The sequence below is a fragment of the Streptomyces sp. PL-25 genome (assembly GCF_058344915.1).
Genome location: NZ_CP136997.1, coordinates 2,908,891 through 2,966,561, shown reverse-complemented (window position 1 = coordinate 2,966,561; position 57,671 = coordinate 2,908,891). Strand labels below are relative to the sequence as shown.

At 73.5% G+C, this 57,671-nt stretch carries 47 protein-coding genes and 2 pseudogenes (1 of these 49 running past the window's edge); 32 read left to right on the top strand and 17 right to left on the bottom strand.

Annotated features, from left to right (window positions below; translation table 11 throughout):
* Positions 1-579: the beginning of a PP2C family protein-serine/threonine phosphatase gene (locus tag R4Z62_RS13080; RefSeq protein WP_491519890.1), read on the bottom strand. 1,212 nt of this gene lie to the left of the window's left edge; the window shows 579 of its 1,791 coding nt (coding positions 1-579); the start codon lies at positions 577-579; its stop codon lies beyond the left edge, outside the window.
* A gap of 118 nt (positions 580-697) precedes the next feature.
* Here R4Z62_RS13080 and R4Z62_RS13075 point away from each other — a divergent pair, with 118 nt between their 5' ends.
* From R4Z62_RS13075 to R4Z62_RS13055, 5 genes are all read left to right on the top strand, one after another.
* Positions 698-2,152: an NAD(P)H-hydrate dehydratase gene (locus R4Z62_RS13075; protein WP_355476262.1), complete on the top strand. Its 1,455-nt coding sequence runs from the start codon at positions 698-700 to the stop codon at positions 2,150-2,152.
* Positions 2,153-2,230: 78 nt separating this feature from the next.
* A complete protein-coding gene (alr, locus tag R4Z62_RS13070; RefSeq protein WP_064534670.1) occupies positions 2,231-3,427 on the top strand; it encodes an alanine racemase in 1,197 nt (398 codons plus the stop codon).
* Positions 3,428-3,538: 111 nt separating this feature from the next.
* Positions 3,539-4,825, top strand: coding sequence for an alpha/beta fold hydrolase (locus R4Z62_RS13065; protein ID WP_491519889.1), 1,287 nt, complete (start codon positions 3,539-3,541; stop codon positions 4,823-4,825).
* Positions 4,797-5,342: a tRNA (adenosine(37)-N6)-threonylcarbamoyltransferase complex ATPase subunit type 1 TsaE gene (gene tsaE / locus R4Z62_RS13060; protein WP_064534674.1), complete on the top strand. Its 546-nt coding sequence runs from the start codon at positions 4,797-4,799 to the stop codon at positions 5,340-5,342. Before R4Z62_RS13065 ends, tsaE begins: the two co-directional genes overlap by 29 nt.
* Positions 5,343-5,557: 215 nt before the next feature.
* Positions 5,558-5,740, top strand: coding sequence for a hypothetical protein (locus R4Z62_RS13055; RefSeq protein ID WP_355476255.1), 183 nt, complete (start codon positions 5,558-5,560; stop codon positions 5,738-5,740).
* Between the two features lie 2 nt (positions 5,741-5,742).
* Here the strand turns inward: R4Z62_RS13055 and R4Z62_RS13050 are convergent, their stop codons facing one another.
* Positions 5,743-6,306: a hypothetical protein gene (locus tag R4Z62_RS13050; protein WP_355476253.1), complete on the bottom strand. Its 564-nt coding sequence runs from the start codon at positions 6,304-6,306 to the stop codon at positions 5,743-5,745.
* Between the two features lie 718 nt (positions 6,307-7,024).
* Here R4Z62_RS13050 and tsaB point away from each other — a divergent pair.
* Genes tsaB through R4Z62_RS13030 form a run of 4 tightly spaced genes read left to right on the top strand, consistent with a single transcriptional unit; the run spans position 7,025 to position 9,588 of the window.
* Complete coding sequence (gene tsaB, locus R4Z62_RS13045; RefSeq protein WP_491519888.1) at positions 7,025-7,678, top strand: tRNA (adenosine(37)-N6)-threonylcarbamoyltransferase complex dimerization subunit type 1 TsaB; 654 nt, start codon at positions 7,025-7,027, stop codon at positions 7,676-7,678.
* Positions 7,679-7,722: 44 nt separating this feature from the next.
* A complete protein-coding gene (gene rimI / locus R4Z62_RS13040; RefSeq protein ID WP_355476378.1) occupies positions 7,723-8,196 on the top strand; it encodes a ribosomal protein S18-alanine N-acetyltransferase in 474 nt (157 codons plus the stop codon).
* Entirely contained in the window at positions 8,189-9,325 is a 1,137-nt protein-coding gene (gene tsaD / locus R4Z62_RS13035) for a tRNA (adenosine(37)-N6)-threonylcarbamoyltransferase complex transferase subunit TsaD (protein ID WP_491519887.1), read from the top strand. The genes rimI and tsaD overlap by 8 nt, the downstream gene beginning before the upstream one ends.
* Positions 9,322-9,588 (top strand): hypothetical protein, encoded by a 267-nt coding sequence (locus tag R4Z62_RS13030; protein ID WP_385497243.1) that lies wholly within the window; start codon positions 9,322-9,324, stop codon positions 9,586-9,588. The genes tsaD and R4Z62_RS13030 overlap by 4 nt, the downstream gene beginning before the upstream one ends.
* A 270-nt stretch (positions 9,589-9,858) precedes the next feature.
* On the opposite strand, the pseudogene R4Z62_RS13025 reads toward R4Z62_RS13030, so the two are convergent.
* Positions 9,859-11,112 (bottom strand): annotated as a pseudogene (locus R4Z62_RS13025) (glycoside hydrolase family 3 C-terminal domain-containing protein); the annotation flags it as partial.
* A gap of 246 nt (positions 11,113-11,358) precedes the next feature.
* Here R4Z62_RS13025 and R4Z62_RS13020 point away from each other — a divergent pair.
* Positions 11,359-12,363, top strand: coding sequence for an LCP family protein (locus R4Z62_RS13020; protein ID WP_173860980.1), 1,005 nt, complete (start codon positions 11,359-11,361; stop codon positions 12,361-12,363).
* 272 nt (positions 12,364-12,635) lie between these two features.
* Here R4Z62_RS13020 and R4Z62_RS13015 read toward each other — a convergent pair whose 3' ends face one another.
* A complete protein-coding gene (locus tag R4Z62_RS13015; RefSeq protein ID WP_491519886.1) occupies positions 12,636-13,325 on the bottom strand; it encodes a TetR/AcrR family transcriptional regulator in 690 nt (229 codons plus the stop codon).
* An 84-nt stretch (positions 13,326-13,409) separates the two neighbouring features.
* Between R4Z62_RS13015 and R4Z62_RS13010 the strand changes: the two are divergent.
* Positions 13,410-14,892, top strand: a pseudogene (locus R4Z62_RS13010) (MFS transporter).
* Here the strand turns inward: R4Z62_RS13010 and R4Z62_RS13005 are convergent.
* Positions 14,874-15,302, bottom strand: coding sequence for a large conductance mechanosensitive channel protein MscL (locus R4Z62_RS13005; protein WP_491519885.1), 429 nt, complete (start codon positions 15,300-15,302; stop codon positions 14,874-14,876). The pseudogene R4Z62_RS13010 and the gene R4Z62_RS13005 overlap by 19 nt on opposite strands.
* A 146-nt stretch (positions 15,303-15,448) precedes the next feature.
* Entirely contained in the window at positions 15,449-16,645 is a 1,197-nt protein-coding gene (locus R4Z62_RS13000) for a class I SAM-dependent methyltransferase (RefSeq protein WP_491519884.1), read from the bottom strand.
* Between the two features lie 90 nt (positions 16,646-16,735).
* On the opposite strand from R4Z62_RS13000, the gene R4Z62_RS12995 reads away from it, so the two are divergent.
* From R4Z62_RS12995 to groL, 4 genes are all read left to right on the top strand, one after another.
* Complete coding sequence (locus R4Z62_RS12995) at positions 16,736-17,677, top strand: polysaccharide deacetylase family protein (protein WP_491519883.1); 942 nt, start codon at positions 16,736-16,738, stop codon at positions 17,675-17,677.
* The gene (locus R4Z62_RS12990; RefSeq protein WP_491519882.1) at positions 17,674-18,507 is read left to right on the top strand and encodes a polysaccharide deacetylase family protein; all 834 of its coding nucleotides are present in this window, start codon (positions 17,674-17,676) and stop codon (positions 18,505-18,507) included. The genes R4Z62_RS12995 and R4Z62_RS12990 overlap by 4 nt, the downstream gene beginning before the upstream one ends.
* 292 nt (positions 18,508-18,799) lie before the next feature.
* On the top strand, positions 18,800-19,108 hold the full coding sequence (groES, locus tag R4Z62_RS12985; protein ID WP_009190181.1) for a co-chaperone GroES: 309 nt from the start codon (positions 18,800-18,802) through the stop codon (positions 19,106-19,108).
* Between the two features lie 117 nt (positions 19,109-19,225).
* Positions 19,226-20,851 (top strand): chaperonin GroEL, encoded by a 1,626-nt coding sequence (gene groL / locus R4Z62_RS12980; RefSeq protein ID WP_491519881.1) that lies wholly within the window; start codon positions 19,226-19,228, stop codon positions 20,849-20,851.
* A 117-nt stretch (positions 20,852-20,968) separates the two neighbouring features.
* Here the strand turns inward: groL and R4Z62_RS12975 are convergent, their stop codons facing one another.
* The 3 genes from R4Z62_RS12975 to R4Z62_RS12965 form a co-directional block, all read right to left on the bottom strand.
* Positions 20,969-21,235, bottom strand: a complete 267-nt coding sequence (locus R4Z62_RS12975) for an ATP-binding protein (RefSeq protein WP_491519880.1) — start codon at positions 21,233-21,235, stop codon at positions 20,969-20,971.
* A gap of 139 nt (positions 21,236-21,374) precedes the next feature.
* Positions 21,375-23,177, bottom strand: a complete 1,803-nt coding sequence (locus tag R4Z62_RS12970) for a reverse transcriptase/maturase family protein (protein ID WP_491519879.1) — start codon at positions 23,175-23,177, stop codon at positions 21,375-21,377.
* A 524-nt stretch (positions 23,178-23,701) separates the two neighbouring features.
* Positions 23,702-23,869 (bottom strand): hypothetical protein, encoded by a 168-nt coding sequence (locus R4Z62_RS12965; RefSeq protein WP_382848327.1) that lies wholly within the window; start codon positions 23,867-23,869, stop codon positions 23,702-23,704.
* Positions 23,870-24,156: 287 nt separating this feature from the next.
* On the opposite strand from R4Z62_RS12965, the gene R4Z62_RS12960 reads away from it, so the two are divergent.
* The 3 genes from R4Z62_RS12960 to R4Z62_RS12950 all read left to right on the top strand — a co-directional run bounded on the left by R4Z62_RS12960 (position 24,157) and on the right by R4Z62_RS12950 (position 25,639).
* Entirely contained in the window at positions 24,157-25,002 is an 846-nt protein-coding gene (locus R4Z62_RS12960) for a helix-turn-helix domain-containing protein (protein WP_491519878.1), read from the top strand.
* Positions 24,999-25,205: a DUF397 domain-containing protein gene (locus R4Z62_RS12955; RefSeq protein WP_389469067.1), complete on the top strand. Its 207-nt coding sequence runs from the start codon at positions 24,999-25,001 to the stop codon at positions 25,203-25,205. Before R4Z62_RS12960 ends, R4Z62_RS12955 begins: the two co-directional genes overlap by 4 nt.
* Positions 25,206-25,417: 212 nt before the next feature.
* On the top strand, positions 25,418-25,639 hold the full coding sequence (locus R4Z62_RS12950; RefSeq protein WP_018564863.1) for a hypothetical protein: 222 nt from the start codon (positions 25,418-25,420) through the stop codon (positions 25,637-25,639).
* Between the two features lie 51 nt (positions 25,640-25,690).
* Here R4Z62_RS12950 and R4Z62_RS12945 read toward each other — a convergent pair whose 3' ends face one another.
* From R4Z62_RS12945 to R4Z62_RS12935, 3 genes are all read right to left on the bottom strand, one after another.
* Complete coding sequence (locus R4Z62_RS12945; protein WP_389597542.1) at positions 25,691-26,398, bottom strand: ester cyclase; 708 nt, start codon at positions 26,396-26,398, stop codon at positions 25,691-25,693.
* Between the two features lie 134 nt (positions 26,399-26,532).
* The gene (locus tag R4Z62_RS12940) at positions 26,533-27,306 is read right to left on the bottom strand and encodes an SDR family NAD(P)-dependent oxidoreductase (protein ID WP_491519877.1); all 774 of its coding nucleotides are present in this window, start codon (positions 27,304-27,306) and stop codon (positions 26,533-26,535) included.
* 96 nt (positions 27,307-27,402) lie between these two features.
* Complete coding sequence (locus R4Z62_RS12935) at positions 27,403-28,104, bottom strand: MOSC domain-containing protein (RefSeq protein ID WP_355476229.1); 702 nt, start codon at positions 28,102-28,104, stop codon at positions 27,403-27,405.
* 79 nt (positions 28,105-28,183) lie between these two features.
* Here R4Z62_RS12935 and R4Z62_RS12930 point away from each other — a divergent pair, with 79 nt between their 5' ends.
* Positions 28,184-29,080 (top strand): LysR family transcriptional regulator, encoded by an 897-nt coding sequence (locus tag R4Z62_RS12930; RefSeq protein WP_064534709.1) that lies wholly within the window; start codon positions 28,184-28,186, stop codon positions 29,078-29,080.
* A gap of 95 nt (positions 29,081-29,175) precedes the next feature.
* On the opposite strand, the gene R4Z62_RS12925 is transcribed toward R4Z62_RS12930, so the two are convergent.
* On the bottom strand, positions 29,176-29,505 hold the full coding sequence (locus tag R4Z62_RS12925) for a WhiB family transcriptional regulator (RefSeq protein ID WP_064534711.1): 330 nt from the start codon (positions 29,503-29,505) through the stop codon (positions 29,176-29,178).
* Positions 29,506-29,887: 382 nt separating this feature from the next.
* Between R4Z62_RS12925 and R4Z62_RS12920 the strand changes: the two genes are divergently transcribed.
* The 4 genes from R4Z62_RS12920 to R4Z62_RS12905 all read left to right on the top strand — a co-directional run bounded on the left by R4Z62_RS12920 (position 29,888) and on the right by R4Z62_RS12905 (position 34,468).
* Entirely contained in the window at positions 29,888-30,499 is a 612-nt protein-coding gene (locus R4Z62_RS12920) for a response regulator transcription factor (RefSeq protein WP_003948568.1), read from the top strand.
* Between the two features lie 479 nt (positions 30,500-30,978).
* Entirely contained in the window at positions 30,979-31,566 is a 588-nt protein-coding gene (locus tag R4Z62_RS12915) for a sigma-70 family RNA polymerase sigma factor (protein ID WP_026252030.1), read from the top strand.
* 169 nt (positions 31,567-31,735) lie between these two features.
* Entirely contained in the window at positions 31,736-33,238 is a 1,503-nt protein-coding gene (gene guaB / locus R4Z62_RS12910) for an IMP dehydrogenase (RefSeq protein ID WP_064534713.1), read from the top strand.
* A 105-nt stretch (positions 33,239-33,343) separates the two neighbouring features.
* Positions 33,344-34,468, top strand: coding sequence for a GuaB3 family IMP dehydrogenase-related protein (locus R4Z62_RS12905; protein ID WP_064534715.1), 1,125 nt, complete (start codon positions 33,344-33,346; stop codon positions 34,466-34,468).
* Positions 34,469-35,224: 756 nt separating this feature from the next.
* On the opposite strand, the gene R4Z62_RS12900 is transcribed toward R4Z62_RS12905, so the two are convergent.
* Positions 35,225-36,433: a nucleotide sugar dehydrogenase gene (locus tag R4Z62_RS12900; RefSeq protein WP_064534717.1), complete on the bottom strand. Its 1,209-nt coding sequence runs from the start codon at positions 36,431-36,433 to the stop codon at positions 35,225-35,227.
* Between the two features lie 302 nt (positions 36,434-36,735).
* Here R4Z62_RS12900 and R4Z62_RS12895 point away from each other — a divergent pair, with 302 nt between their 5' ends.
* The 8 genes from R4Z62_RS12895 (at position 36,736) to R4Z62_RS12860 (ending at position 53,924) form a co-directional block, all read left to right on the top strand.
* Positions 36,736-38,442, top strand: a complete 1,707-nt coding sequence (locus R4Z62_RS12895) for a glycerol-3-phosphate dehydrogenase/oxidase (RefSeq protein ID WP_491519876.1) — start codon at positions 36,736-36,738, stop codon at positions 38,440-38,442.
* A gap of 222 nt (positions 38,443-38,664) precedes the next feature.
* Positions 38,665-40,941: a serine/threonine-protein kinase gene (locus tag R4Z62_RS12890; RefSeq protein ID WP_491519875.1), complete on the top strand. Its 2,277-nt coding sequence runs from the start codon at positions 38,665-38,667 to the stop codon at positions 40,939-40,941.
* A gap of 123 nt (positions 40,942-41,064) precedes the next feature.
* On the top strand, positions 41,065-44,175 hold the full coding sequence (locus tag R4Z62_RS12885; protein WP_491519874.1) for a serine/threonine kinase C-terminal domain-containing protein: 3,111 nt from the start codon (positions 41,065-41,067) through the stop codon (positions 44,173-44,175).
* Between the two features lie 144 nt (positions 44,176-44,319).
* Positions 44,320-46,224, top strand: a complete 1,905-nt coding sequence (locus R4Z62_RS12880; protein ID WP_491521866.1) for a serine/threonine-protein kinase — start codon at positions 44,320-44,322, stop codon at positions 46,222-46,224.
* Between the two features lie 94 nt (positions 46,225-46,318).
* Entirely contained in the window at positions 46,319-48,265 is a 1,947-nt protein-coding gene (locus R4Z62_RS12875) for a serine/threonine-protein kinase (RefSeq protein ID WP_491519873.1), read from the top strand.
* A 68-nt stretch (positions 48,266-48,333) separates the two neighbouring features.
* Complete coding sequence (locus R4Z62_RS12870; RefSeq protein WP_491519872.1) at positions 48,334-50,094, top strand: serine/threonine-protein kinase; 1,761 nt, start codon at positions 48,334-48,336, stop codon at positions 50,092-50,094.
* A gap of 289 nt (positions 50,095-50,383) precedes the next feature.
* A complete protein-coding gene (locus R4Z62_RS12865; RefSeq protein WP_491519871.1) occupies positions 50,384-51,997 on the top strand; it encodes a succinic semialdehyde dehydrogenase in 1,614 nt (537 codons plus the stop codon).
* Between the two features lie 103 nt (positions 51,998-52,100).
* Positions 52,101-53,924, top strand: a complete 1,824-nt coding sequence (locus R4Z62_RS12860; RefSeq protein ID WP_491519870.1) for a GMC oxidoreductase — start codon at positions 52,101-52,103, stop codon at positions 53,922-53,924.
* Between the two features lie 146 nt (positions 53,925-54,070).
* Here the strand turns inward: R4Z62_RS12860 and R4Z62_RS12855 are convergent, their stop codons facing one another.
* Together R4Z62_RS12855 and R4Z62_RS12850 are read right to left on the bottom strand one after the other, a co-directional pair.
* Positions 54,071-54,409, bottom strand: a complete 339-nt coding sequence (locus tag R4Z62_RS12855; protein WP_491519869.1) for a hypothetical protein — start codon at positions 54,407-54,409, stop codon at positions 54,071-54,073.
* Positions 54,410-54,851: 442 nt separating this feature from the next.
* Entirely contained in the window at positions 54,852-55,214 is a 363-nt protein-coding gene (locus R4Z62_RS12850; RefSeq protein ID WP_491519868.1) for a chorismate mutase, read from the bottom strand.
* A gap of 371 nt (positions 55,215-55,585) precedes the next feature.
* Between R4Z62_RS12850 and guaA the strand changes: the two genes are divergently transcribed.
* The gene (guaA, locus tag R4Z62_RS12845; RefSeq protein ID WP_064534734.1) at positions 55,586-57,166 is read left to right on the top strand and encodes a glutamine-hydrolyzing GMP synthase; all 1,581 of its coding nucleotides are present in this window, start codon (positions 55,586-55,588) and stop codon (positions 57,164-57,166) included.
* Between the two features lie 31 nt (positions 57,167-57,197).
* Here the strand turns inward: guaA and R4Z62_RS12840 are convergent, their stop codons facing one another.
* Complete coding sequence (locus R4Z62_RS12840; RefSeq protein WP_064537583.1) at positions 57,198-57,671, bottom strand: pyridoxamine 5'-phosphate oxidase family protein; 474 nt, start codon at positions 57,669-57,671, stop codon at positions 57,198-57,200.

Here is a 57,671-nt window from a genome sequence, read left to right as displayed (position 1 = left end):
CAGCAGCAGATCGTCCGCAGGCGTCACCCGCACCTCGCTGCTGACCCGGACGGTGAGCCCGTCCGGGCCCGGCAGCGGCCACTCGGCGGCCTCCGGGCCCTGCGGCCGGCCGGTGCGGCAGACCTCGTCGAGCAGCCGGGGCACGGCGGTGCCGGCCAGGGTGGGGAAGCGCTCGAACAGCGGTACCGGGCCGGACCAGGGCGCCAGCCCGCCGGGCGGCAGGATCCGGGCGGCGTACTCGCGGGCGGCCCGGTTCTGGCCCACGTAGAGGAACCGGTCGTGCGGGTTCAGCGCGCCGGGCAGGGGGCGGATCACCGTGACCGGGACCGGCAGCGAGTCGAGCAGGGTCCGCACGGCCTCGCCCACCGGCGCGGCGGCGGGGCGGGGGAGCGCGCCCGTGCCGGTGCCGCCGCCCTGGTCCCGCCCGGCGGCCCCGCACGCGCTCACATGCCTGCCGATCCGGAAGCGCTGCTCGGCCAGGAGCAGCTCCAGGGCCTGGAGGCGCTGCCGGCGCGCCGCGTCGTCACCGGGCGCCGCCCATGGGGGCGAGGCGCCGGAACCCGCCGGGTCCTCGGCCATGCGCCCGCCTCCCTCCGGGGTCCCGCCGTCGTGTCCGCCGGTGTACGCCGCGTCGCTCGTCACCGGGACCACCGGGTTCCCGTGCGGCACCGGACGTATGCGGGGCAGACTCGACGACATGCGTATCGCCCACAGCGTCGAGACGGTCAGAACAGCCGAGCGCGCCCTCATGGCGCGGCTGCCCGAGGGGGCGCTCATGCAGCGCGCCGCCGCCGGGCTCGCCGCCGCCTGCGCGGACCTGCTCGGGCGGGTGTACGGCCGCCGGGTGGTGCTGCTGGTGGGCAGCGGCGACAACGGCGGCGACGCGCTGTACGCGGGCGCCCGGCTGGCCCGCCGCGGCGCCGGGGTCACCGCGGTCGAACTCGCCCCCGGCCGCACCCATCCGGGCGGACTCGCGGCCCTGCGGCGCGCGGGCGGCACGGTCACCCGCGCGGACGCGGGACCGGCCGCGGTCGACCGGGCCGACCTGGTCGTCGACGGGATCGTGGGCATCGGCGGCAGGGGCGGGCTGCGCCCCGAGGCGGAACAGCTGGCCGGGCACGCGGCCCGCGCCCGTGCCGCCGTGGTCGCCGTCGACCTGCCCAGCGGGGTCGAGGCGGACAGCGGCGAGGTGCGCGGGGCGGCCGTCCGCGCCGACCTGACCGTCACCTTCGGCACGCACAAGCCGGGGCTGCTGGTCGACCCGGCCCGCGAGTACGCCGGTACGGTCCGGCTCGTCGACATCGGCCTGGGCGCCGAACTGCCCGCCGACCCCGAGCTGGAGGCGCTCCAGCACGCCGACGTGGCCGCGCTGCTGCCGCGCCCGGCCGCCGAGAGCGACAAGTACCGGCGGGGCGTGGTCGGGGTCGCCGCGGGCTCGGCCCGCTATCCGGGCGCGGCGGTGCTCGCGGTGTCGGGCGCGCTGCGCGGCGGGGCGGGCGCCGTACGGTACGTCGGCCCGGCCGGGGAGGCGGTGATCGCCCGGTTCCCGGAGACCCTGGTGTCCGACCGGGGGCCGCGCGAGGCGGGCCGGGTCCAGGCGTGGGTGGTGGGCCCGGGGGCCGGGGACGACGCGGCGACGGTGGCCGAGGTGCTGGCGTCACCGGTGCCCGTGCTGCTGGACGCGGACGGGCTGCGGCTGGCCGGCCGCGCCGCCGTACGGGACCGCGAGGCGCCCACCCTGATGACCCCGCACGCGGGCGAGGCCGCCGCCCTGCTGGGGGTGGCGCGCGAGGAGGTCGAGGCGGCCCGGCTGTCCGCCGTGCGGGAGCTGGCCGCCGCCTACCGGGCGACCGTGCTGCTGAAGGGCTCGACCACGCTCGTCGCCGGTCCGGACGGCGGTCCCGTCCGGGTCAACCCGACCGGCACCCCGTACCTCGCCACGGCCGGCAGCGGCGATGTGCTGTCCGGTCTCGCGGGCTCCCTGCTGGCGGCCGGGCTCTCCCCCCTGGACGCGGGCAGCGCGGGCGCCTACCTGCACGGACTCGCCGGCCGCTTCGCCTCGGCCGGCGCCCCCGCCGGCGCCCACGACGTCGCGGCCGCGATCCCGGACGCCTGGCGGGACGTACGGGACGTACCGGACGCACGGGGCTGAGGTGACCGCCCGCGGCCCGGACCCGGGGCCGCGGGACCTCCCGCCGCCCCGGAGGCCCTCTGAGAGACTGGGGGCGCGATGAACGAGACAGCACATCCGCGGACGGCCCCGTTGCGCGCCCGCGCCGAGATCGATCTGGCCGCTCTGCGGGCCAACGTGCGGACCCTGCGCGAGCGGGCGCCCGGCGCCGCCCTGATGGCCGTGGTCAAGTCCGACGCGTACGGCCACGGCGCCGTGCCGTGCGCCCGCGCGGCCGTCGCCGCCGGTGCCACCTGGCTCGGCACCGCCACGCCCGAGGAGGCGCTGGCGCTGCGCGCGGCCGGGCTCCCGCCCGAGCAGGTCCGGGTGATGTGCTGGCTGTGGACGCCGGGCGGCCCGTGGCGGGAGGCGATCGAGGCCGACGTGGACATGTCGGTGAGCGGGCTGTGGGCCATGGCGGAGGTGCGGGAGGCCGCGCGCGCCGCCGGACGGCCCGCCCGGGTGCAGCTGAAGGCCGACACCGGGCTCGGCCGCAACGGCTGCCAGCCCGCCGACTGGCCCGCGCTCGTCGCCGAGGCCCTGCGCGCCGAGGCCGAGGGCCTGGTCCGGATCACCGGACTGTGGTCCCACTTCGCCTGCGCCGACGAGCCGGGGCACCCCTCGATCGCCGCGCAGCTCGACCGGTTCCGCGAGATGACCGCGTACGCCGAGGCGCGGGGCGTGCGCCCCGAGGTGCGGCACATCGCCAACTCGCCCGCCACGCTCACCCTGCCGGAGACCCACTTCGACCTGGTCCGTACGGGCATCGCCGTCTACGGCCTCTCGCCCAGCCCCGAACTGGGCACCCCGGCCGACTTCGGGCTGCGCCCGGTGATGACCCTGTCCGCCTCCCTGGCCCTGGTGAAGCACGTGCCCGGCGGGCACGGCGTCAGCTACGGGCACCACTACGTCACCCCGGGCGAGACCACCCTCGGCCTGGTCCCCGTCGGCTACGCGGACGGCGTCCCGCGCCACGCCTCGGGCACCGGGCCGGTGCTGATCGGCGGCAAGTGGCGCACGGTCGCCGGCCGTATCGCCATGGACCAGTTCGCCGTCGACCTGGGCGGCGACGAACCGGAGACCGGGTCCGAGGCCGTGCTGTTCGGGCCGGGCGACCGGGGCGAGCCCACCGCCGAGGACTGGGCGCAGGCCGCAGGCACCATCGCGTACGAGATCGTCACACGCATCGGAACACGCGTCCCCCGCGTCCATCTCCACGAGACCCGCCCCCGAGGGGCGGCGGGCGAGCAGGAGTAGCGGCCGGAGGGGCGCGGTCCGGCCGGGGCGCCCAGGACACCCCGGCGGGACGCCCCGGGCGAGCAGAACACGGCACGGCACACGCCGGACCGTCACACGGAGGAGCGGTACGTGAGCGAGAGCAGTGCGGCTGCCGGCGCCTCGGGGGCGTTTGGCGGCTGGCGCAGGGCGACCGGTATCGCGGGCGCCGCGATAGGCGTGGTGGCGGCGGGCGCCGCCGCCACCGTCGCCGTCGAACGGATGACCGTGGGCCGGAACATGCGCAGGAAGGCCCGGCTCGCCCTGGACTCGGCGGGGCCGTACGGCTCGCTGCGCGGAACCCCGGGACGGGCGTACGCCGACGACGGCACCGAGCTGTACTACGAGATCGACGAGATCGCCGAGGCCGACAAGGCCGACAAGGCCGACAAGGCCGACGAGACCGACGACCTCGACCCGGCCGCCGAGGTGCTCTCCGAGCGCCGCCGCCGGCTCTTCGGGCTGAAGGCCCCCGCGCCCGTGACCGTCGTCTTCAGCCACGGCTACTGCCTCGGCCAGGACTCCTGGCACTTCCAGCGTGCCGCGCTGCGCGGGGTGGTCAGGTCCGTGTACTGGGACCAGCGCAGCCACGGCCGGTCCGGGCGGGGCGTGGCCCAGAGCCGGGACGGCGTGCCGCTCACCATCGACCAACTGGGCCGCGATCTGAAGGCCGTCCTCGACGCCGCCGCGCCCGAGGGCCCGGTCGTGCTGGTCGGGCACTCCATGGGCGGGATGACCGTGATGGCCCTGGCCGCCCAGTACCCGGAGCTGATCAGGGACCGGGTCGTCGCCACCGCCTTCGTGGGCACCTCCTCGGGGCGGCTGGGCGAGGTCAACTTCGGGCTGCCGCTGGCCGGGGTCAACGCGGTGCGGCGGGTGCTGCCCGGTGTGCTCAAGGCGCTCGGGCAGCGCGCGGAGCTGGTGGAGCGGGGGCGGCGGGCCACCGCCGACCTGTTCGCCGGGGTCATCAAGCGGTACTCCTTCGCCGGGCGGGACATCGACCCGGCCGTCGCCCGGTTCGCCGAGCGGATGATCGAGAGCACCCCCATCGACGTGGTCGCCGAGTTCTACCCGGCCTTCACCGACCACGACAAGACCGAGGCGCTGGCCCTCTTCGCCCGGCGGCCGGTGCTCGTGCTGGCCGGGGTGCAGGACCTGGTCACGCCCAGCGAGCACAGCGAGGCCATCGCGGATGTGCTGCCCGACGCCGAGCTGGTGCTGGTGCCGGACGCCGGGCACCTGGTGATGCTGGAGCACCCGGAGGTCGTCACCGACCGGCTCGCCGACCTGCTGACCCGGGCGGGCGCGGTCCCGGCAGGCGCTACCGTGGGTGAACATGGAAAGGCCAGCAATGCCAGCAGCACCGCACAGCGCGGCTGACCCCGTGTCCGTCGAGCTCACCCTCACCGCCGCCGAGCAGACGCGGGAGCTGGGCCGCCGGCTCGCCGGTCTGCTGCGCGCGGGCGACCTCGTGATGCTCAGCGGGGAGCTGGGTGCGGGCAAGACCACGCTGACCCGCGGACTCGGCGAGGGCCTGGGTGTGCGCGGCGCCGTCACCTCCCCGACCTTCGTGATCGCCCGGGTGCACCCGTCGCTCGGCGACGGGCCGCCGCTCGTCCACGTCGACGCGTACCGCCTGGGCGGCGGGCTCGACGAGATGGAGGACCTCGATCTGGACGTCTCGCTGCCGGACTCGGTGATCGTCGTCGAGTGGGGCGAGGGCAAGGTCGAGGAGCTGACCGAGGACCGCCTCCAGATCGCCATCCACCGCTCGACCGGGACGGCTTCCGAGGCCGGGGAGGCGGACGACGAGACGCGTCGGCTGACGGTGACCGGGATCGGCCCGCGCTGGTCGGCCGCGGATCTGAGCGTCCTCACCGCCCAGGACAGGTCCTAGCGGCTGCTCGGCGCCGAGGGAGCGGCTGTCCGTCACGACAGGGGCCGGCTTCCCCTCGCTCGTTGTTTCGCCCTACCCTCCGCCCTTCGTTCCACCCTTCGTTCCGACAGACTGTCGGCAAGCCTTGCGTCGCGGCTCCCGGGCGTGGTCACATGGTATCCAGCTCGTGGTTAGGTCTACCTAACTACGCCCGCCCCCGGCCCTAGGAGGCGTCCATGCCGGCTGCCGAGAACCCGCCCCGCCCGTACCCGGTCAAGCCGGTCACCGGGGTGAGCATGCGCGACCTGCTGGCCTCCTGCGCCGCGGCCGAGGCCGTCTCGCGCCCGCCGCGTGCCCCGGAGCCCGCCGAGGGACGCTCGGTCCCCCGTCCGGTGGAAGAGCAGCGGCGCGCGGCGTAGCCCTATCGGATGACGACGATCTTCTGGCCGATCGTCGCGAACATCCACATCGTCTCGCCGTCCGGCCGCGACTCGCGGATGCCGCCCGTCTGCACGGAACCGGACGTGTCCGCCTCGGGCGGCGTGCTGTCCACGGCCGCGCTGAAGCCGATCACGACCCCGTTGACACTCGCGAACCGGACGACGTGCTCGACGGGGACGCCGTCCGTGCCGGTGACCGCCTTGGAGCGCGAGGTGACCGCGTAGGTGCCCGGTGCCGGGTCCACGGTGCCCGGGACGACCTTGAAGCTGTTCTCCACCCGGCCGCCCGCGCCGACCAGCCAGACCCGGTCGTCGTCCACCGAGTACACGACCCGCTCGCCCGTGCCGGAGCCGGCCGGCAGGGCCGCCGGGTGGAGCCGGTCGCGGGGTGCCTTGCTGGCGCTCGCCGCGGCCGTCGCCGAGGCGCCCGGCCGGCCGGACAGGTCCGGCGGTACGTTCGCCTGCGCCCGGTAGGCGAGGAACCCGACCGTGACGACGGCGGCGGCGGTGAGCCCGGCCACGAATCCCGTGCTGCTCCTTGCCACGGTTGCCCACCTTTGTATCGGTTGCTGCACCACTCGCCTGTCTTGCGACGGTAGCAGCCGCAATGTTCCCCACCGGGGCGCCCGGCCCGCCACCAGGGGTCGTGTCGGCCCTGGGGCGGTGCGGGGGCGGTGCCGGTGCGGGGCGGGGTGGTGCCTGGGCGGTGCGGGCGGCGGTCCGGCCGGTGGGGCCTGTGCTGGTCCGGCCGGTGGGGAGTGGGGGCTGCGCCGGTTCTGCGTCGGCCCACCCGTGGCCCGCTCCACTTCGTGCCCCGGTCCTACGGCCCCCTGCCGGCTCGCTGTCTCCCTGGTCCCCCCGGGTCTCCCTGCCGGTCTGCCGTCCGGCCCCCGCTCGGGGCCGCCCGTCCAGTCCGCGCTTGGGTCTGCTGACTGGTCTCCTGCCTGGTCTGCTGCTCTGTTGCCGGGCCTTGCGCGCCGGTCCGGCGTCCGGCCTGCGGCGGGATCGTGCCCGGTCTGCCACGGGGACCGGCACGCTCCCGCCACGGGGCCCGGTCGGCCCGCTGCCCTGGTCAGCACCCGCGGCCCCCGGCTCGCGCCTCCACCGTCTGTCCGCCCGCGTCCCCGCCCAAGGCGCGGCACCGCCTCGCCGCCCTGCCTCCAGGCCCCGGCCCCCGGTGTCCCGCCCCCGCGCCCTGCCCTCTCCAGGCCCCCGTCCGCCCGCCGCGTCCCCCACCACTCCCCGGCGCCGTAGGCTGTTCGCGTGCTCTTGCTCGCTCTGGATACCGCCACCCCCGCCGTCACCGTCGCCCTGCACGACGGGGCGGCCGTCATCGCCTCGTCGAGTCAGGTCGACGCGCGCCGGCACGGGGAGCTGCTGCTTCCGGCCGTCGACCGGGTCCTGACCCAGGCCGGTGTCACGCTGGACGCCGTCACGGGCGTCGTGGCGGGCATCGGCCCCGGCCCCTACACCGGACTGCGCGTCGGTCTGATGACCGCCGACACCTTCGGGCTCGCGCTCGGCGTCCCCGTGCACGGCGTGTGCACGCTCGACGGGCTCGCCTACGCGGCCGACGTCCCCGGCCCCTTCGTAGTGGCCACCGACGCCCGCCGCAAGGAGGTCTACTGGGCGCGCTACGCCGACTCGCGCACCCGGCTGACCGATCCGGCCGTCGACCGGCCCGCCGACATCGCCGAGCAGGTCGCGGGCCTGCCCGCGGTCGGCGCCGGCGCGCTGCTCTACCCGGACACCTTCCCGAAGGCGCACGAGCCCGAGCACGTGTCGGCCGCCGCCCTCGCCTCGCTGGCCGCCGAGAAGCTGGCCGCCGGCGAGGAGCTGCCCGCCCCCCGCCCGCTGTATCTGCGCAGGCCGGACGCGCAGGTCCCCAAGAACTACAAGGTGGTCACCCCGAAGTGACCGGAGCGACGACGAACCGGGCCGCCGGGCACACGCTGCGCGAGATGCGCTGGTGGGACATCGACCCGGTGCTGGATCTCGAGAAGGAACTCTTCCCCGAGGACGCCTGGTCACGGGGCATGTTCTGGTCCGAGCTGGCGCACTCGCGCGGCCCGGAGGCCACCCGGCGCTATCTGGTGGCCGAGGCGGAGGGCCGCATCGTCGGCTACGCGGGGCTGGTCGCCTCCGGCGGCCAGGGCGACGTGCAGACCATCGCGGTCGCCCGCGACCTCTGGGGCAGCGGGCTCGGCGCCCGGCTGCTGACCGAGCTGCTGCGGGCCGCGACCGCCTTCGAGTGCACCGAGGTGATGCTGGAGTGCCGCGTGGACAACATCCGCGCGCAGAAGCTCTACGAGCGCTTCGGCTTCGCCCCCATCGGGGTCCGCAGGGGCTACTACCAGCCGGGGAACGTGGACGCCCTGGTGATGCGCCTGTCCGACCCCTCCGCCTCCGTACAAGGAACCGAGATCCATGGCTGACCCGCGCGACGAGCCTCTCGTCCTCGGTATCGAGACCTCCTGCGACGAGACCGGTGTCGGCGTCGTCCGCGGCACCACCCTGCTGGCGGACGCCGTCGCCTCCAGCGTCGACGAGCACGCCCGCTTCGGCGGTGTCGTGCCCGAGGTCGCCTCCCGCGCCCACCTGGAGGCGATGGTCCCCACCATCGACCGCGCGCTGAAGGAGGCCGGGGTGAGCGCCAGGGACCTGGACGGCATCGCGGTCACCGCGGGCCCGGGACTGGCCGGGGCGCTGCTGGTGGGCGTGTCGGCGGCGAAGGCGTACGCCTACGCGCTCGGCAAGCCGCTGTACGGCGTCAACCACCTCGCCTCGCACATCTGCGTGGACCAGCTGGAGCACGGCCCGCTGCCCGAGCCGACCATGGCGCTGCTGGTCTCCGGCGGCCACTCCTCGCTGCTGCTGTCCGCCGACATCACCTCCGACGTGCGGCCGCTGGGCGCGACGATCGACGACGCGGCGGGCGAGGCGTTCGACAAGGTCGCCCGCGTGCTGAACCTCGGCTTCCCGGGCGGCCCGGTCATCGACCGCTACGCGCGCGAGGGCGACCCGGCGGCCATCGCCTTCCCGCGCGGTCTGACCGGTCCGCGCGACGCCGCCTACGACTTCTCCTTCTCCGGGCTGAAGACGGCGGTGGCCCGCTGGATCGAGGCCAGGCGGGCGGCCGGTGAGGAGGTCCCGGTGCGGGACGTGGCGGCGTCCTTCCAGGAGGCGGTCGTGGACGTCCTCACCCGCAAGGCCGTGCGCGCCTGCAAGGACGCGGGCGTGGACCATCTGATGATCGGCGGCGGTGTGGCCGCCAACTCCCGGCTGCGCGCCCTCGCCCAGGAGCGCTGCGAGGCGGCCGGTGTCCGGCTGCGCGTGCCCCGCCCCAAGCTGTGCACGGACAACGGCGCGATGGTGGCGGCGCTCGGCGCCGAGATGGTCGCCCGCAACCGCGCGGCCTCCGACTGGGACCTGTCCGCGGACTCCTCCCTGCCGGTGACCGACCCGTACGTGCCGGGCACGTCCCAGCCGCACGGGCACGGCCATGGTCACGGGCACAGCCACGACCATGTGCACGAGGTCAGCAAGGAGAACCTGTACTCGTGACCGTCGCGCTGATGTGGGAGGCCCGCGCGGCCGAGGGCCGCGGCGGCGAACTCCTCGACTGGGCCCGGCGCCAGACGCTCCCTCAGGAGCCGCTGCGCCGCGAGACGTTCCGCGCCCCGCAGGACCGGGTGCTCGTCATCACCTGGTGGGACGCCGCCGGTCTCGGCGCCGATCTCCCGGAACTGCCCGAGCCCGCACCGGGGTTGGTGACCAGGGCCGTCCACCGCTGGCGCTTCGAGCGGGTCGAGGACGGGGCACGGTAGGCGAGTTGGCGTACCGCCCCGCGTCTACGCTATGATCATCACACAGCAAGCGGCCGGAAAACGGCCCGCGAGCAGTGCGTTGGTGGTCCAAGGAAAGACGCCCCGCTTCCTGCGGGGAGATGCAGGTGCAAGGCCGGCCCAGCGCTCGATCAGACCCCGTCCCGGTTCGTCCGGGGCGGGGTCTTGTGCTGTCGCTGTCCAGCGGCAGGGGCGGCGCCGTGTGCCGTACGGGTCCGGCCGGGACGCCGCGCACCGGCCGGACCCCGCCGCTCACTGCACCGCCGTCACCCGCGCCTCGCAGCGCAGCCGCCGGTCCGGGCCCACCTCCCGCACCGGGCCCGTCAGGGTCAGCCGGGCCGTGTGCCGCGCGTCCGTGCTGGAGGCGGCCAACCGCAGTTCCAGTGCGCCCGGTTCGACGATCCGGCGGCCGGTGCGGCCGGTGAAGGCCGACAGGTCGGCGTGGAAGCCGAACGTGACCCGGCGGGCCTCTCCGGGGGCCAGCTCCAGCCGCTGATAGCCGATCAGGCGGACATCGGGCCGGGCCACCGAGGCCACCGGGTCGTGCAGATAGAGCTGGACCACCTCGGCGCCCGCCCGGCCGCCCGTGTTGCGGACGGTCACCGACAGGTCGCACCCGCCGTCCGTGCCGATCGCCGCCACCTCGCCGTCGCCGCCGTCGCCGCCACCGACGGCGTCCGCCGTCCAGGCGAACGTCGTGTACGAGCGGCCGTGCCCGAACGGGTACAGCGGGGTCGGGTCCAGGCTGCTCACCTCGCCGGCCAGGCCCAGCGGCGGCTGAAGATAGGTCCAGGGCTGGCCGCCGGGACCGCGCGGCACGCTCACCGGGAGGCGGCCGGACGGGTTGACCCGGCCCGACAGCACGCCCGCCACCGCGGGGCCGCCCTCCTCGCCGGGGAAGAACGCCTGCACGACGGCGCCCAGCCGGCCCGCCCAGCGGCCCAGCGCGCAGGGGCGGCCGGTGAGCAGCACCAGGACGACGGGCACCCCCGTGGCGACCAGCGCGTCCAGCAGCGCGCCCTGCGCGCCCTGCGCGCCGGGCAGCGCGAGGTCCGCCACGTCGCAGCCCTCGCCGGAGGTGCCGCGCCCGAACAGGCCCGAGCGGTCGCCCAGCACGGCCACGCACACCTCGGCCTGCGCCGCGCGGGCCACGGCCGCCGCGAAGCCGGTGGTGTCCGGGTCCGCGACGCCGCAGCCCTCGGTGAACGTCAGCCGGGCGTCCGGCAGTTCGCCGCGCAGCGCCTCCAGCAGGGTGGGGATCGCGATGCCCAGGGGCACCTCGGGGTGCTGGGCGCCGACGTGGGAGGGGAAGGAGTAGCAGCCGAGCATCGCCAGGGCGTCGTCCGCGCGCGGGCCGACCACGGCGATCCGGGCGGCGGGGGACAGGGGCAGCAGGCCGCCGGGGTTGTCGAGGAGCACCACCGACTCCTCGGCCAGGCGGCGGGCCACGGCGCGGTTCTCCGGCGGGTCCAGGTCGACGGGTCCGGCGGGCGGCTCCGGGTCCCAGCCGGCGAAACTTTCGGAGGGGGTGGCGAGGAGCGGGTGTGGAACGGGCGAGGAGTGGGCGAGGAGTGGTTGAAGATGAGATTTTCCCGAGAAAGACGTCGTGGTGACGACTTCCTGACATCCCGCTCATAATTCGGACGTACGTTCCTGCCTGTGAGGGGACACACGGCGGGGAACGCGGCGGAGCCCGCTCCGGAGACGGGGCACACGGCTGAGGACGCCGGGGGACGCAGGGGGAGGCGGCGCCTGCGGGCCGCCGCGCTGGTGCTGGCCGGGGTCGTGGTGCTGGGTACGGCCACCGCGGGCTGGGCCTACTGGCATCTGAACCAGAACATCACCGGCGTCGACATCGACGGCGCGCTCGGCGACGACCGCCCGGCACGCCCGGCCGCCGGCCCCGCGGAACCGGCCGCGTCCGGCGCCCCGGCCACCGCGCCGCCCCTGCCGAGCGGCGCCCTCAACCTGCTCGTCCTCGGCTCCGACTCGCGCAGCGGCGCCAACCGGGCGCTGGGCGGGGGCGACAGCGAGGGTGCCCGCTCCGACACGGCGATGGTGGTGCACATCGACGCGGGCCGTACCTCGGCCACCGTGGTGAGCATCCCGCGCGACACGCTGGTGACCCGGCCGTCCTGCCCGCTGGCCTCGGGCGGCTCCACGGCACCGGCGTACCAGGCGATGTTCAACACCGCCTACGAGGTGGGCGGTCCGGTGTGCGCGGTCAAGACGGTGGAGGCCATGACCGGCGTCCGCATGGACCACTACCTGGAGCTGGACTTCACCGGCTTCGCGAAGCTGGTCGACGCCCTCGGCGGGGTCACCGTCACCACGGACCAGGACATCGACGACGACCAGAGCCATCTGCACCTGAAGGCGGGCACCCACCGGCTCGACGGCACCCGGGCCCTCGCCCTGGCCCGCACCCGGCACGGCATCGGCGACGGCAGCGACCTGGGCCGCATAGGGCTCCAGCAGCAGTTGGTGACCGCGCTGCTGAAGGAGGTCTCCAGCACCGGCCTGCTCACCGACCCGGCCCGCCTCTACCGCGTCGCGGACGCGGTCACCGGCAGCCTCACCACGGACACCGGCCTGGACTCGCTCCCCGAACTGATGCGGCTCGGCCAGAGCCTGAAGGGCCTGCCCGACGGCAAGGTCCGCACCGTGATGATGCCGGTGGTGCAGGCCCCCTCCGACCACAACCGGGTGGTGGCGAAGGAACCGGCGGCCGACGAACTGTGGGCCTCGCTGCGCTGAGACGACGGCGCCGGGCAGGGGGCGGTTCGTACCCGGCCCTGGGCGGTTCGGGCCCGGCCCCGCGCCCCCGGCCGGCGCCGGCCGGCCCGCGCCCGCCTGCCCCGCGCCCCACGGCGCCCTCCTCGCGGCGAGCGGCCCGCACCCGGACCTGCCCGCACCCGGCCCGTGCCCCGCGGTGAGCGTCCCGCGTCCCGCGCCCCACGGCCCCGCGCCGAGTGGCCTGCCCCCGGCGCTGTGCGCCCCGCGCCCTGTCCTCCGGCCCCGCGTCCGGTTCAGTCCCGTCGGCCCTGCGCCAGCAGTCCGTCCACCACCGCCGCGAGCTGGCCTGCCACGTCGTAGTCCGCGGTGGCCAGGTCCTCCCAGCGCTCGGACAGGGCGGTCAGCCGCGGGTAGCGGTCGGCGTCCTCGGGGGTCAGGAGGGTGGGGAACAGGTCCGGCCGGTCCGGGTCGGCGCCGCGCCGGGCGGCGGCGCGGCGGAAGACCAGGTCGCCGTGGACGACGTACCACAGGGTGCGGTAGGCGAACACGGCCTGCTCCTGTGTCAGGCCGCAGGCCATCGCGGAGTCGACGATCTCCTCGGGCATCCACAGGGCGTTCTTGTCCGTGACGTCCCCGAGGCTCAGCACGTCCACGACCCAGGGCATGCCGCTGAGCAGCGCGTGCATGTGCAGGGCGGTGGCCAGGACGCGGTCGCGCGGCGCGGCGGGGAGTTCGGGGCGCGGCACCGTGGCGGCCAGGCCGGCGACCGTGAGCATCAGCAGTTCCCGCTTGTCGCGCACATGGTGGTACAGCGCCATCGGGGTCGCGCCGACCTCCTTGGCGACCCGGCGCATGGACACCGCCTCGACGCCCTCCTCCTGGAGGATCCGCCGGGCCGCCGCCACGATCTGCCCGGCCTCGATCCGCCGCGGCCGCCCCGCCGCCCGTTTCGCTGTGCGCTCGCGCGCCTGGTTCTCCGCCACCCCCGCATTCTCCTCGTTCTCCCCGCCCGGCCCCCGGACCTCGGGGATCGCGCTTTTTTATACGCGTATAGTAACGTCATCGGCATGGTGAACTCCCAGACGCGCCACACCCCTTCCGCGGCCTCTCCCTGGCTGCTGCCGGTGCTGCTCACCGTGCAGTTCCTGGTCTCCCTCGACATGTCCGTCGTCAATGTCGCGCTGCCCGGCATGGGGCGGGGTCTGCACTTCGGCCCCGGCTCGCTGACCTGGGTCGTCAACGCCTACGCCCTGACCTTCGGCGGCCTGCTGATGTTCGGCGGGCGGCTCGCCGACGTGGTGGGGCGGCGCCGGGTGCTCGTGGCCGGCTTCGTCGTCTTCGGCGCGGCGAGCCTGGCCGGCGGGCTCGCCCAGTCGCCCGGCGCGCTGATCGCCGCCCGCGCCGCGCAGGGCGTGGGCGCCGCTGCGCTGGCCCCGGTCGGCCTCGCCCTGCTCACCGTGAGCTGCCCGCCGGGCCCCGCCCGCTCCCGCGCCCTCGGCCTGTGGGGCGCCGCGGGCGCGGTCGGCGGCGCGGTGGGCGTGCTGGCCGGCGGCCGGCGGACTGCTCACCGACTGGTTCGGCTGGCGCGCGGTGATGCTGGTCAACGTGCCCTTCGTGGTGGCCGTCCTGGCGGTCACCGGCCGCGCCGTACCCGCCGACACGCCCGCCGCCGCGCGGCGGGCCCCGCGCCCCCGCCTCGACCTCACCGGTGCCCTGCTGGTCACGGCCGGGACCGTGCTGCTCGTCCTCGGCCTGGTCAGGACCGAGACGTACGGCTGGGCGTCCTGGCGCACGGCCGCCGTGCTGGGCGCGGCGGCGGTGCTGCTCGCCGCGTTCGTGGTGACCGAGGCGCGCACCGCCGCCCCGCTGCTGCGGCTCGGGCTGCTCGGCACCGGTCCGGTGCTGGCGGCGAACGTCTTCGGGCTGCTGATGTCGGCGGGCCAGTTCGCCGCCTTCTACTTCACCTCGCTCTACCTCCAGCAGGTCCTCGGCTACGGCCCGACCGCCACCGGCTCGGCCTTCCTGCCGTTCTGCGCGGGCGTGGTCGTGGGCTCGGCGCTGGCGGCCCGCGCCATCGGCCGCTACGGGCCCCGGGTGCTGCTGACGGCGGGCGGGCTGCTGGGCGCGGCCGGGCTCGCCTGGTTCGCGGCGGCGGCCGCGGTGGACGGCGGCTTCACGGGCTCGGTGCTCGGCCCGTCGGCCGTGGCCAGCGTGGGCATCGGGCTGTGCTTCGTGCCGCTGGGCACCGCGGCCACCGGGTCCGTCGCCGCCGGGGAGGCGGGCATGGCCTCCGGGCTGCTCAACAGCTCACGGCAGGTCGGCGGCGCGGTGGGGCTCGCCGTCCTCGGCACGGTCGCCGCGCACGCCTCGGGGACGGCGCCGGACGGCGCCGCCCTGGTGCACGGCTTCTCGGCGGCGTACTGGACGGCGGCCGGGCTGCTCGCGGCGGGGGCGCTGGCGGCGGCGGTGCTGTACGGGCGCGGCGGCCGGGCCGGGGACGGCGCGGCGCCCGCCGCCGACACGGCGCCCGCTCAGGCGGCCGCGGGCTGATCCGTACCGCAGTAGCGGCACTTGGTGGCGGCCCCGGGCAGATCCTCCGACAGGCACGCCGGGCACGTCTTGGCGGGCCCCGGGTCGCCGAAGACCTTGACGCCCCGGCGGGCCTGGACGTGCTTGTACGGGACGACGATCAGGAAGTACACGACCGCCATGAAGATGATGAAGTAGATCAGCGCCGAGATGAACGCGCCGAGGTCCAGATAGGTCGCCTTGTTGCCGGTACGGCCGAGCTGCCAGCCGAGGCCGGGCGAGGAGTTGCCCTGCGCGCGGGCGATGATCGGGTTGATCACGAAGTCGGTGAACGCCTTGATCAGCGTGCTGAAGGCCAGCGCCACGATCAGGCCGACGGCCACGACCACGACATCGCCGCGCATCAGGAAGTTCTTGAAACCCCGCAGCATGGTTGGTCCTCGCTTCCCGGCGGACCGCGCGCACCGGCGGCACCCGCCGTGCCGCCCGCCGCGACCAGTCTCCGGGCGCGCGGGCGGCGCCCGCACCCCGGGCGCCGCCGATCGGGGGAGCGGGGCGCCCGCCGGGTGCCGGTGCGTCAGGGGCGGCCCGCCGGGTGGCCGAGAAGCATCGTGGGGGCGCCCGCCACCCGGGTGAGGAAGACGGTCGCCGTGTTCCGGCCGCACGGCCTGGGCAGCGCCTTGCGGCGCAGCTCCTCCGGTTCGACGGCCGAGCCGCGCTTCTTCACGGTCAGCGCGCCCACCTCGCGCTCGCGCAGCAGCGCCTTCAGCTTCTTGACGTTGAAGGGCAGCCGGTCGGTGATCTCGTACGCGGTGGCGTACGGGGTGGGCCGCAGCGCGTCGGAGGTGACGTAGGCGATGGTCTCGTCGATCAGGCCGCCGTCGAGTCCGGCGGCGGCCTCGGCGACCAGGTGGGAGCGGATGACGGCACCGTCCGGTTCGTACAGGTAGCGGCCCACCGGCCGCACCGGCGGGTCGGGCAGGCCCCGGCCGCGCAGCGTGTGCGGTCCCGGCAGCAGGGTCGCGCGCACCAGGCCCGGCTCGGTGCCGAACCACAGCACCGCCTCCTTCACGTCCCCGCCGTCGGAGATCCACTCGGCCTCGGCCTGCGGCGGCACCGCCTCGTGCGGGATGCCGGGCGCGACCTTCAGCGCGGCGCGCGGGGCCTTCAGCGCCGCCCCCACGGCCCAGGAGAGCGAGGGCGAGTAGCTCTCCGGGTCGAAGATCCGGCCCCGGCCGCCGCGCCGCGCGGGATCGACGAACACCGCGTCGTACGCGGACGTGTCGACCTCCGTCACATCCGCCTCGCGGACCTCGATCAGCCCGGCGAGCCCCAGCGCCTCGGCGTTCGCGCGGGCCACCGCCGCCGTCACCGGGTCCCGGTCCACGGCGAGGACCCGGATCCCGGCGCGGGCCAGGGCGATCGCGTCGCCGCCGATGCCGCAGCACAGGTCCGCGAGCGAGGTCACGCCCAGCTCCGCGAGCCGCGCCGCGCGGTGGGGGGCCACGCTCGCCCGGGTGGACTGCTCGACCCCGTTCGGGGTGAAGAACATCCGGTCCGCGTCGTCGGCGCCGAACTTCGCGGCCGCCCGCTGCCGCAGCCGGGCCTGTCCGAGCGCGGCCGACACCAGGGCGGCGGGGTGGTCGCGGCGCAGCCGGGTGGCGACGGCGAGTTCGTCGGCGGGCGCGGTGCCGCGCACCTCCTCCAGGAGGGCGCGGCCCTCGTCGGTGAGCAGCGCGGCGAAGGAGTCGGGCGGGGCGAGTGGGTCGGTCACCGGTTCATTGTCGGCCAGTCGGTGGACGGTGCGCGGCCGGCCGCGGTGTCGCCGCGGCTCAGGGGCGGCGGGCTGGGAGGATCCGGCGCCATGACCGTAGTAGTACAAAATGACAAAAAACGTCTCCTGGGTGCCCTGCGGCGCCGGGCGGCCCTGCACGCCGGACTCGGCGCCCTCGCCGTCGCCGCCCTCGTCTCCGGCTGCGCCGGACAGGACAGCACGGCGGTACGGCCCGCCCCCGGCCAGCAGCGCCTCCAGGCGCCCCCCGCCCGCGCCCTCGACTCCTACGCCTCCCGGCTCGCGACCTCCGCCGCGGCCCGCACCGCCGCCGCCAAGCGCTGGGGCCTGAGCCAGGCCCCGCTGCTGCCCCCGCCGCCCCCGGCCGTCAAGCCGAAGATCCACGCCCGCGCCGGCTTCGAGGTGGACCACCAGGAGGACTGGGACCTGCCCCCGGTCTTCACCACCGTCCCCACCAAGGACAAGGTCCTCTTCCTCACCATCGACGACGGCGCCGAGAAGGACCCCGCCTTCCTGCGCATGATGAGCGAGCTGAAGGTCCCCTACACGGCCTTCCTCAGCAACTACCTCGTCCAGGACGACTACGGCTACTTCCGCAAGGCGCAGGCGCAGGGCAACACCCTCAACAACCACACCCTGCACCACCCGTACCTGCCGGGCCTGTCCTACGACGAGCAGAAGCACGAGATCTGCGACATGCAGGACATCATGCAGAAGCAGTTCGGCAAGCGCCCCCGGATGCTCCGCCCGCCCTACGGCAACTACAACCAGGACACCCTGCGCGCCGCCAAGTCCTGCGGCATCCGCTACGCGCCGATCTGGAACGAGGAGGTCTACGTCGACCACTGGGAGTTCCGCGAGGACGACAAGCGGCTGCGCCCCGGCGACATCGTGCTCACCCACTTCCGCGGGCGCGACGAGTGGGACGGCACCATGGCCGACGACATGCGCCGCTTCCTGAACTACGCGACGGCCGAGGGGTACGCGGTGGCCCGGCTGGAGGACTACCTGTGAGACCGCGGCCCCGGCCGCGGCGCACGGCCGCGGGCCTGCTCGCGGCCGTGCTGCTGCTGGCCGGCTGCGCCTCGTCCGTCGACCCGATCCAGCGCCTGGGCCGCAAGGCCGCGCAGCGGGTCGCCTCGCCGGACGCGGCCTCCGACCGGCAGCCGTACCGCCGCTGGGGCCTCACGGCCCCGCTGCCCGCGCCGCCGCGCCCGCCCGCCCGGCCGACTCCCGCCACCGCCCGCCCCGCCGGGCCGCCGCCGGTGGTCGACCACGTCGGCACTCCCGACCGGGTCGTCTTCCTCACCTACGACGACGGCGCCGAGCGCGACGCGCGCTTCGTCGACATGGTCCGCGAACTGCGCCTGCCCGTCAGCATGTTCCTCACCGACAGCATCGCCGGACCCGGCTACGGCCACTTCGCGCGCCTGCGGTCGGCCGGTGCGGCACTGGAGAACCACACCCTGGAGCACCCCGCCCTGCGCGGTCTGCCCCGCACCGGCCAGCGCGCCGAGATCTGCGGCCAGCGGGACAAGCTGCACGCCCGCTTCGGCGTCCGCTCCCGGCTGTTCCGGCCGCCCTACGGCTCCTACGACGCCACCACCCGGCGCGCCGCCGCCGACTGCGGGGTGTCCGCGATCGTCCTGTGGCGCGCCTCGCTGACGGAGACCGGCCTCCGCTTCACCCACGGGCGGCACGCCCTGCGCCCCGGCGACATCCTGCTGGTCACCTCGGACGACGACGACCTCGACGGGCCGACCCTGCGCGAGCGCACCACCCGTCTGCTGCGCGAGATCCAGCGGGACCGGCTGACGGTGGCGAGGCTCCAGGACTACCTGTGACCACCCGCGGCGGCCTCCGACCACCTCTGACCGCCTCCGACCACCTTCGGCTGCCTGTGACCGCCGGTGGACGAATGCCCTTCGCGGGAGGCGTCCCGGACCGACGCGCCACGAGGCAATTGGCACTCCGCTTGACCGAGTGCTAATCGCGGTCATAGTCTCGGCTCTGGCACTCCCCACCGGAGAGTGCCAACAACGCGACGGGCAGGTCCGGCACCCGCGACGACGGATCGACCTGGTCGCCACCTCAGACAGTTAACCCCGTGAGATCTCCGAAGGGGGAGGTCGGATCGTGACGACCGCCAGCTCCAAGGTTGCCATCAAGCCGCTCGAGGACCGCATTGTGGTCCAGCCGCTCGACGCCGAGCAGACCACGGCCTCTGGCCTGGTCATCCCGGACACCGCGAAGGAGAAGCCCCAGGAGGGCGTCGTCCTCGCCGTGGGTCCGGGCCGCTTCGAGGACGGCAACCGTCTTCCGCTCGACGTCAAGGTCGGCGACGTCGTGCTCTACAGCAAGTACGGCGGCACCGAGGTGAAGTACAACAACGAGGAGTACCTCGTTCTCTCGGCTCGCGACGTCCTCGCGATCATCGAGAAGTAAGTCACCTCAGCACTCCTGCTGTGAACTGCGCCCCTGGCCCCCGCGATCGATGAGAAGCCGGGCGCCCGGGGCGCAGTGTGTTCTTCACCCAAGATTTCCGAGAGGGCTCCCGCTGCCATGGCGAAGATCCTGAAGTTCGACGAGGACGCCCGTCGCGCCCTTGAGCGCGGCGTCAACAAGCTTGCCGACACGGTGAAGGTGACGATCGGCCCCAAGGGCCGCAACGTCGTCATCGACAAGAAGTTCGGCGCCCCGACCATCACCAACGACGGCGTCACCATCGCCCGCGAGGTCGAGATCGAGGACCCGTACGAGAACCTCGGTGCCCAGCTGGTGAAGGAGGTGGCGACCAAGACCAACGACATCGCGGGTGACGGCACCACCACCGCCACCGTGCTCGCCCAGGCGCTCGTGCGCGAGGGCCTGAAGAACGTCGCGGCCGGTGCCTCCCCGGCGCTGCTGAAGAAGGGCATCGACGCCGCGGTCAAGGCCGTCTCGGACGACCTGCTCGCCTCGGCCCGCCCGATCGACGAGAAGTCCGACATCGCCGCCGTGGCCGCGCTGTCCGCCCAGGACCAGCAGGTCGGCGAGCTGATCGCCGAGGCGATGGACAAGGTCGGCAAGGACGGTGTCATCACCGTCGAGGAGTCCAACACCTTCGGTCTGGAGCTGGACTTCACCGAGGGCATGGCCTTCGACAAGGGCTACCTGTCCCCGTACTTCGTCACCGACCAGGAGCGTATGGAGGCCGTCCTCGACGACCCGTACATCCTGATCAACCAGGGCAAGATCTCCTCCATCGCGGACCTGCTCCCGCTGCTGGAGAAGATCATCCAGGCGAATGCCTCCAAGCCCCTGCTGATCATCGCCGAGGACGTCGAGGGCGAGGCCCTGTCGACCCTGGTGGTCAACAAGATCCGCGGCACCTTCAACGCCGTCGCGGTGAAGGCCCCCGGCTTCGGTGACCGCCGCAAGGCGATGCTCCAGGACATGGCCGTCCTCACCGGCGCCACCGTCATCTCCGAGGAGGTCGGCCTCAAGCTCGACCAGGTCGGTCTCGACGTGCTCGGCTCCGCCCGCCGCATCACCGTCACCAAGGACGACACCACCATCGTCGACGGTGCCGGCAAGAAGGACGAGGTCGAGGGCCGCATCGCGCAGATCAAGGCCGAGATCGAGTCCACCGACTCCGACTGGGACCGCGAGAAGCTCCAGGAGCGCCTCGCGAAGCTGGCCGGCGGCGTGTGCGTGATCAAGGTCGGCGCCGCCACCGAGGTGGAGCTGAAGGAGAAGAAGCACCGTCTGGAGGACGCCATCTCCGCGACCCGCGCCGCGGTCGAGGAGGGCATCGTCTCCGGTGGTGGCTCCGCCCTGGTGCACGCCGTGAAGGTCCTGGAGGGCAACCTCGACAAGACCGGCGACGAGGCCACCGGTGTCTCGGTCGTCCGCCGCGCCGCCGTCGAGCCGCTGCGCTGGATCGCGGAGAACGCCGGCCTGGAGGGCTACGTCATCGTCTCCAAGGTCGCCGAGCTGGAGAAGGGCAGCGGCTACAACGCCGCCACCGGTGAGTACGGCGACCTGGTCAAGGCCGGCGTCATCGACCCGGTCAAGGTCACCCGCTCCGCCCTGGAGAACGCCGCCTCCATCGCCTCCCTCCTGCTGACGACCGAGACCCTGGTCGTCGAGAAGAAGGAAGAGGAAGAGCCGGCCGCAGCGGGCCACGGCCACGGCCACTCCCACTGATCGCTCCGCTGGACCGACGGCGCCCAGTCCCCTGCGGGGGGCTGGGCGCCGTCGTCTCTGTGGCTTGCCGGATTGCCCCTGGTCCACGTGCGGGGACGGCTGCCGCTGAATCCGCGGTCACTGCCCCTCGACGGCTGGGGCGGCCACGACGGCCCACACGCCCTTGCCCGGCGCGCCGGGACGCGGGGCCACACCCCACTCCTTGGCGAGGGCCGCGACCAGGACCAGTCCCCGCCCGCCGTCCGCCTCAGCCGCCGGGTCCCCGTCCGTGCACGCCTCCCGCACGACGGGCAGCCGCTCGCCCCGGGTGTCGTCCACCTCGATCCTGACCCGGTCCTCGCCGTCCCGCCGGGACAGACGCAGCTCGGCGTCCCGGCCCTGCACCCGGCCGTGAGTGAGTACCGGTAGGCCACAGGCGAGGTGGCTGCCGCGGCAGCTCCTTTTCCTGTGGCCCCCGGCCCGAACCCGCCGTGCACCTTTCGGTGCAGCGGGCTCTCCAGCGATTACTGCATCCTGGGCCCGGTTATGCGTGGATGTTTTCATGGCAGGGCGGACAGACCACCAGGGTTCTGCGTCGCTTCTTGACCATTATCTGCATCCACGGAGGCTGCTCCTTCCGCGCCTGGAGCTCTGCAAGGTGGCGAACTTGGTGGACTTGCACGGCTGTTCGCTTGTTGCAGAGTTCGCACCGTCCTTTGCGGAGCCGGTCGATGAGCTGGCTTCCGCGCGGGCGGCTGCGGGGAGTGAATTGAGTAGGCGGAAGGTCGTCAATGACGGCTTTCCGCTGCCGGATCAGGGGAATACCACCGAACCGTGCGATCAGCGGTTTCCTGCCCTCACGTTTGATCCTGGCCTCAAAACATCTGCGTGGTCCGACGGGTGTCCGGATGGTTGTTTTGTACTTGTTGGCCATCGCGGTCACCCGTGACCGATGCCTGGCGGCCAGGGTCTTGAGCATGGAGGTCAGCATGACCCCCTTGAGCCGGTCGAGTTTCCAGACATCGCCGGCCAGCAGGTAGTACTGAACGATGCCCCGGTACTGCGCTCCGTAAATGCCGATGATGTCGAAGGGTGTGCAACTCGTCAGCGGGAGCAGGTGTGTGGGTTTGCCACGGTGGAGGAACGGGGCGCATTTGGCCTTGATCACACCTTTGGGTACGCGGAGTTGGATCTTCCCGTTGATGGAGCGGAGACCGCGATTGATGCGGCCGCCCCTGGAGACCTTTTCATCTGCGTGCTGGACGGTGATCTCGTAGCCGAGGAAGCGGGCCGCTTGGGTGCGGCCATGGGTGATCAGCGTTTTGCCCTGGTTGAGTTCCAGCTTGAGGTCGTCGCGGAGGAATGCGGCCAGGCGCTGTTTGATCGTCTCGGCTTCGGCCTTGGGTCCGATGAACCCGAGGAGATGATCGTCCGCGTAGCGGATGTAGCGTAGCCGCCGGTAGCCGGGATCATGCGGATCACCGACCGGATGGTGGCGCAACTCCTTTCGCCATTGGCGGACTTGAGCGGACTCGGTATTCTCCTTCCTGTAGGCGAGTCGCTTCCGGGCAGTGCCGATTGCGTTCTCCAGCTCCTTATAGGCCGGATTCTTGCGGCGAGCTGCTCCTCGGGTGAATTCCGGGATGAGAACTGTCTCGACGAATGTGTCCAACCGGTCCATGTAGATGTTGGACAGGAGTGGGGAGAGCACACCGCCTTGCGGGGAGCCCGACAGGGTGGCGTGCCATCTCCAGTCCTCCAGGTATCCCGCCTTCAGCATCTGTCGGATGAGGCGGAGGAACCGGTTATCGTGGATCTTCTCCGATAGAATGGCCAGCAGAATCTCATGATCCAGCGAGCCGAAGCAGTCGGAGATGTCTCCTTCGATGAACCAGGTTGTCCCGGTCCAGTTGTATGTCACTTCGGACAGTGCCGTGTGACAGCCCCGGCCGGGGCGGAAACCGTGAGAGCGGCTGGAGAAACGCGGCTCGTAATACGTTTCCAGAAGAAGGCGTATCACTTCACCGACGAGTTTGTCCGACCAGGACGGCAGGCCGAGCGGGCGCGTCTTTCCGTTGGATTTCGGAATGTGGACGCGCCGCACCGGGCGGAAGCGATAGCGCTCATGACGCATGGCTTCGATGATGTGTCCGATCTTGGCTTCGGACATGCCGTCAGCGGTTTCCCCGCAGACTCCGGGTGTCATCGCGCCGTGGTTGGCGTAGATGCGCCCGTAGGCCAGTAGATACAGGCTTGGATTGAACAACTGTCGATACAGTTCATCACACGGCAGGCTTCGCCTGCCGCGTTCACGCAGGACATCAAGCACCGTTTCGGCGTTCTGCATTACGCATACCTCCCAGCATCGTGATGTCCGAATCACCTGGCCCCCTTCGCCCTGTGGACGGCTTTCCCGTCCTCCTTGGCAGGTCGTTACTCCTACGACTACTACGGGGCCTCCGTCACCTTGAGGCTCGCGCCTTTTAGGTGATCCCATGTTCGTCTCTGTTGTACGTGTCTAGCGCGAGTTAGGCGCCCCACTCATCCCCTTGAATTCCCTCACTGGGAATCATTCCGCGACCCGAAGGGTGCGATGGATACGCAGTTACTCCACCGCAGGGTGCGGCGCCGGTGTCACGTGTGGCTTTCCGGCGGATGCAGTCCATTTCATCCTTTGGAGATTGGAGTTCAGGCAGTACAGCTTTCGCCATATCGCGCGGGTCCCTCAGTGCCTCGCTTCCACACGTGAACACGAGCACTGATTTCCTGGCATGCTGCTGTCCCCTTCACCTTTCGGTTCCAAGTAAGCCATCAGACCCAGAAACCTCCCTTCAGTTCCTCCCGGTTGAACCGGGGATACAACAGAGCGCCTCATGGCGCACCGGCGTTGGCGGCCAGCTCGGCGACGATCAGCTCGACGGTGTCGTGCACCGGTGTGCCGTACGGCCAGCCCCAGGCGTCCATCTGCTGAGAGGCGAGCCGCCGGGCCAGCCGGGCACCACGGGGTGTGGCGGTGAAACGGAGGGCGAAGGTGGTCATGACCCCTGAGCTTTCCGCCTCCAACACCCCTCTGACCAGCCACGACGCCCCTACAGCCACCCGCTGTGAGGCCGGTCCGGCCCCCTGTCGGGGTTGTCGCCCCCGTGGACCGTCGGTGCGGATTCCGGCACGGGATGCTCCGGAGTGCGGGAACGGGCATGCTGGGTGAAGAAAGCTCGTGGCGGAAGACCTTCACTCCCTGGAGTCAACTTCTCCTGTTCCCCACCCCGTTGACGTGGGCAAGTCCTACCCTTCGGCTACGCACAGCAGCCGAAGGGGGCGAGCGGATGGACACCGGCGCGGACTCGGGCACGGGCACGGAGGAAGCCGAGGAACCTGGCGGGAACTTCCTGCGCTGCTTCGGCCGCCAGATCAAGCTGCTGCGCGAGGCCCGCGCGCTCACCCAGGCGCGGCTGGGGGATCTGGTGGGCTACGGCGAGGCCCAGATCGCCGCCGTCGAGCAGGGGCGCCGCATCCCCAAGCCGGACCTGATCGACGCGCTGGACCGGGCGTTGGACGCGGGAGGGGTGCTGGTCGCCATGAAGGGAGAGGTGGCGAAGGCCAGGTATCCGTCGTTCTTCCGCCGGTACGTGCAGCTTGAGGCCGAGGCTGTGGAACTGCACGCCTATATCAACCACGTGGTCAAGGGCCTGTTGCAGACGGAGGAGTACGCGCGGGCGGTCTTCCGGATGTGGCGGCCGTTGCTGGACGAGGGGGACATCGAGCAGGGCGTGGCAGCGCGCATGGAGCGGCAGCAACTGTTCGGCCGACGGCCCGCCCCTCTTCTGAGCTTCGTCATCGACGAGCATGTGCTGCGGCGGCCTCTGGGCGGCCCGGGAATCCTGCGTGGGCAGCTCGAACAGCTGTTGCTCTACGGTCACCAGCGGAACGTCGAGATGCAGATCATGCCGATGGGCCGGGACGAGCATGCCGGTCTCGCGGGGCCCTTCACATTGATCCACTCGAAGAATCAGCGCAGGATGGCCTACATGGAAGTACAGGACGCGAGCGCCCTGTACACAGAGGCGAAGAAGGTCAACCCGCTCGAAGCTACGTACGGAGTTCTCCGAGCACAGGCGCTGACTCCACGCGAGTCGCTGGCCTTCATCGAGAAGCTGTTGGGAGAGCTATGAAGAAGGGCAGCCCCACGCCTGCCGTCGCGAGACTGCGATGGTTCAAGAGCAGCTACAGCGCGGGGAACGGCGGTGACTGTGTCGAGGTCGCGGACGCCGGTGCCGTCGTGCTGGTCCGTGACTCCAAGTGGCCCGAGGAAGCGTTTCTGTCCGTGGGTTCCGGCCAGTGGGCCGCGTTCGTGGGGATGACGGCGCGCGGTTGACGTAGGCGCAGGCGCAAGGATTCGCGTCGGATGCCCGGTCCCCTTCGAGGGGGCCGGGCATCCGGCGTCGTGCGGGCGTCGCGGCGATCGAATTCCCGTGCGCATTGGTCTGGACCTATGTGCGCGGGCATGGCTAGGCTGCGAACGCATCACGCCATCTCTGCTGAAAACCGACTGCATGTCACCATGCCTTCGCAGATGAGGAGTTGTCCGTGAAAAGACGCATCGCCCTGGCTGCCGCGACCCTCGCCGCAGCGGTCGCCCTCCCCCTCACCGCCACCACCTCCGCCCAGGCCAGCGCCTGGCACTTCCAGGGCGCCTACCCGAGCGCCGCCGCCTGCGACGAGGCCGGCAAGGCGGGTGTGCTCCTGTGGGGGCCGCTCTTCGTGTGCAGCCCCGGCGGACAGGGCTGGTACAACCTCTACGTCCACTGACGCTCCCGGGGGCGGCCGGGTGCCGGGGGGCCGGCCGCCCCGCCCGGGGGCTCAGTGCTCCAGCTCGTCCAGCGCGCCCAACTGCTGCATCAGACCCAGGTGGTCGCGCTGCCACCAGAGTTCGGCGAAGGTGCCGTGCGGGCCGCGGCGGAAGACGGTCGTGCCGGTCATGGCGACCCGCCGGCCCGTGGGCGCGATCCCCAGGAACTCCCCGCGGTGGACGGCGTCCCACCGCCAGCGGGCGCAGGCGCGCTCGCCCTGGGTCAGCACGTCCTCGACGGTGAAGACGGCGTCGAAGGCGTCGCGCCACATCCGGCACTCGCGCCGGATCGCGTCCAGGCCGATGGTGTCCTGCGGATTGACCGGATCATGGCTGTGGCAGTCCTCGTCGACCAGGTCGTTGAGCGGGGACAGCGCACCGGCGGCCGTCAGCGTCCCGAAGAACCGGCGCACCGCCGACTCGGAGAACTGCTCGTCCCGTACGACCTCCAGGTCGGTGAAGACCGGCAGCTCGTCGCAGAGCGCGACCATGCGGCGGAAGATCTCGTCCGTCTCCGGCAGGTTCGAGGTGCGCATCGCCTCCTCGTACGAGGGGAACTCCACCAGTTCCACCACGTGGGCGCCGTCCGAGCGGTCCCTGCCGACCAGCGCGTGCGTGGCGGACCGCTGTCCGCCGGTCCGCTCGGCCCAGGTGTCCAGCAGCCGGTCCAGCTCGTCCCACCGGCTCGTCCTGCACTCGATGAGCTGTACGAAGGTCATGACGCCGCCGCCTTCCGGCCGCCCGGCCCCGTCGCGCCCGGGGCTTCCACGGGCCGGGTTCCCGCCGGGGCGGCGCCGTCACGTCCGTGCGCCGACCGCTTCCGCCGCCGGGGCGGCCCGCGTACGGTCCGTGCTCACTGCGGTCCGTACTTGCGGCCCGTCTTCGAGGTCACCCCGCCCAGCAGACCGCGCGGGGTGACCTTGACCAGGCCCATCAGCGCCTTGTAGCGGGGGTCGGGGACCGAGACGGTCCGGCCGCGGGCCAGATCCGCCAGCGCCGCCGCGACCAGCTTGTCCGCGTCCAGCCACATCCAGCCGGGGATGTTGTCCGTGCCCATGCCGGCCCGCTGGTGGAACTCGGTGCGCACGAAGCCGGGGCACAGCGCCATCAGCCGTACGCCGCTGCCGGCCAGGTCCCGCGCCGCGCCCTGGGTGAACTGCACGACCCACGCCTTGGACGCCCCGTAGGTGCCGCGCGGCACGAACGCCGCCACCGAGGCCACGTTCACCACGCCGCCCCGGCCGCGCTCGCGCATCGCCGCGGTCGCCGCCGACGTCAGCCGCAGCACCGCCTCGATGTGCACCTTGAGCATCCTCAGCTCGTCGGCCATCGGCACGTCGAGAAAGCGGCCCTTGTTGCCGAAGCCGGCGTTGTTGACCAGCAGGTCGACCGGGTTCTTCCGGTCGCCCAGCCGGGCCGCGACCGTCTCGATGCCCTCATCGGACGCCAGGTCGGCCGGCAGCACCTCGGCCTCGATGCCGTGCCGGTCGTGCAGCTCGGTCGCCTGCTCCGTCAGCCGCTCGGTGTCCCGCGCCACCAGGACGAGGTTGTGCCCGTCCGCCGCCAGCCGCCGCGCGAACGCGGCGCCGATGCCCGCGGTCGATCCCGTAATCAGAGCCGTTGTCATGGCGAAAGGTTAGTGGTCCGGAGTGCGCGTCCCCGATCCCCACACAGGGCCCGCCGATCGGTGGAGGAGCGGTGCGCCGGCACCGGACGGGACCCGTCAGCCCGCCGTGTCCGCCGTGTCCGTCGCGTACCTGTCCGCGTACCGGCGCGCCGAGGCCAGGGACTCCGGGTGCAGCGCCGCACCGGCCGCCAGCAGCCGCGGCAGCAGGGCGCGCTCGGTGGTGCTCGCCCGGAACTGGAGCGCCACGGTCACGTCGTGGTCCGGGCGGTGCACGATCCGCACGGGGTCGCCGCGCCGGATCTCACCGGGTTCGAGCACCCGCAGATAGGCGCCCGGCGCGCCCTTCTGCGTGAACCTGCGCACCCAGCCCTTCTCGCCCAGATGGCCCTGGAAGGTCCGGCACGGGATGCGCCCGGAGGTGACCTCCAGCAGCACCGAGGGGCCGTCCGGCGCGCCGATGCGCCAGCGCTCCCCGATCAGCGCGCCCGACACGTCGACGCCCGCGGTCGTCAGGTTCTCGCCGAACGACCCGTCCGGCAGCGCCCGGCCCAGCTCGCGCTCCCAGTCGTCCAGGTCCTCGCGCGCCATCGCGTACACGGCCTGGTCGTCGCCGCCGTGGTGCCGCGTGTCGCACACCGTGTCCCCGGTCAGTCCGCTCGCGCCGACGCCCTTGGGACCGGGCGCGGCCACCCGCACCGCGTGGTCCACCGGACGCTTGTCGATGCCGGTGACCCCGGCCGGCTGATCGGTGTACGGCACGGGCACGGCACGGCCCAGATTGACGGAGAGAAGCTTCATGCGCCGACGGTAAGCGACCGCGGTCAAAGTGTCGACGCGTTTTTCGACGGTATGCCCAAGGTTGCCTTATGCTCGAAGGGTGATCGAGGCCCGCCATCTGCGCGTCCTGCGCGCCGTCGCCGCCAGCGGATCCTTCTCCGCCGCGGCCCGCGAACTGGGCTGCACCCAGCCCGCCGTCAGCCAGCAGATGAAGGCCCTGGAGGGCTCGGCCGGCACCCCGCTGCTGGTGCGCACCGGCCGCGAGATGCGGCTCACCGAGGCCGGCGAGGCGCTGGTGCGGCACGCCGGGGGCATCCTCGCCGGGCTCACCGCGGCCGAGGAGGAGGTCGCCGCCATCGCCGGGCTGCGCGCGGGCCGGGTCCGCCTGGTCTCCTTCCCCAGCGGCAGCTCCACCCTGGTCCCGACCGCCCTCGCCGCGCTGCGCGCCGCCCACCCCGGCACCCGGGTCTCCCTGGAGGAGGCCGAACCGCCCCGCTCGGTCGAGCTGCTGCGCGCGGGCGACTGCGACGTGGCGCTCGCCTTCCGCTACGAGGGCGCCGCGGGCGCGGAGGAATGGGACGACCTGGTCGTACGGCCGCTGCTGACCGACCGGCTCGTGGGCCTGGTGCCCGAGCGGCACCCGCTGGCCGGCGCGGGATCCGTGGGCATCGCCGAACTCGCCGGCGAGCCGTGGATCGCGGGCTGCCCACGCTGCCGCGGCCAGCTCGTCGAGGTGTGCGCGGACGCCGGCTTCACCCCGCGCATCGACTTCGCCACGGACGACTACCCGGCCGTGGCGGGGCTGGTCGGCGCGGGTCTGGGCGTGGCCGTCCTGCCCCAGCTCGCCATCGACTCCGTACGGCCCCGCGGGGCGCGCACGGTGGCGCTGGAACCGGCGGTGCGCCGGGAGATCGTCGCCCTCACGCTGCCCGACCTGGCCCAGGTCCCGGCGGTGGCGGCCACGCTGGACGAACTGGTGCGCGCCGGGGCCGGATGACACCGCGGCCGGCACCCCGGCGGGCGGGCACGCGTGTGCGCGCGTGCCCGTGCCGTCATCCATAGGTGCAGGAAGATGTAAGAAGAAACGTTCCTTCAGGTGTTCGAAGCGGCATCGCCGCTCGATGACGAGGCCGTCACCAGGCGGTTGCGTGCGCGCCCCATCAGCTCTTCGCGCTCGTCCTCGGTCAGGCCGCCCCACACTCCGTACGGTTCGCGCACCGCCAGGGCGTGTGCCGCGCACTCCGCGCGGACCGGGCACCTCATGCAGACCTCCTTGGCCGAGTTCTCTCGAGCGCTCCGAGCCGCCCCGCGCTCGCCCTCGGGATGGAAGAAGAGCGAGCTGTCCACTCCGCGGCAGGCAGCCAGCAGCTGCCAGTCCCACAGGTCCGCATTCGGTCCGGGAAGGCGGGAGAAATCTGCCATTGCGTGACCCCTTGTAGCCGTTCGGTGGCGGATACGGTGCCAACGACCGTACATCCCCGGTCTAAGGAGATGAAAATATGACTCATTGCGAATCTAGCGCCAGACACCTAGAAACGGGAAGAAAAGGGGCCGAATGGGGCATCCGTTGTGATGAAAAGTTGAGGGTATGACGTCTGTGTCTGCACTGTGTCCGCTCCCTCACGTAGAGTGCCGAAAACGGCGTACGGCCCCGTAACTCTTTCGAGTGACCGTCGTTGAGAGTGCGGAGGCGGTTGAAAACACAAGTGCTCGGACAGGCGTCCGAGACGGTCGACCGCACAGGTGACGATTTCGTACCAGCCTGGAGGCTCAAGGTGACGCGCATCAGCTGCGGAGGGCGGCCATGACATCCGTCCTCGTCTGCGACGACTCCCCGCTTGCCCGAGAGGCGCTCCGCCGCGCGGTCGCGACCGTGCCCGGCGTCGAGCGCGTGACGACGGCGGCCAACGGCGAGGAAGTCCTCCGCCGCTGGGGTGCCGACCGCTCGGACCTCATTCTGATGGACGTGCGCATGCCCGGACTGGGCGGCGTCGAGACCGTGCGGCGGCTGCTGTCCGCCGACCCCGGCGCGCGCATCATCATGCTCACGGTGGCGGAGGACCTGGACGGCGTGGCGCTCGCCGTGGCCGCCGGTGCCCGCGGCTATCTGCACAAGGACGCCTCCCGCGCGGAGCTGCGGGCCACGGTGACCCAGGCCCTCGCCGACCCCACCTGGCGGCTCGCCCCGCGCCGGCTGCGCTCGGCCGAGATGGGCGCCGCGCCCACGCTCACCGCGCGGGAGATCCAGGTGCTGGAGGGCATGAGCCACGGCCGTTCCAACGCGGAGATCGGACGTGAGCTGTTCCTCTCCGAGGACACCGTCAAGACGCACGCCCGGCGGCTGTTCAAGAAGCTCGGCGCCTCCGACCGCGCGCACGCGGTGGCCCTCGGCTTCCGGTGGGGACTGGTCCGCTAGGGCCTGTCGTCAAGGGCTCGTCCGCCGTCCTGCGGGCCGGGGGCCGGGCCGGGGCCGGACCGTCCCGCCGGGCCCTCCGGCCGGGGCGGGCGTCCGGGCCGGTCACCGGCGTGCGGGGCGGGCAGCGGCCCCGCGGATCCGTCCGGCACCGGCGGCCCGCCGCCGCCCGCGCGTCCCGGCCGCGGCCGTACGCCGTCGCGGGCGTCCCGAGCCGACGCGTCCGGACGGGCGGGAACGGAGCACGGACGGTGTCGCGTACCGGGCGCCGGGTACCAGTGGCGATGCGGCCCGCCGGGCGGTCGGTGCTCGTTTCGCCGCGGATGCCGCATCCTTGAGGTGTGGAGTTCCTCGGGGACGAGTCGGTCGAGCGGAATGGGAGGGCGCAGGGGATGGGTTCCGGCGCACCTGCTCATAACGCTTCGGTGCACAACCACGAAGGCGGTGCCACGGAGCAGACGACGTCAAGGCACCATGGACCGATGCGCGACGACGAGGCGGCAGTTGCCCCAGGGGCGATCGGTGCGCTGGTGCACCGCGCCGTCGACGGCGACGAGCAGGCCACGCACGACCTGCTGGCCCGGGTCCACCCCCTCGCGCTGCGCTACTGCCGTACGCGTCTGTCCCGCCTGCCGGGCGACGCGCGCCACTTCGTCGAGGACCTCGCCCAGGAGGTCTGCGTCGCCGTCCTGCTCGCCCTGCCGCGCTACCGGGACACCGGCCGCCCCTTCGAGGCGTTCGTCTTCGCCATCGCCTCCCACAAGGTCGCCGACCTCCAGCGCGCGGCGATGCGGCACCCCGGCTCGACCGCCGTGCCCTCCGACGAGATGCCCGAGCGCCCGGACGACTCGCTCGGCCCGGAGGAGCGCGCCCTGCTCAGCAGCGACGCCGAGTGGGCCAAGAAGCTGCTGGCCAACCTCCCCGAGAACCAGCGCGAACTGCTGCTCCTGCGCATCGCGGTCGGCCTGACCGCGGAGGAGACCGGACAGATGTTGGGAATGTCACCGGGCGCGGTCCGGGTGGCCCAGCACCGGGCGCTGAGCAGGCTGCGGGCCCTCGCCGAGCAGTGACAGGGCTTCGCGGGCACCCATGGGCTCCCGCGGGACCGGCCGGGCGCGCCGGCCCCGTTCCCGTAGGAAACCACGAAGCCCGGAACGATCTTTCTTCGTGGAACGAGACGCCTCCGCTTCCCGTTAGCATGGACATCCGCACCGAGCAAGGCCATTTGGGGAAGGTGTCATGACTGCAAACGTCGACGGAGTGCCCGGTAAATTCGCGACACTCGGGCTGACCTACGACGACGTGCTGCTGCTGCCGGGCGCCTCGGAGGTGCTCCCGAACGCGGTCGACACCTCGTCCCGCATCTCCCGCAACGTCCGGGTCAACATCCCGCTGCTCTCGGCGGCGATGGACAAGGTGACCGAGTCCCGCATGGCGATCGCGATGGCCCGGCTGGGCGGCGTCGGCGTGCTGCACCGCAACCTCTCGATCGAGGACCAGGTGAACCAGGTCGACCTGGTCAAGCGGTCCGAGTCCGGCATGGTCACCGACCCGATCACGGTGCACCCGGAGGCGACGCTCGCCGAGGCGGACGCCCTGTGCGCCAAGTTCCGCATCAGCGGTGTGCCCGTCACCGACCCGGCGGGCCGGCTGCTCGGCATCGTCACCAACCGCGACATGGCCTTCGAGACCGACCGTGGCCGCCAGGTGCGCGACGTCATGACGCCGATGCCGCTGGTCACCGGCAAGGTCGGCATCTCCGGCGTCGACGCCATGCAGCTGCTGCGCAAGCACAAGATCGAGAAGCTGCCGCTGGTCGACGACGAGGGCATCCTCAAGGGCCTGATCACCGTCAAGGACTTCGTCAAGGCGGAGCAGTACCCGAACGCGGCCAAGGACGCCGAGGGCCGGCTGCTCGTCGGCGCGGCGGTGGGCGCCAGCCCCGAGGCCCTGGAGCGCGCCCAGGCGCTCGCCGCGGCGGGCGCCGACTTCCTGGTCGTCGACACCTCGCACGGCCACAACAGCAACGCGCTCAGCTGGATGTCGAAGATCAAGTCGAGCGTGTCCATCGACGTGATCGGCGGCAACGTCGCCACCCGCGACGGCGCCCAGGCGCTGATCGACGCCGGTGTCGACGGCATCAAGGTCGGCGTGGGCCCCGGCTCCATCTGCACCACGCGCGTGGTCGCCGGCATCGGCGTCCCGCAGGTCACCGCGATCTACGAGGCGTCCCTCGCCGCCCGCCCGGCGGGCATCCCGCTGATCGGCGACGGCGGCCTGCAGTACTCCGGCGACATCGGCAAGGCGCTCGCCGCCGGCGCCGACACGGTCATGCTGGGCAGCCTGCTGGCGGGCTGCGAGGAGTCGCCCGGCGAGCTGCTGTTCATCAACGGCAAGCAGTTCAAGTCGTACCGCGGCATGGGCTCGCTCGGCGCCATGCAGTCCCGCGGCCAGGCGCGGTCGTACTCCAAGGACCGCTACTTCCAGGCCGAGGTGGCCTCCGACGACAAGCTCGTCCCCGAGGGCATCGAGGGCCAGGTGCCCTACCGCGGCCCGCTGGCCAACGTGCTGCACCAGCTCGTCGGCGGTCTGCGCCAGACCATGGGCTACGTGGGCGCGGCGAGCATCGGCGAGATGGAGACCAAGGGCCGCTTCGTCCGGATCACCTCGGCGGGTCTGAAGGAGTCCCACCCGCACGACATCCAGATGACGGTCGAGGCGCCGAACTACAGCGGCAAGTAGCGGCAGGGCCCCGACGGGCGGTCCCGGAGGCATCCGGGACCGCCCTTGTCATGGGCGTCGGCGATACTGGAAGACGCTGCAACGCATCAGGGAAAGGCCACAGACGTGACTGAGATCGAGATCGGGCGCGGCAAACGCGGCCGCCGGGCGTACGCCTTCGACGACATCGCCGTCGTCCCCAGCCGCCGTACGCGGGACCCGAAGGAGGTCTCGATCGCCTGGCAGATCGACGCCTACCGCTTCGAGCTGCCGTTCCTGGCCGCGCCCATGGACTCCGTCGTCTCCCCGGCCACCGCGATCCGCATCGGTGAGCTGGGCGGCCTGGGCGTGCTCAACCTCGAAGGTCTGTGGACCCGGCACGAGGACCCGCAGCCGCTGCTGGACGAGATCACCGGGCTGCCCGCCGAGGCCGCCACCCGCCGCCTCCAGGAGATCTACGCCGCTCCCGTCAAGGAGGAGCTGATCGGGGCGCGCATCAAGGAGGTGCGCGACTCCGGTGTGGTGACCGCGGCGGCGCTCTCCCCGCAGCGCACCGCCCAGTTCTCCAAGGCCGTCGTGGACGCGGGCGTGGACATCTTCGTGATCCGCGGCACCACCGTCTCCGCCGAGCACGTCTCGTCCTCGCACGAGCCGCTGAACCTGAAGCAGTTCATCTACGAGCTGGACGTCCCGGTGATCGTCGGCGGCTGCGCCACGTACACCGCGGCCCTGCACCTGATGCGCACCGGCGCGGCCGGCGTCCTGGTCGGCTTCGGCGGCGGCGCCGCGCACACCACGCGCAACGTGCTCGGCATCCAGGTCCCGATGGCCACCGCGGTCGCCGACGTGGCCGCCGCCCGCCGCGACTACATGGACGAGTCCGGCGGCCGGTACGTGCACGTGATCGCGGACGGCGGTGTCGGCTGGTCCGGCGACCTGCCCAAGGCCATCGCCTGCGGCGCCGACTCGGTGATGATGGGCTCCCCGCTGGCGCGCGCCACCGACGCGCCCGGCCGCGGCCACCACTGGGGCATGGAGGCCGTCAACGAGGAGCTGCCGCGCGGCCAGAAGGTCGACCTCGGCACCGTCGGCACCATCGAGGAGGTCCTCACCGGCCCCTCGCACACCCCCGACGGCTCCATGAACTTCTTCGGCGCCCTGCGCCGCGCCATGGCCACGACCGGCTACAGCGAGCTGAAGGAGTTCCAGCGCGTCGAGGTCACGGTGGCGGATTCCCAGCACAAGCGGTAACCCGCCAGGACCCCGTACCACGGAAGGGGCCCGGTCACTCGTGCGGACGAGCGACCGGGCCCCTTCGTGTGCGCCGCGGAGGTACCGGTGGGGGCGCTTTCGGTACGCGGGGGGCGCACGGTTGCTTTCGGGCCGAAACCGCCGGGGACGGGCGTGTCGGGCCGGTAATGTCCGTGATCGACGGCCCGGTTGTCCGGGTCGCCCCCTTCCAAGGACATGGTCCGGACCCCGCCCCTCGGGGCCCGGCCCGATTTCCGACGCGCCGTCCACCGGGTCAATGACGGCATCGTGGAAGGGGGCGTGCCCGTGGGCCGTCATCGCAAGCCCACCCGCTGGGACCACATCCGGCTTCGGCTGGTGCAGTGCCGGAGGAGGTGGATCTTGCGAATCTACGGATGGTGAGCGGCCGCCCCCACGAAACCTAGGGGCGGACACTCCGTGATCCATCCTGGAGCCTGCCGCAGCGACCACTGCGGCGGGCTCCACCTTTTTACCCTGTGGTGCGGCCGCCCCCAAGCAGCCTAGGGGCGGACACTCCGTGATCCATCCTGGAGCCTGCCGCAGTGACCTCTGCGGTGGGTTCCACCTTTTTTACCCTGTGGCGCGGCCGCCCCCACGACGACTAGGGGCGGACACTCCGTGATCCATCCTGGAGCCTGCCGCAGTACCCGCTGCGGCGGATTCCGTCTCATACGGTAGCGGCGGGATCCGTCCGCTTCCACCGCTTCCGGCCGCCGGGCCCCCGCGCGCCCCCTTTCACAACCGGTGCGCCGCCCCCAGCGGTGCCGCCCCGCGGGTGTCCAGCAGCAGTTGGGCCTTCACCGACAGGCCCTGGAGGTCGTACGTCCGGTGGTGCTGGAGCAGGATCGTCAGGTCGGCGTCGGCGACCGCCTCGTACAGGGCGTCGGCGCGGGGCACGGGACGGTCCTGGACGCTCCAGGAGGGCACATACGGGTCGTGGTAGCTGACGCAGGCGCCGAGGCCGGTCAGCCGGACGGCGATCTCCTCGGCGGGGGTGCCCTGGAGGTCGGCGAGGTCCGGCTTGTAGGTGACGCCGAGGAGGAGGACGCGGGCGCCGCGCGCCGACTTGCCGTGCTCGTTCAGGAGGGCGGCGGCGCGCTGGACGACGTAGCGGGGCATACGGCTGTTGACCTGCCGGGCGAGTTCGACCATGCGCAGACCGCGGCCGGCCGGGCCGGACATGTCCTGGGGGAGGCCGGGGCCGCCGACGCCGGGCCCGGGGCGGAACGCCTGGAAGCCGAACGGCTTGGTCTCGGCGCAGCGCACCACGTCCCACAGATCGACCCCGAGGTCGTGGCAGAGCACGGCCATCTCGTTGACCAGGGCGATGTTGACGTGCCGGTAGTTGGTCTCCAGGAGATGGACGGTCTCCGCCTCCCGCAGCCCGCGCGCGCGGACCACCTTGTCGGTGAGGCGGCCGTAGAAGGCGGCGGCGGACTCGGTGCAGGCCGGGGTGAGGCCGCCGATCACCTTGGGGGTGTTGGCCGGGGTGAGGTCGCGGTTGCCCGGGTCGACGCGGCTGGGGGAGTAGGCGAGGTGGAAGTCGCGGCCGGCGGCGAGTCCGGAGCCCTCCTCCAGGAGGGGGCGCAGGAACGCGTCGGTGGTGCCGGGGTGCACGGGTGACTCCAGGATCACCGTGGTGTGCGGACGCAGCTGCCCGGCCAGCGCGCGGGCGGCGCTCTCCACCTGGCCCAGGTCGAACCCGCCGTCGGCGCCGCGCGGGGTGGGGGCGCAGATCACGGCGGTGCGGACGCGGCCCAGCTCGGCCGGGTTGGTGGCCGGCCGGAAGCCCCCCGAGAGCATCCGGCGCAGTTCGGCGGCGCTGAGCGAGCCGGGTTCCTCCCCGATGCGGTACCCGAGCGTGGGGACACCGGCGGCGACGGCGGCCTGGGCCAGGGGCAGGCCGAGAGGACCGAGTCCGATGACGGCGAGATCTGCGGGCATGGCGTGGGCCGTCCTTCCCAATAACCGAGGTGGGGCAGGCGCGCAAGTCCTGTGGACAGGACGAGCGAGAGCAATGTCAGACTAGGAGTAAATATGACCGTTTTGCGGGATTGACCAGCGTGTTTCTCGGCGAACCGGTGGGAGTTGTCCACAGGCCGGGGGCGACTGGTGGCTGAAGCCGGGCATCCCGGTCAGAATTTGGGCAGGGGGAACACGGAGGGGACGCGCGGGGTACAGGGGACGTGTGGGACGGGGCTTCGCCCGACGGGTGCGGCCGGCTCGACCGAGAGCGGGAGGCAGCAGTGAGGACAGCGACACTGGGGCCGGCGCAGCGCGCCGAGTCACTGGCGGCAATGGCCGAGCGTGAGCTGGACATTCTGGTCGTGGGTGGCGGCGTGGTGGGAGCGGGCACGGCCCTGGACGCGGTCACGCGCGGCCTGTCCACCGGCATCGTCGAGGCGCGCGACTGGGCGTCGGGCACCTCCAGCCGGTCCAGCAAGCTCATACACGGCGGACTGCGCTATCTGGAGATGCTCGACTTCGCCCTGGTGCGCGAGGCGCTGAAGGAGCGCGGGCTGCTGCTGGAGCGGCTGGCCCCGCACCTGGTCAAGCCCGTGCCGTTCCTGTACCCGCTCCAGCACAAGGGCTGGGAGCGGCTGTACGCGGGCTCGGGCGTCGCCCTCTACGACGGCATGTCGATGGCCCGCGGACACGGCCGGGGACTGCCCGTGCACCGCCACCTGAGCCGCCGTCACGCCCTGCGCGTGGCGCCCTGCCTGAAGAAGGACGCCCTGGTCGGCGCCCTCCAGTACTACGACGCCCAGATGGACGACGCCCGCTTCGTGGCGACCCTGGTGCGCACCGCCGTGTCCTACGGCGCGCCGGCGGCCAACCGGGCGCGCGTGACCGGGTTCCTGCGCGAGGGCGAGCGGGTGGTCGGCGCGCGGGTGCAGGACGTGGAGGGCGGCGGCGAGTACGAGGTCCGCGCCAAGCAGATCGTCAACGCCACCGGGGTGTGGACGGACGACACCCAGGCGATGGTGGGGGAGCGCGGCCAGTTCCACGTCCGCGCCTCCAAGGGCATCCACCTCGTCGTGCCCAAGGACCGCATCAACTCCACCAGCGGGCTGATCCTGCGCACCGAGAAGTCCGTCCTGTTCGTCATCCCCTGGGGGCGGCACTGGATCATCGGCACCACGGACACCGACTGGGACCTGGACAAGGCGCACCCGGCCGCCTCCAGCGCCGACATCGACTATCTGCTGGAGCACGTCAACTCCGTGCTCGCCGTCCCGCTCGGCCGGGACGACGTGGAGGGCGTCTACGCGGGACTGCGGCCCCTGCTGGCCGGGGAGTCCGACGCCACCAGCAAGCTGTCGCGCGAGCACACCGTGGCCCATCCGGTGCCCGGCCTCGTCGTGGTCGCGGGCGGCAAGTACACCACCTACCGGGTGATGGCCAAGGACGCCGTCGACGAGGCGGTGCACGGCCTGGACATGCGGGTCGCCGACTGCGTCACCGAGGAGACCCCGCTGCTCGGTGCCGAGGGCTACCAGGCGCTGTGGAACGCGCGGGCGCGCATCGCCGCCGACACCGGCATCCACGTGGTGCGCGTCGAGCACCTGCTGAACCGGTTCGGGGCGGCCGCGCAGGAGGTCCTCGACCTGATCGCCGAGGACCCCTCGCTCGGCGCGCCGCTCAAGGCCGCCGACGACTATCTGCGGGCCGAGGTCGTCTACGCCGCCTCCCACGAGGGCGCCCGCCATCTGGACGACGTGCTCACCCGGCGCACCCGCATATCCATCGAGACCTTCGACCGGGGCACCCGCAGCGCCCGCGAGGCCGCCGAGCTGATGGCGCCGGTCCTCGGCTGGGACGAGGACCAGATCGTCCGCGAGGTCGAGCACTACGAGAAGCGGGTCGAGGCCGAGCGCGAGTCGCAGCGCCAGCCCGACGACCTGACCGCCGACGCGGCCCGGCTGGGCGCTCCGGACATCGCGCCGCTGTAGCGGCGGGCGGGTCCGGGGCCGGGAGGAGAGGGGAGGAAGCGGGCGAGAAGGGGGCGTCGCTCCCAGGTTTCGTCACCGGCCGTCATCATGCCGTGTCCCACGGGCTGTTCGGCGGCCGGTCCGCCGCGCCCGGGGTGTCCGCTCGGGGCCCCCTGGGCGCCGAGCACTTGTCGCGTGGGGGACAATGGAGCCTCTGTCAGGGCGGGTTGCATGAGGGGACGCATGTCGGAGGCGGAGCGGGCGGGGGCATCCCGTCAGGACACTCGTCAGGACAACAGCGAGCGTCTTCTCGCCGGGCGGTACCGGCTGGGAGACGTGCTCGGCCGGGGCGGCATGGGCACGGTCTGGCGGGCCGAGGACGAGACCCTGGGCCGGACGGTGGCCGTCAAGGAACTGCGGTTCCCGACGAACATCGACGAGGACGAGAAGCGGCGCCTGATCACGCGGACGCTGCGCGAGGCCAAGGCCATCGCGCGGATCCGCAACACCAGCGCCGTGACGGTCTTCGACGTGGTCGACGAGGACGACCGGCCCTGGATCGTGATGGAACTGGTCGAGGGCAAGTCCCTGGCCGAGGTCATCCGCGAGGACGGCCTGCTGGAGCCGAGGCGGGCCGCCGAGGTCGGCCTCGCCGTCCTGGACGTGCTGCGCTCCGCGCACCGCCAGGGCATCCTGCACCGCGACGTGAAGCCGTCCAACGTGCTCATCGCCGAGGACGGCCGGGTCGTGCTCACCGACTTCGGCATCGCCCAGGTCGAGGGCGACCCGTCCATCACCTCCACCGGCATGCTCGTCGGCGCGCCCTCGTACATCTCCCCGGAGCGGGCCCGTGGCCACAAGCCCGGCCCGGCGGCCGACCTGTGGTCGCTCGGCGGCCTGCTGTACGCGGCGGTGGAGGGTTCGCCGCCCTACGACAAGGGTTCGGCGATCGCCACGCTGACCGCGGTGATGACCGAACCGCTGGAGGAGCCCAAGCACGCCGGGCCGCTGCGGGACGTCATCTTCGGCCTCCTCAACAAGGACCCGGCCGAGCGTCTCGACGACGTGGGCGCCCGCGCGATGCTCAACGCCGTCGTCCACGCGCCCGAGCGCGGGGCGGTGGAGCCGGAGCCGCTGGAGGCCACCAAGCTGGTGCCGCTGCCCGCGCAGCCGGACCGGCGCGGGAGCAGGGACGGCGGGAAGAAGAACGGCGGGAGGAAGGGCGGTGCCGCGTCCGGCGCGGGCACCGGCTCCGGTTCCGCTCCCGGGCCCGCCTCCGGTTCGGGTTCCGGCGCGGGCGGCAAGCGGGGCGAGGAGGCGGCCGACCGGCTGCGCGGCGCCCTGCGTTCGGTGCGCAAGGCGGCGGTGGCGGCCGGGTCGGCGACCACGGCGGCCGCGTCCCGCACCAAGCCGTCGGCGGGCACGGCAGGCACGGCAGGCACGGCAGGCACGGCGCCCACCGCGGGCACGCCCGCCGTGGGCGCGGGTCCCACCGCTCCCGGCGCCGCCGGGTCCTCGTCCACCGGATCCTCGTCCGCGGGGACCGGTGCCGCCGGAGGCGCGGCCGGGGGTGCGCGCTCCGGCGCGGTCCGGCCGGGTCAGGCGGGTGCGGCGGGTGCTTCCGGCGGGGCGGGCGGTACGGGTGGCGCCGGTGCTTCCTCCGTGTCCGGTGCCGCCGGCCCGGGTGCCGCGCAGGCCGGGCGTGCCGGGACGGGGTGGCCCGTGGTGCCGCCGCCGGACCTGGACCTGCCGCCGCGTCAGGTGCCGAGGGCGCCGCTCACCGACGTGGTGCCGAAGCGGACGCTGGTGATCATCGCGGTGGTCGTCGTGCTCGCGGTGATCGGCACCGTGCTGACCATCGCCTTCAGCGGCGACGACAAGGGATCCGAGGACGGTCGCGGCGGCGCCACGGCGGCCACCGCGGGAGCGGCCGGGAGCGCCACGGCCGACCGCGGCGGGAGCGGCACGAACGGCAAGCAGACCGACTCCGCGACGGGGCAGGGCGGTTCGCCCGCCGCGAGCAGCGGTGCCGGCAAGGGCGCGGCGGGCGGCTCCGACGGCGGCAAGGGCTCCGGGCACGGTTCCGGTGACGACGGCGCCGTCTCGACGTACCAGGGGCAGGGCTTCTCCATCGGGCTGCCCGAGGGCTGGAAGTACAAGACCACCGGTTCCTCCGGGGCCCGCTTCACCGGCCCGCACGGGCAGAAGCTGCTGGTCGCCTGGACGTCGACGCCCAAGGACGACCCCGTGGCCGACTGGAAGAGCCAGGAGGCCTACATGGTGCGCTCCGGCTACCACAAGGTCCGCATCGAGAAGGTGGACTACCGGGAGTGGAACGCCGCCGACTGGGAGTTCACCTACACCGAGGGCGGCACCGGGTACCGGGCGGTGGACCGCGGGTTCGTGGTCGACGACAAGCACGGGTACGCGCTCATGTACACGGCCGAGGCCGCCGACTGGGACGGCGACCTGCGCCAGGACACCTGGCAGACCCTGACGAAGACGTTCGAACCCAAGTGAGATCCGGCTTCCCCTCTTGCGGGTCGCCTCCGGCACGTATCGTGAATGGTTGCGGACCGTGAGCACCGGGAACGGGACGCGTGGCGAACGCATCTGACTGGACGTGCGGCCGGGGGAGGCAACGTGGACGACTACGCGGGCCGGGTGCTCGCCGACCGCTACCGCCTGCCGCTGCCTCCGTCCGACGCGTACGAACTCACCGAGACCCGGGCCTTCGACACCTACAGCGGGCAGGAAGTGCTGCTGCGCCAGGTGCCGTTGCCCGAGGTCGTAGAGGCCGAGGTGCTCGACGCGGACGGGCTGCCCGAGGGGTTCACGGCGCGCGACGGCGTGTTCCGGGGCCCCGGGGCGCTCGGCGGGCGTACGGGACGTACGGTGCCCCCGGCGCGCGCTTCCCGCGCGGAGTCAGGAGCCACGCGCCGGCCGGCCGATCCGGCGGTACGACGGGCGATCGAGGCCGCGCAGGCCGCCGCGCGGATCCCCGACCATCCGCGGCTGGACCAGGTCTTCGACGTGTTCGCGGAGGACGGTTCGCTGTGGATCGCCAGTGAACTGGTCGCCGCCCGGCCGCTGTCGGCGCTGCTGGCCGACCGGCCGCTGACGCCCTACCGCGCTGCCGAGGTCGCCTCCGATCTCCTCATGGCGCTGCGGGTCCTGCACGGCCACGGCTGGGTGCACCGCAACATCACCGCGCGCACCGTCCTGGTCTGCGACGACGGCCGGGTGATGCTGACCGGTCTCGCGGTCGGCGCCGCCGAGGAGGCGCTGTGCGGCTACGACCCGGTGCCCGCGCCGGACGGCGAGGGCGACGCGGCCCGGGAGGGCGGCGGATTCGGCGGGTACGCGGGGTTCGGCGCGGACGGCGGGGAGTCCGGCACGGGGGGCGGGGCGGACGCCCCCGCCGGGCCCGGCGGGATCCGTGACGCGCTGGACGAACGCGGCTACGGCGGGCCGCCGGGCGGGGCCGCTTCCGGTGCTGCTCCCGGAACCGCCTCCGACACCGCTCCCGGTACCGGCTTCGGTGCCGACCCCGAAGCCGCCCGGCGGGCCGCGATCGAGGCGCGGGCGGCCGGTGCGCTGCCGCTGCCCGGCGGCGGGCCGGACAGCGGCGGAGCCGCGGGCGAGCTGGTGCGGTCCACGCCGCCGAGCGGGGACGACATCCGGGCGGCGCGCGCCGGGGCCATCGCCGCCTATCGCGCGGGCGCGCGGGCGGCGGCCCGGGTGCAGGAGGCGCAGCGGGGTGCGCGCGCCGCCCTGCCCGGCGCCCGCCCGCCCGCCGAGGGCGAGAACCGCGCCGCGCCGCCCGGCCAGATCGCCGACCCCTACGGAGTACGCGCCACGCCGCGCCCGGGGGCCGCCGGTGCCGACGACACGCCGCCCGCGGGGGGCGTCCCGCGCCCCGGGAGCACCGAGGACGCCGAGGGGTTCGCGGGTCCGGAAGACGCAGGAGACGTGGGAGACGCAGGCGACGCGGGAGACGGCGGCGCGCAGGGGCGCCCGGCCCTCCCGCCGTCCGGTTCCCCGGACCCCTGGTGGAGCACGTCCGCCGCCGCTCCGCCCGCCTCCGGGGCGCCCGGCTCCGCCCCGTACGCCCTCGGTCCGGGCGGCCCGGAGCCGTACGCCCTCGGCCGGGGCGCACCGGACCCGACCGGCCGCGGCCCGTCCAGCCGCGGCCCGTCCGGCGTACCGCCCGAGGACGGCCCGGCCGTCGAGGACGGGCGCACCGGCGCTCCGTACCCGGGCGGCCGGGCAGCGGACGCTCCGGCGACCGGTGACCGTGACCGTGATCGTCACCGTGACCCGTACGGCGGGCCGGGCCCCTCCGGCGGTGCGTACTTCGGCCCCCGGCCCGTCACCGGGGTCCCGGCCGCCCGCGCCCCGTACTCCGGCGACCGCCCCGCCCCGGACCGACCGGCCTCCGACCGCCCGGCCTCGGACCGCCCGGCCTCCGACCGCCCGGCCTCCGCCGGGGCCGGGCCGGGGAGCGCGCTGGCCGCCGAGCGGGCGCGGCAGGCGCGGATGACCGTGGTGGGGCCGGTGACCGAGCGCTGGGCGCCGGAACAGGCCGGGCCCGTACACGCGAACTGGCAGCTGGCCGCGCCGATCGGGCCCGCCACCGACCTGTGGGCGCTGGGCGCGCTGCTCTTCCGCGCCGTGCAGGGGCACGCGCCCTATCCGGAAGAGTCGACCGCCGAACTGGTGCAGCTGGTGTGCGCGGAGCCGCCCGCCTTCGCCGAGGAGTGCGGCGCGCTGCGCCCGGTCGTGGAGTCGCTGCTGCGTCAGGACCCCACCGAGCGACTGGACTTCGAGGAGCTGGGCGGCTGGCTGCGTTCGCTGGTGCGGTCCGCGCCCGAGCCGGAGGCCGGCGCGCACGTCGTGGCCGCGCCGCCCGCCGACCCGAAGCGGCTGCCGATCGTGCGGCGCCGCGGCGAACTGGTGCGCAGGCGCCGCGCCGGGCTGCCCGCCCACCACGGGCGGCACAAGCGGGGCGGGCGGGAGGGCCGTTCGCCGCGCAGCCTGGGACGGATCCTGCTGTTGCTGGTGCTGCTCCTGCTGGCCGGGGCGGTCGCGTTCGCCATGCTGTTCCTGCCGAAGTCCGACCGGGACACCGGCGGCGGGCGGCCGGACACCGGCCGGACGGGCGGGGCGAGCGACGCCCCCGCGCCCCCGGACGGCTCGCGCGCGAGCGGCACCCCCGGCGGCGGGCGGAGCACGGCGGACGGCGGCGGCAGCCCCTCGCAGTCCTCCGGCGCGGCCGAGACGCAGACCACCGGCGCGGGCGTGCCCGGCGGCTTCACGGTGCGCAAGGACGCCGCCGGGTTCCGGATAGCCGTCGCGAGCGGCTGGAACCGCACCCCGGGCAACGACCGGGGCCAGGTGGTCTACTCCCGGGGCGACTTCGAGCTGATCGTGGTGCCCGGACGGGACACCGCGAAGCGGTACGGCGGCGATCCGATGGTCTACCAGCGCGAGGACGAGTACGAGTTGCGGGACTACCGCGACTCCAGCTGGGCCACCTCCTCCGGGCTGCGGACCACCCAGGTCGGCGGGCGGACCATGGCCGAGGGGCAGTTCACCTGGAGCGCGGGCGGGCGGCAGCTCTTCGTGCGCAACCTCGCCCTGCTCCTGGACGGCCGCTACCACGTGGTGCAGGTGCGGGGCCCGGAGTCCCAGCGGGACCAGGTGGACAAGCTGTACGAACAGGCCACGGCGACCTACCGGTACACCGGCTGAGGCGCCGCCGCCCCCGCGCTCCCGCACTTGGGGGGAAGCGACAACTGTCACAGTGCGGTTTCTGGGCACCCCCACCGGTTCCCTGCCGGAGGGGCGGTCCCTAGTCTGGGCCTGTCAAGAACATTGCGGGGAAACGTGAATCAGATGCAGGGCCAGCTGCTCGCGGGCCGCTACCGGCTCGCCGACGCCATCGGCAGCGGCGGTATGGGCCGGGTCTGGCGCGCGCACGACGAGGTGCTGCACCGGGCCGTGGCGATCAAGGAGTTGACCGCCGCGCTGTACGTCGCGGAGAGCGACCAGGCGGTCCTGCTCGCGCGCACCCGTGCCGAGGCGCGCGCGGCGGCACGGATCAACCACTCCGCCGTGGTCACCGTGCACGACGTGCTCGAACACGACGGCCGCCCGTGGATCGTGATGGAACTGGTCGAGGGCCAGTCGCTGGCGGACGCGGTCAAGGAGCGCGGCCGGGTGGAACCGGCCGAGGCCGCCCGCGTCGGCCTGTGGGTGCTGCGCGCCCTGTGCGCCGCGCACGCGGCCGGCGTCCTGCACCGCGACGTCAAACCCGGCAACGTCCTGCTCTCCCAGGACGGCCGGGTCCTGCTCACCGACTTCGGCATCGCCCAGATCGAGGGCGACACCACCATCACCCGCACCGGAGAGGTCGTCGGCTCGGTCGACTACCTCGCCCCCGAGCGGGTGCGCGGCCATGACCCGGGCCCGTCCTCCGACCTGTGGGCGCTGGGCGCCACGCTGTACACGGCGGTCGAGGGCCTGTCGCCGTTCCGCCGCACCTCGCCGCTGACCACCATGCAGGCCGTCGTCGACGAGGAGCCCCGCGAGACGCGGCACGCCGGTGTGCTCGCGCCCGTCATCACCGCGCTGCTGCGCAAGGACCCGGCGGCCCGGCCGGACGCGGCCACGGCCGAGCGGATGCTCGCGGAGGCCGCCGAGGGGCGGCGCTCCACCCACGCGCAGGCGTACATCCCCACCCAGTACACCGGGCAGCCGTCCCCGCACACCGCGGGCTCCGGCGGGACGGGCGGCCATCAGGGCGACCCGGGCACGCACGGGACCACCGGCTCGGGCACGCACGGGACCGCGGGGCCCTACGCGGGCACCGGAGCGCACGGCACGGGCGCGTACGGCACGGGCGCGTACGGCGGCACGGGAGCGCACGGGAGCGCGGGCGTGCCGTTCGACGGCACCGGCACCGGCACCGGCATCCCGGCCGGCGGCACGTACCCCGGTCACCGGCCCGGCGCGACCGGGAGCTCCACCGTCGTCCCCGGTGCCGTCCCGGTCTCCCACCACCCGGCGACCGCGCAGACCCCCGCCGGATCCCCGGCGGCGGGCGGCAGCGGCGGTGACGCGCGGCCGCGGTCCACGGGCCGGCGGCTGCGCAACGCCGCCCTCGTGGTGGTCCTCGCCGCGGTCATCGGCGGCGGCACCGCCGTGGTGCTCCAGGAGTGGGGGCCCGGCAGCCGGACGGAGGCGGGGGGCTCCGGCCCGGCGCTGCCATCGTTGTCCGCGACGGCCCCCTCGCCGACGCCCCGCAGGACCAAGCCCTCGACCGACAGCATCCCGGCCGGCTGGAAGCGGGTCACGGACCCGTACGGCTTCAGCATCGCCCTGCCCGGCGACGACTGGAAGCGGGTGGTGTCCAACCAGGCCCTGCGCCAGGTCGACTACACCCCGGACGGCGGCAAGCACTTCATCCGCGTCGCGGTCACCGAGTCGCCGGAGTTCCCCAGCGCGTACGACCACCAGAAGGACCTGGAGGAGCAGTTGCGGCGGCTGGTCGACTACCGGCGGGTGATGCTGGAGAAGGACACCTTCCGCGACCGTCCGGGCGCGCTGTGGGAGTACTCCTGGACGGCGCTGCCCAAGGACACCGCGTTCCCCGGCCCGCGGCACGCCATCGAGGAGACGTACTTCTCCCGCTCGGGTGTCGAGTACGCGATCTACATGTCCTCGCCCGAGGCGAGCTGGCCGGTCACCCGCAGTCAGTTCAAGTCGGTGCTCCAGAGCTGGCGGCCCGGCACCGACTGACCACCGCCGGCCGGACACGAAGGCCTGATCAGATCCCCTTCTTGGCCGGTCGGCGTGCCGGAAGCCGGGCGTCCGATGCGGCATGATGGGGCGTATGGGGACCGAGGGGGACGACTTCCGTGTGGTAGCGGGACGTTACCGCCTGGAGGCGCGGATCGGGCGCGGCGGCATGGGCGTCGTCTGGCGGGCGACCGATCAGCTGCTGGGACGGCGGGTCGCGGTCAAGGAACTCCCGTTCGACGAGACCCTGTCCGCCGAGGAGGCCCGCCAACTGCGCGACCGTACGCTGCGGGAGGCGCGCGCGGTCGCCCAGCTGCGGCACCCGCACGTCATCGTCGTCCACGACGTCGCTGAGCAGGACGGGCGGCCGTACATCGTCATGGAGCTGATCGAGGGCGGTTCGCTCGCCGACCGGATCGCCGCCGACGGGCCGGTGGACGCCGCCGAGGCCGCCCGCATCGGCATCGCGCTGCTGGGCGCGCTGGACACCGCGCACGCGGCCGGTGTGCTGCACCGCGACCTCAAACCGGCGAACGTCCTGGTGGAGTCCGGCACCGACCGCGTCGTCCTCACCGACTTCGGCATCGCCCAGGTGGCGGGCGCCCCCACGCTCACCGAGACCGGGGCCTTCGTCGGCTCCCCGGAGTACACCGCGCCCGAGCGGATGTCCGGCGTGGGGACCGGCCCGCAGTCCGACCTGTGGTCGCTGGGCGCGCTGCTGTGCACGGTGCTCAGCGGTGCCTCGCCGTTCCGGCGGGACTCGCTGGGCGGGATCATGCACGCGGTCGTCCTCGACGAGATCCGGCCGCCCGCCGAGGCGGAGCCGATCCTGCCCGTCGTACGCGGGCTGCTGGAGCGCGATCCCGAGCGGCGGCTGACGGCGGACGCGGCCGAGCGGATGCTGCGCGCCTTCCTGGACTCCGGGCGTACGCCGGGGCAGGCCCCGGACAGCTCCGCGCCGCACCAGGGCGACACGCCCCGACAGTCCCGCGCCCCTCGTCCGTCGCTGCCGTCCTTGCCGTCCCTCCCGTCTCTGCCGTCGCTGTCCGCGCTGTCGCCGCGGTCGTTGCGGGGCTCCAAGGGGGCTCGCTCGGCGGGGTCCACGGCGGCTTCGGCGTCTTCGGCGTCTTCGGCGTCCGCGGGGTCCGCTGTGTCCTCCGGGTTCTCCGAGCCGCCGTCCCCGGCGGAGCCGCCCGCGTTCCCGTCGCCGCTGCCGGCTCCGACCCCGGCCCTGACACCGCCGCCGCGGGCGGGGCGCGCGGGCGGGGCGCCGTCCGGTCCGCCCGCGCGGCTCTCCACCCGGGGTGTGCTGATCGCGGCGCTGCTGGTCGCCGCGGTGGCCGGGGCGGGGGTGTCCGCGGTGACGCTGCTGATGAACGGCGACCGCGACGGCGGCGGTACGCCCGCCAGTTCGGCGCCGGGGCACGGTCCGGGCGCCTCCGCGGGCACCTCGGCGGGCCCGGCGACCGGAACCGCCTCCGCCACGGCCCCCGCCACGGCCCCCGCCTCCACGTCCCCGACGCCCTCGTCCGGTGCGCACGCCACCCCCACGCGGACCCGCCCCGCCACGGGCGCCGACGCCCCCTCCGCGCCCTCGGGCTACCACCTGGCGCAGGACCCGGCCGGTTTCTCCGTCGCCGTACCGGACGGCTTCGCGCGCTCGCCGCAGGGCGCGCGGATCTTCTATCTCTCGCCGGGCGGTACCTTCCGCCTCGGCATCAAGGCGGCGGCGCCGGAGCGGGGCGGCCCGCTCGCGGTGATGCGCCGCGCCGACGCCGGCGGCCCGTCCAGCAACCCCGGCTACCACGACGGCCAGGTCACGGCCACCACGCACGGCGGACACTCCGCCGCCCTCTGGGAGTTCACCTGGAGCGGCTTCAGCGCGGCGGAGGGCGCCCGGCACACCTACGACCTGTGCTGGGAGCAGGACGGGCGGATGTACGACGTGTGGCTCTCGGCACCGGTCGGGAAGGTGCGCGAGGCCAGGGAGTACTTCGACGTCGCCGTGGACACCTTCGTGCCCGGACGCGACAGACCCTAGGTCACGGGTCTGTGACCGCCCCGCATCCGCGATGGAGTCCCGGGCGCCCCTCGCGATATGGATGGACCATGAGCGACAACGGGGGAGCCCAGCACGAGCCGTACGCACCGTACGAGCCCCACGAATCCACGAGCAGCTTCGTCCTGCGGCCACCGGATCCGCAGCCTCGGGTGCCGCACCCGCAGAATCCTTACGCCGCCCCGACCGCCCCGACCGCCCCGACCGCCCCGACCGCCCCGACCGCCCCGGCCGCACCAGCCACCCCGGCCGCACCAGCCACCCCGGTGCCCCCCGCGTTCCCGGCGGCCCCGCTGGCCCACGTCCCGGCCCAGGCCCCCGACCCCGGTACCGGCCGGCTGATCGCCGGCCGCTACCGGCTGCTGGCCAAGCTGGGGCACGGCGGTATGGGCACGGTGTGGCGGGCCGAGGACGAGACGGTGGACCGCGAGGTCGCCGTCAAGGAGCCCCGCGTCCCCGAGCACCTGCCCGAGCGGGAACGGGCCAACGCCTTCGAGCGGATGCGCCGCGAGGCGCGCGCCGCCGCCCGGCTCGACCACCCGGCCGTCGTCAACGTGCACGACGTGGCCGTCGTCGACGGGCAGCCGTGGATCGTGATGGAACTGGTCCGGGGCCGCTCGCTCGGCGCCGCCCTCCAGGAGGGCACCCTGGACGCGCGCGAGGCGGCCCGCGTCGGCCTGGAGGTGCTCGGCGCCCTGGAGGCCGCGCACGCCGCGGGCATCCTGCACCGGGACGTCAAGCCGGACAACATCCTGCTCGGCCGGCACGGCCGGACCGTGCTCACCGACTTCGGCATCGCCCAGATCGAGGGCGAGACCAGTCTGACCGACACCGGCGGCTTCGTCGGCTCGCCCGAGTACATCGCGCCGGAGCGCGTGCTGGGGCAGCGGCCCGGCCCGGCCAGCGACCTGTGGTCCCTCGGCGTGGTGCTGTACGCGGCCACCGAGGGCGTGTCGCCGTTCCGCCGCAGCAACACCCCGGCCACCCTCCAGTCGGTCCTGAACGCCGCCCCGGCGCCGCCCGCCGCCGCTCCCGGCCCGCTCGCCGAGGCCATCACCGCCCTGCTGCGCAAGGATCCCGCCCAGCGCCCGGACGCCGCCCGGGTCCGCGCCCTGCTGACGGCCGCCGCGGCGCCGCCCGTCCCGGCGCCCACCCAGGAGGTCCGGTACGTCGAGCGTCCCCGGCGCGGGATCCGTCTGGGCCGTACGGCCTGGCTCGGGCTGGGCGCGGCGGTCGTGGTGGGCGCGATGGCCGCCTACCTGGCGGTCGCGCGGCCGTTCGCGGGGCCGCTGCCGGACGGCTGGACGACCCACCAGGAGAAGGACGTCGCGGCGACGCTCGCCGTGCCCGCCGACTACCAGCGCACCCTGCCCGACCGGAAGTCCGACGACGGCCACTGGGTGACGTACACGGACTGGAGCGGCAGCGTGTGGGTGACGCTGTCGCTGGCCAGGCAGGCGGAGGACAAGAGCCATGAGATAGCGGGCTCGGCCGCGGCCGAGATGTACCAGGACGACGCCGAGTTCAAGAAGCGCGGCGACTACGGTCTCGACATGCCCGCGGAGGCGCGGACCGCCCCCGACGACAACGCGACGTTCCACGGGCGCAAGGCCGCCGGGAACACGGTCGTCTACACCACCGACGACTCGCAGCACCCGCGCCCGCGCGAGGTGCGGGTCTTCTACTACCGCACCGGCGGCGGCGACATGTACCGGCTCACCGTGGGCTACCCCGGCAAGGGCGACTTCACCGAGCGGGGCCGGGAGGTGGCCCGGACGGCGATCGCCCAGCTGGACGTCGACACGCTGTGAGCCGGTGACGGCCGCGGGCGCGCGCGTGCGCTGCCGGAGCCGGATGCGCGCGGCGGGAGCGGGATGCGCGCGGCGGGAGGGGGATGTGCGAGACGCGAGCGGGATGTGCGGGGCGCGAGCGGGATGTGCGGGGCGGGAGCCGGGCGTGCGTCGGGCGTGCGCCGCGGGCGGGAAAAGAGCCCTGATCAGCGGGTTTGTTGCCAGTGATCGCTGGCGGCATGTGTGCGGTCGGTGAAACCCCGTTACCGACGGGTACACAAACCCGCGGCCACGTCATACCCTGCCGTTCATGACGGACGCGCAGGCCCCGGCACAGACCGGCACGAATCCTTCGGCCCCCGCCCCCGCGGGCGCCCGTACCGCCGCGGACGTGGTGACCCCCGAGCTGGTCGCCCGGCTCACCAAGGGCGTCACCGGATCGGGCCGGACCGCCAACCACACTCCGTTCACCGGCGAGAAGCTCGCCGACCTGCCCGAGTCCACCCCCGAGGACGTCGCCCTCGCCTTCGAGCGGGCCCGCGCCGCGCAGGACGTCTGGGCGCGCACCCCCGTGCGGCGGCGCGCCGACGTCCTGCTCCGCTTCCACGACCTGGTGCTCGCCCGGCAGGCCGAGGTGCTGGACCTGATCCAGCTGGAGACCGGCAAGGCCCGGCTGCACGCGCACGAGGAGGTGCAGGCGGTCGCCGTCGCCGCCCGGCACTACGGCCGCCGGGCCGCCGCGTATCTGCGGCCCAAGCGGCACACCGGCGCCATCCCGGTGCTGACCAAGGTCACCGAACTGCGCCACCCGCGCGGTGTCGTCGGTCAGATCGCCCCCTGGAACTACCCGCTGGAGCTGTCCGTCGGCGACGCGCTGCCCGCCTTCGCCGCGGGCAACGCGGTGGTGATGAAGCCGGACACCGAGACCTGTCTGACCGCACTGTGGGCCCGCGACCTGCTCATCGAGGCCGGACTGCCTGCCGAGGTGTTCCAGGTCGTCATCGGCGAGGGCCCGGTGGTCGGCCCGGCCGTCGTCCGGCACGCCGACTACGTCTCCTTCACCGGCTCCACCCGCACCGGCCGCGAGGTCGCCCAGGGCGCCGCGGCCCGCCTGGTCGGCGTCTCCCTCGAACTCGGCGGCAAGAACGCCATGCTGGTCCTCCAGGACGCCGACGTCGAGAAGGCGGCGGCCGGCGCGGTCCGCGCCTGCTTCTCCTCCGCCGGGCAGCTGTGCATCTCCATCGAGCGGCTGTACGTCCACGAGGCGGTCGCGGACGCGTTTCTGGACCGCTTCGTCGCCCGCACGAAGGCGATGCGGCTCGGCACCTCCCTGGCGTACGGCGCCGACATGGGCTCGCTGGTGGGCGAGCGCCAGTTGGAGACCGTCACCCGGCACGTGGAGGAGGCCGTCGCCAAGGGCGCCACGGTGCTGGCCGGCGGCGTCGCCCGCCCGGACCTCGGCCCGTACTTCTTCGAGCCGACCGTCCTCGCCGGAGTCGAGGCCCCCATGGCGGTGTGCACCGAGGAGACCTTCGGACCGGTCGTCTCCGTCCACCGCTTCTCCGACGAGGACGAGGCCGTCGGGCACGCCAACTCCACGCCGTACGGCCTGAACTCGTCGGTGTGGACCAGGGACGCCCGCCGCGGCCGGGAGATCGCCGCCCGGCTGCGCACCGGCACCGTCAACATCAACGAGGGGTACGCGCCCGCCTACGGCAGCGCCCAGTCACCGATGGGCGGCATGAAGGACTCCGGTCTCGGCCGCCGGCACGGCTCCGAGGGCATCCTCAAGTACACCGAGGCGCAGACCGTCGCCCACCAGCGGCTGCTGCCCATGGCCCCGTCGCTCGGCATGGACGACGAGGGGTACGCCGCGTTCATGACCCGCAGCCTGAAGGCGATGAAGGCCCTCCGGCTCCGCTAGCCCCTCCGGCTCCGCTGGGCCCTTCGGCTCCGCTGGGCCCGCCGGAGCTGCCAGGCCGAGGCCCTGCCGTCCCCGACCCATCCGTTCTCGACGAGGAGAGCACGTGTCGCAGGAGAACTCCGTCCCCGAGCAGGACGAAGCGGCGTACGACGAAGCGGCGTACGACTACGACGTCATCGTCGTGGGTTCCGGGTTCGGCGGGTCCGTCTCCGCGCTCCGCCTGACCGAGAAGGGCTACCGCGTCGGCGTCCTGGAGGCGGGCCGCCGCTTCACCCGCAAGAGCCTGCCGAAGAACTCCTGGGACCTGAAGAACTACCTGTGGGCCCCGAAGCTCGGCCTGTACGGCATCCAGCGCATCCATCTGCTGGGCAACGTCATGGTGCTGGCCGGCGCCGGGGTCGGCGGCGGCTCCCTCAACTACGCCAACACCCTCTACGTACCGCCGAAGCCCTTCTTCGAGGACCCGCAGTGGCGGGACATCACCGACTGGCAGGAGGAGCTGGCGCCCTACTACGACCAGGCCCGGCGCATGCTGGGCGTCCGGCTGAACCCGACGATGACCCCCTCCGACGTGCATCTGAAGGCGGCGGCGCAGCGCATGGGCGTCGGCGACACCTTCCACATGGCGCCGGTCGGGGTGTTCTTCGGCGACGGCGAGGACGCCGACGGCACCGCCAAGGCGCGGCCGGGTCAGCAGGTCGCCGACCCCTACTTCGGCGGGGCCGGGCCGGACCGCAGGGCCTGCGTCGAGTGCGGCGAGTGCATGACGGGCTGCCGGCACGGCGCGAAGAACACGCTCAACGAGAACTACCTGCACCTCGCCGAGAAGGCGGGCGCGGTGGTCCACCCGATGACGACGGTCGTCTCCGTCACCGACGACTCACGGGGCGGCTACGCGGTCGCCACGCTCCCGACCGACGACCGGAGGAAGGGCGCGGGCCGCGTTCTCACCGCCCGCCGGGTGGTCCTGGCCGCCGGCACCTACGGCACCCAGACCCTGCTGCACCGCATGAAGGCGGGCCGTCAGCTCCCGTACCTCTCCGAGCGGCTCGGCGAGCTGACCCGCACCAACTCCGAGGCGCTGGTGGGCGCGCAGACCGACAACCGGCGCTACCGCGCGGTGACCGGCCAGGCGCGGCCCGACTTCACCCGCGGCGTCGCCATCACCTCGTCCTTCCACCCCGACGAGAACACCCACATCGAGCCGGTCCGCTACGGCAAGGGCTCCAACTCGATGGGCGGCCTGTCCATCCTCCAGGTGCCGTTCGCGGACGGCGGTTCGCGGGTCGCGGCCTGGCTGGCGAACGCCGCCCGCCATCCGCTGCTCGTCCTGCGCTCGCTGTCCAACCGCCGCTGGTCGGAACGTTCCATCATCGGCCTGGTCATGCAGTCCCTGGACAACTCCCTGACGACGTACCTGAAACCGGACGGCGTCGGCAAGGGCCTGCTCACCGCCCGCCAGGGCCACGGCGCACCCAACCCCAAGCAGATCAAGGCCGCCACCGAGGGCGCCTCCGCGCTCGCCGCCGAGATCAACGGCTTCGCCGGTTCCAACGTGGGCGAGCTGATGGGCACCCCGCTCACCGCGCACTTCCTCGGCGGCTGCCCCATCGGCGACTCGCCCGAGACCGGTGTCATCGACCCGTACCACCGGCTGTACGGCCACCCCGGCATCTCGGTCGTGGACGGCGCAGCGGTCTCCGCGAACCTGGGCGTCAACCCGTCGCTGACCATCACCGCCCAGGCCGAACGCGCGATGTCGTACTGGCCGAACAAGGGCGAGGCCGACCCGCGTCCGGCGCAGGGCGCGGCCTACGAGCGGCTGAAGCCGGTGGAGCCGCGCGAACCGGCGGTCCCGGCCGGTGCGTTCGGCGCGCTGCGGCTGCCGTTCCTGGGCATACCCGCGGTGCCGCCGAAGAAGAAGTAGCACGCTCCGGAAGAAGCGGCGGGGAATGAGAAGGACCCGCGGCGCCCCTCCTGGAGCGGGCAACGAGAAGGACCCGCGGCCCCTCCTCGGCGCCGCCCTGCGGGCGCTGGCCGCCGGAGGGCTGCTCACCGCTCCCGGGCTCGGCGTCACCGGGGTCGCCGTCGGGGCTGCCGGGCTTGAGGAACAGGTACTCCAGCAGCGCGTAGGTGCTCAGCCAGTCCTTCTCGTTCTCGCTCATCCTCGTTCTCGCTCATCGATTCGTCGTCGACGAGGGCGAGCCACTGCACCTGGCCCGGGGGCCGGTCGCTGTGGTTGGACGCGATGAGCGCGAAGGGGTGCCAGCCGCTGCCCGCGACGATCTCGCCGGGCAGTCCGGAGACGGCGATCGTCAGCCGCGAGTCGGCGTCCAGGTCGTCGTCGGCGCACGGGGACGGGGGCCCACGGGGACGGGGGCCCACGGCGTCCGCCGAGGAGCCGACCGGCACCCGGTCCGTCCGCGGCTCTCACCCGTACGGTGCGGGTGCGTGACCGCGAAGGGCCCCGCGTCGTTGGTCGGGATGGCCGTGCCAGCCAGGGACGGCCACGAAGGAAACCACGCGTGGCTCTCCGGGGCGGTGTGACGTACGGATCGTGCCGTGCGTCGTGGGACCCCGCTCCGGGGACGTGACCGGACGGCAGGGGACAGCAGCCCGGTCACCCGGGTGACGGTCGGTTCCGGGGACGCCCGGGACCGACCGCGCTCATGTGCGGCGCGGGTGCCGCGGAGATCATGGGGGACGCGGACCCTGCGGAGATCCCGCAACCTCCGTACCGCGTGATCCGCGGTACGCCGGAGTTCCCGAGGTCTTCATGAAGCTCCGCCGCGCCCTGGTCCTGGCCGCCACGACGGCCGCGATGGCCCCGCCGGCCCTGCTGTCGGCGTCCGGGTCAGACCGTGCCGCGGCACAGCTCCAGCAGGGTCATCGCCAGGCTGGTGCCCGGCCTGCCGAGGGCGTCGCGGTAGCGGCCGAGGATCTCCATCTCGCGGGAGAGGTGGACGCGCCGCCCGCCCGAGCCGATCCGGGCCTTCTGGACGACGGCCGACACCGCCATCCGTTCCTGGACCAGGCCCAGGATCCGGTCGTCGAGCGCGTCGATGCGTTCGCGCGCGTCGGTGATGACGCCCGCGGCCTCGGCGGAGCGGGCACCGGTCGCATCGGTAGCGGTCGGGGCCGGGGTCGGGGTCGTGGTCGCGGCGGTGGTCGCCGGGGTGGGGGTCGCTGCGGTGGGGGTCGCTGCGGTGGTGGTCATCGCGGGGCTCCTCGCTGTGGTGGCGGTGCCCCGGAGCGGCAAGGACCGGGTGGAACGCCAGACGCCCCGGGCCTTGTCGGCCCGGGGCGCCTGGGAAGTCGCTCGTCAGTGGCTCAAGCAACACGACCATGGCAGCCGGCGGGCCGGATGCCATAGGTAAAGACGAAGGTCGCGGAGTGCGTGAGCATGGCGCCAGTATGCCGTGGCGCCGGACGGCGTCCAAGCCGGTTCGCATGCTGAGACGTCCCGTCCGGGCAGCGTGCGGACGGGCCGCCCGCCGGGGCGTTCGTGCGCGCGGGGCGGGTCCCGTCGGCACCTCGGTAGAATCGCAGGTACACCGACCCGCCCGTCCCACCGCCGGAAGGCACCCCGTGTCATCAGCGACTCCCGCTGCCGCCGCCCCCGACACCGTCCTGGTCGTCGACTTCGGTGCGCAGTACGCCCAGCTCATCGCCCGTCGCGTCCGTGAGGCCCGGGTCTACAGCGAGATCGTGCCGAGCACCATGCCGGTGGCGGAGATGCTCGCCAAGAACCCGGCGGCGATCATCCTCTCCGGCGGCCCCTCCTCGGTCTACGAGGAGGGCGCCCCCCGCCTGGACCGCGCGCTCTTCGAGTCCGGCGTCCCCGTCTTCGGCATGTGCTACGGCTTCCAGCTGATGGCGCAGCTCCTCGGCGGCACCGTCGACAACTCCGGCGCGCGCGAGTACGGCCGCACCGGGCTCGCCGTGTCCAAGCCGTCCTCCACCCTCTTCGAGGGCACCCCGGCCGAGCAGGCCGTGTGGATGTCGCACGGCGACGCCTGCTCCGCCGCCCCCGAGGGCTTCACCGTCACGGCCTCCACGGACGTCGTCCCGGTCGCCGCCTTCGAGAACGACGACAAGAAGCTCTACGGCGTCCAGTACCACCCCGAGGTCATGCACTCCACGCACGGCCAGCAGGTGCTGGAGCACTTCCTGTACCGCGGCGCCGGCCTCACCCCCTCCTGGACCACGGGCAACGTGATCGAGGAGCAGGTCGCCGCCATCCGCGAGCAGGTCGGCGACAAGCGCGCCATCTGCGGCCTGTCCGGCGGCGTGGACTCCGCGGTCGCCGCCGCCCTCGTCCAGAAGGCCATCGGCTCCCAGCTGACCTGCGTCTACGTCGACCACGGCCTGATGCGCAAGGGCGAGACCGAGCAGGTCGAGAAGGACTTCGTGGCCGCCACCGGCGTCCAGCTGAAGGTCGTCGACGCCGAGGAGCGCTTCCTCACCGCGCTCAAGGGCGTCTCGGACCCCGAGGAGAAGCGGAAGATCATCGGCCGCGAGTTCATCCGGGTCTTCGAGCAGGCCCAGGCCGAGATCATCGCGGACGAGGGCCCGGCGGTCGAGTTCCTGGTGCAGGGCACCCTCTACCCGGACGTCGTCGAGTCCGGCGGCGGCACCGGCACCGCCAACATCAAGTCGCACCACAATGTCGGCGGCCTGCCCGAGGACCTGGAGTTCCGGCTGATCGAGCCGCTGCGCAAGCTGTTCAAGGACGAGGTCCGCATGGTCGGCCAGGAGCTCGGCCTGCCGGAGGAGATCGTCCAGCGCCAGCCCTTCCCCGGCCCCGGCCTCGGCATCCGCATCGTCGGCGAGGTCACCAAGGAGCGCCTGGACCTGCTGCGCGAGGCCGACGCCATCGCCCGCGAGGAGCTGACCGCGGCCGGTCTCGACCGCGACATCTGGCAGTGCCCGGTGGTCCTGCTCGCGGACGTCCGCAGCGTCGGCGTCCAGGGCGACGGCCGCACCTACGGTCACCCGATCGTGCTGCGCCCGGTCTCCAGCGAGGACGCCATGACCGCCGACTGGTCGCGGCTGCCGTACGAGGTGCTGGGCCGGATCTCCACCCGGATCACCAACGAGGTCCGCGACGTCAACCGCGTCGTCCTCGACGTGACGAGCAAGCCGCCGGGCACCATCGAGTGGGAGTGACCCCCGCTCTGTAAGTGCCCCCCTGTGGGGGTCAGGTCCGCCGGAGGGTCCGCACCGGCTCTCCGGGCCGGAAGACCTGGACGACCAGATACCGGTCGTCCTCGACGGAGGTCCGCACGACCTCCGTCAGCTCGGTGCGGAAGAGGTGGAACGGCTGCGGCGGTTCCACCTCTTTCACATACGCCCCCTTCGTCTCCGGATCCGTCACCTCGAACGCCCGCCCGCCGATCCGCACATCGCCGCCGCCCATCGCGGTGCCGGGACCCGGATTCGCCTGGAGCGCGAACCGCGGGTCCCGCAGCAGATCGCGTGCCTTCAGCGAGTCCGGCATCATGCCGAGCCACAGCTCTCCGTGCAGGAACCGCACCTCCAGGCCGCTGGTCCGGGGCGTACCGTCCGCGCGCAGCGTGACGAGCACGTGGTGCCGGAAGGCGCCGAAGCGCCCCTCGGCCAGTGCGGCAAGGTCGGGTTCCGTCGCGGCGAAAGCCGCCCAGTTCGTCGCCAT

Bases quoted from the DNA above. Each gene is read 5' to 3' on its own strand.
- R4Z62_RS12900 (WP_064534717.1), bottom strand. From the start codon at position 36,433: ATGCCCGCAGATCTCGCCGTCATCGGACTCGGTCCTCTCGGCCTGCCC.
- rimI (WP_355476378.1), top strand. From the start codon at position 7,723: ATGCGCTGGTGGGACATCGACCCGGTGCTGGATCTCGAGAAGGAACTC.
- R4Z62_RS12945 (WP_389597542.1), bottom strand. From the start codon at position 26,398: ATGACCTTCGTACAGCTCATCGAGTGCAGGACGAGCCGGTGGGACGAG.
- R4Z62_RS12965 (WP_382848327.1), bottom strand. From the start codon at position 23,869: ATGACCACCTTCGCCCTCCGTTTCACCGCCACACCCCGTGGTGCCCGG.
- guaB (WP_064534713.1), top strand. From the start codon at position 31,736: ATGACTGCAAACGTCGACGGAGTGCCCGGTAAATTCGCGACACTCGGG.
- R4Z62_RS13055 (WP_355476255.1), top strand. From the start codon at position 5,558: ATGCCGGCTGCCGAGAACCCGCCCCGCCCGTACCCGGTCAAGCCGGTC.
- R4Z62_RS12925 (WP_064534711.1), bottom strand. From the start codon at position 29,505: ATGGCAGATTTCTCCCGCCTTCCCGGACCGAATGCGGACCTGTGGGAC.
- R4Z62_RS12890 (WP_491519875.1), top strand. From the start codon at position 38,665: ATGTCGGAGGCGGAGCGGGCGGGGGCATCCCGTCAGGACACTCGTCAG.
- R4Z62_RS13005 (WP_491519885.1), bottom strand. From the start codon at position 15,302: ATGCTGCGGGGTTTCAAGAACTTCCTGATGCGCGGCGATGTCGTGGTC.
- R4Z62_RS12840 (WP_064537583.1), bottom strand. From the start codon at position 57,671: ATGGCGACGAACTGGGCGGCTTTCGCCGCGACGGAACCCGACCTTGCC.
- R4Z62_RS12875 (WP_491519873.1), top strand. From the start codon at position 46,319: ATGGGGACCGAGGGGGACGACTTCCGTGTGGTAGCGGGACGTTACCGC.
- tsaD (WP_491519887.1), top strand. From the start codon at position 8,189: ATGGCTGACCCGCGCGACGAGCCTCTCGTCCTCGGTATCGAGACCTCC.
- R4Z62_RS12850 (WP_491519868.1), bottom strand. From the start codon at position 55,214: ATGACCACCACCGCAGCGACCCCCACCGCAGCGACCCCCACCCCGGCG.
- R4Z62_RS12995 (WP_491519883.1), top strand. From the start codon at position 16,736: ATGACCGTAGTAGTACAAAATGACAAAAAACGTCTCCTGGGTGCCCTG.
- R4Z62_RS12865 (WP_491519871.1), top strand. From the start codon at position 50,384: ATGACGGACGCGCAGGCCCCGGCACAGACCGGCACGAATCCTTCGGCC.
- R4Z62_RS12970 (WP_491519879.1), bottom strand. From the start codon at position 23,177: ATGCAGAACGCCGAAACGGTGCTTGATGTCCTGCGTGAACGCGGCAGG.
- R4Z62_RS12940 (WP_491519877.1), bottom strand. From the start codon at position 27,306: ATGACAACGGCTCTGATTACGGGATCGACCGCGGGCATCGGCGCCGCG.
- alr (WP_064534670.1), top strand. From the start codon at position 2,231: ATGAACGAGACAGCACATCCGCGGACGGCCCCGTTGCGCGCCCGCGCC.
- R4Z62_RS12920 (WP_003948568.1), top strand. From the start codon at position 29,888: ATGACATCCGTCCTCGTCTGCGACGACTCCCCGCTTGCCCGAGAGGCG.
- R4Z62_RS12870 (WP_491519872.1), top strand. From the start codon at position 48,334: ATGAGCGACAACGGGGGAGCCCAGCACGAGCCGTACGCACCGTACGAG.
- R4Z62_RS12935 (WP_355476229.1), bottom strand. From the start codon at position 28,104: ATGAAGCTTCTCTCCGTCAATCTGGGCCGTGCCGTGCCCGTGCCGTAC.
- R4Z62_RS12955 (WP_389469067.1), top strand. From the start codon at position 24,999: ATGAAGAAGGGCAGCCCCACGCCTGCCGTCGCGAGACTGCGATGGTTC.
- tsaE (WP_064534674.1), top strand. From the start codon at position 4,797: ATGCCAGCAGCACCGCACAGCGCGGCTGACCCCGTGTCCGTCGAGCTC.
- R4Z62_RS12915 (WP_026252030.1), top strand. From the start codon at position 30,979: ATGCGCGACGACGAGGCGGCAGTTGCCCCAGGGGCGATCGGTGCGCTG.
- groL (WP_491519881.1), top strand. From the start codon at position 19,226: ATGGCGAAGATCCTGAAGTTCGACGAGGACGCCCGTCGCGCCCTTGAG.
- R4Z62_RS12960 (WP_491519878.1), top strand. From the start codon at position 24,157: ATGGACACCGGCGCGGACTCGGGCACGGGCACGGAGGAAGCCGAGGAA.
- R4Z62_RS12880 (WP_491521866.1), top strand. From the start codon at position 44,320: ATGCAGGGCCAGCTGCTCGCGGGCCGCTACCGGCTCGCCGACGCCATC.
- R4Z62_RS13075 (WP_355476262.1), top strand. From the start codon at position 698: ATGCGTATCGCCCACAGCGTCGAGACGGTCAGAACAGCCGAGCGCGCC.